This is a genomic window from Dermacoccus nishinomiyaensis, from assembly GCF_900447535.1.
Lineage (GTDB): Bacteria > Actinomycetota > Actinomycetes > Actinomycetales > Dermatophilaceae > Dermacoccus > Dermacoccus nishinomiyaensis.
In genome coordinates, this window is the sequence record NZ_UFXX01000002.1 from 1 (window position 1) to 56,237 (window position 56,237).

The 56,237-nt window shown below is 68.6% G+C and carries 61 protein-coding genes and 1 tRNA gene; 35 read left to right on the forward strand and 27 right to left on the reverse strand.

Going from position 1 to position 56,237, the window contains the following annotated elements; all coding sequences use genetic code 11:
* The 17 genes from DYE07_RS14995 to DYE07_RS11865 all read left to right on the forward strand — a co-directional run.
* The coding region (locus DYE07_RS14995; protein ID WP_218564393.1) for a hypothetical protein at positions 1-277 on the forward strand (277 nt) is incomplete at its 5' end.
* An 84-nt stretch (positions 278-361) separates the two neighbouring features.
* The gene (locus DYE07_RS14550; RefSeq protein WP_147286935.1) at positions 362-718 is read left to right on the forward strand and encodes a hypothetical protein; all 357 of its coding nucleotides are present in this window, start codon (positions 362-364) and stop codon (positions 716-718) included.
* Entirely contained in the window at positions 654-1,064 is a 411-nt protein-coding gene (locus tag DYE07_RS14555) for a hypothetical protein (protein WP_147286936.1), read from the forward strand. Before DYE07_RS14550 ends, DYE07_RS14555 begins: the two co-directional genes overlap by 65 nt.
* Before the next feature lie 82 nt (positions 1,065-1,146).
* Positions 1,147-1,629, forward strand: coding sequence for a hypothetical protein (locus tag DYE07_RS11800; RefSeq protein ID WP_115297160.1), 483 nt, complete (start codon positions 1,147-1,149; stop codon positions 1,627-1,629).
* A 155-nt stretch (positions 1,630-1,784) separates the two neighbouring features.
* On the forward strand, positions 1,785-2,177 hold the full coding sequence (locus DYE07_RS11805) for a transglycosylase SLT domain-containing protein (protein ID WP_177817237.1): 393 nt from the start codon (positions 1,785-1,787) through the stop codon (positions 2,175-2,177).
* Positions 2,178-2,722: 545 nt separating this feature from the next.
* The gene (locus tag DYE07_RS11810; protein ID WP_115297162.1) at positions 2,723-3,202 is read left to right on the forward strand and encodes a phage distal tail protein; all 480 of its coding nucleotides are present in this window, start codon (positions 2,723-2,725) and stop codon (positions 3,200-3,202) included.
* Between the two features lie 15 nt (positions 3,203-3,217).
* Positions 3,218-4,144: a hypothetical protein gene (locus tag DYE07_RS11815; RefSeq protein ID WP_147286937.1), complete on the forward strand. Its 927-nt coding sequence runs from the start codon at positions 3,218-3,220 to the stop codon at positions 4,142-4,144.
* A 48-nt stretch (positions 4,145-4,192) separates the two neighbouring features.
* Positions 4,193-6,697, forward strand: a complete 2,505-nt coding sequence (locus DYE07_RS11820) for a sialidase family protein (protein ID WP_115296070.1) — start codon at positions 4,193-4,195, stop codon at positions 6,695-6,697.
* Positions 6,694-7,788: a hypothetical protein gene (locus DYE07_RS11825; protein ID WP_115297164.1), complete on the forward strand. Its 1,095-nt coding sequence runs from the start codon at positions 6,694-6,696 to the stop codon at positions 7,786-7,788. Before DYE07_RS11820 ends, DYE07_RS11825 begins: the two co-directional genes overlap by 4 nt.
* On the forward strand, positions 7,763-8,182 hold the full coding sequence (locus DYE07_RS11830; protein WP_147286938.1) for a hypothetical protein: 420 nt from the start codon (positions 7,763-7,765) through the stop codon (positions 8,180-8,182). Before DYE07_RS11825 ends, DYE07_RS11830 begins: the two co-directional genes overlap by 26 nt.
* 41 nt (positions 8,183-8,223) lie before the next feature.
* On the forward strand, positions 8,224-8,940 hold the full coding sequence (locus tag DYE07_RS11835; RefSeq protein WP_115297166.1) for a hypothetical protein: 717 nt from the start codon (positions 8,224-8,226) through the stop codon (positions 8,938-8,940).
* A 1,297-nt stretch (positions 8,941-10,237) separates the two neighbouring features.
* Positions 10,238-10,531 carry a hypothetical protein gene (locus DYE07_RS11840; RefSeq protein ID WP_115296068.1) on the forward strand — a complete coding sequence of 98 codons (294 nt, stop codon included), beginning with the start codon at positions 10,238-10,240 and terminating at the stop codon, positions 10,529-10,531.
* 68 nt (positions 10,532-10,599) lie between these two features.
* On the forward strand, positions 10,600-11,004 hold the full coding sequence (locus DYE07_RS11845) for a hypothetical protein (protein WP_115296067.1): 405 nt from the start codon (positions 10,600-10,602) through the stop codon (positions 11,002-11,004).
* Positions 11,001-11,327, forward strand: a complete 327-nt coding sequence (locus DYE07_RS11850) for a hypothetical protein (protein WP_115296066.1) — start codon at positions 11,001-11,003, stop codon at positions 11,325-11,327. Before DYE07_RS11845 ends, DYE07_RS11850 begins: the two co-directional genes overlap by 4 nt.
* 67 nt (positions 11,328-11,394) lie before the next feature.
* On the forward strand, positions 11,395-12,198 hold the full coding sequence (locus DYE07_RS11855; RefSeq protein ID WP_115296065.1) for a peptidoglycan recognition protein family protein: 804 nt from the start codon (positions 11,395-11,397) through the stop codon (positions 12,196-12,198).
* Complete coding sequence (locus DYE07_RS11860) at positions 12,198-12,842, forward strand: peptidoglycan-binding domain-containing protein (RefSeq protein ID WP_115296064.1); 645 nt, start codon at positions 12,198-12,200, stop codon at positions 12,840-12,842. Before DYE07_RS11855 ends, DYE07_RS11860 begins: the two co-directional genes overlap by 1 nt.
* Positions 12,839-13,180 carry a hypothetical protein gene (locus DYE07_RS11865; protein ID WP_115296063.1) on the forward strand — a complete coding sequence of 114 codons (342 nt, stop codon included), beginning with the start codon at positions 12,839-12,841 and terminating at the stop codon, positions 13,178-13,180. The genes DYE07_RS11860 and DYE07_RS11865 overlap by 4 nt, the downstream gene beginning before the upstream one ends.
* A gap of 171 nt (positions 13,181-13,351) precedes the next feature.
* Here DYE07_RS11865 and DYE07_RS11870 read toward each other — a convergent pair whose 3' ends face one another.
* The 3 genes from DYE07_RS11870 to DYE07_RS11880 form a co-directional block, all read right to left on the reverse strand.
* Positions 13,352-13,579 (reverse strand): hypothetical protein, encoded by a 228-nt coding sequence (locus DYE07_RS11870; protein ID WP_115296062.1) that lies wholly within the window; start codon positions 13,577-13,579, stop codon positions 13,352-13,354.
* A complete protein-coding gene (locus DYE07_RS11875; protein ID WP_115296061.1) occupies positions 13,579-14,724 on the reverse strand; it encodes a tyrosine-type recombinase/integrase in 1,146 nt (381 codons plus the stop codon). Before DYE07_RS11875 ends, DYE07_RS11870 begins: the two co-directional genes overlap by 1 nt.
* 254 nt (positions 14,725-14,978) lie before the next feature.
* Positions 14,979-15,899 carry a MerR family transcriptional regulator gene (locus DYE07_RS11880; RefSeq protein WP_115297167.1) on the reverse strand — a complete coding sequence of 307 codons (921 nt, stop codon included), beginning with the start codon at positions 15,897-15,899 and terminating at the stop codon, positions 14,979-14,981.
* 142 nt (positions 15,900-16,041) lie between these two features.
* On the opposite strand from DYE07_RS11880, the gene DYE07_RS11885 reads away from it, so the two are divergent.
* The 5 genes from DYE07_RS11885 to DYE07_RS11905 all read left to right on the forward strand — a co-directional run bounded on the left by DYE07_RS11885 (position 16,042) and on the right by DYE07_RS11905 (position 20,201).
* The gene (locus DYE07_RS11885; protein ID WP_115297168.1) at positions 16,042-16,695 is read left to right on the forward strand and encodes a hypothetical protein; all 654 of its coding nucleotides are present in this window, start codon (positions 16,042-16,044) and stop codon (positions 16,693-16,695) included.
* A gap of 204 nt (positions 16,696-16,899) precedes the next feature.
* Positions 16,900-17,688, forward strand: a complete 789-nt coding sequence (locus tag DYE07_RS11890; RefSeq protein ID WP_006944163.1) for an amino acid ABC transporter ATP-binding protein — start codon at positions 16,900-16,902, stop codon at positions 17,686-17,688.
* A gap of 34 nt (positions 17,689-17,722) precedes the next feature.
* Positions 17,723-18,544, forward strand: coding sequence for a glutamate ABC transporter substrate-binding protein (locus DYE07_RS11895; protein ID WP_006944204.1), 822 nt, complete (start codon positions 17,723-17,725; stop codon positions 18,542-18,544).
* Between the two features lie 65 nt (positions 18,545-18,609).
* Complete coding sequence (locus tag DYE07_RS11900) at positions 18,610-19,290, forward strand: amino acid ABC transporter permease (protein ID WP_038568646.1); 681 nt, start codon at positions 18,610-18,612, stop codon at positions 19,288-19,290.
* Positions 19,287-20,201, forward strand: a complete 915-nt coding sequence (locus DYE07_RS11905; protein WP_038568648.1) for an amino acid ABC transporter permease — start codon at positions 19,287-19,289, stop codon at positions 20,199-20,201. The genes DYE07_RS11900 and DYE07_RS11905 overlap by 4 nt, the downstream gene beginning before the upstream one ends.
* A 149-nt stretch (positions 20,202-20,350) precedes the next feature.
* Here the strand turns inward: DYE07_RS11905 and DYE07_RS11910 are convergent.
* The 5 genes from DYE07_RS11910 to DYE07_RS11930 form a co-directional block, all read right to left on the reverse strand.
* Positions 20,351-20,423: transfer RNA gene (locus DYE07_RS11910), tRNA-Asn, on the reverse strand.
* Positions 20,424-20,531: 108 nt separating this feature from the next.
* Positions 20,532-22,517, reverse strand: a complete 1,986-nt coding sequence (dnaG, locus tag DYE07_RS11915) for a DNA primase (protein ID WP_115297169.1) — start codon at positions 22,515-22,517, stop codon at positions 20,532-20,534.
* A 93-nt stretch (positions 22,518-22,610) separates the two neighbouring features.
* Complete coding sequence (locus tag DYE07_RS11920) at positions 22,611-23,876, reverse strand: deoxyguanosinetriphosphate triphosphohydrolase (protein WP_369815077.1); 1,266 nt, start codon at positions 23,874-23,876, stop codon at positions 22,611-22,613.
* Entirely contained in the window at positions 23,834-24,247 is a 414-nt protein-coding gene (locus tag DYE07_RS15240) for a DUF3806 domain-containing protein (protein ID WP_006944331.1), read from the reverse strand. The genes DYE07_RS11920 and DYE07_RS15240 overlap by 43 nt, the downstream gene beginning before the upstream one ends.
* A complete protein-coding gene (locus DYE07_RS11930; RefSeq protein WP_040014394.1) occupies positions 24,247-24,525 on the reverse strand; it encodes a DUF2277 domain-containing protein in 279 nt (92 codons plus the stop codon). Before DYE07_RS11930 ends, DYE07_RS15240 begins: the two co-directional genes overlap by 1 nt.
* 80 nt (positions 24,526-24,605) lie before the next feature.
* Between DYE07_RS11930 and DYE07_RS11935 the strand changes: the two genes are divergently transcribed.
* Complete coding sequence (locus DYE07_RS11935) at positions 24,606-25,460, forward strand: sulfurtransferase (protein ID WP_006944323.1); 855 nt, start codon at positions 24,606-24,608, stop codon at positions 25,458-25,460.
* Positions 25,461-25,575: 115 nt separating this feature from the next.
* Here DYE07_RS11935 and mqo read toward each other — a convergent pair whose 3' ends face one another.
* Both mqo and dusB read right to left on the reverse strand, forming a co-directional pair.
* Complete coding sequence (gene mqo / locus DYE07_RS11940; RefSeq protein ID WP_115297383.1) at positions 25,576-27,072, reverse strand: malate dehydrogenase (quinone); 1,497 nt, start codon at positions 27,070-27,072, stop codon at positions 25,576-25,578.
* 154 nt (positions 27,073-27,226) lie between these two features.
* Positions 27,227-28,459: a tRNA dihydrouridine synthase DusB gene (gene dusB / locus DYE07_RS11945; RefSeq protein WP_115297170.1), complete on the reverse strand. Its 1,233-nt coding sequence runs from the start codon at positions 28,457-28,459 to the stop codon at positions 27,227-27,229.
* An 84-nt stretch (positions 28,460-28,543) separates the two neighbouring features.
* On the opposite strand from dusB, the gene DYE07_RS11950 reads away from it, so the two are divergent.
* The 5 genes from DYE07_RS11950 (at position 28,544) to DYE07_RS11970 (ending at position 32,247) form a co-directional block, all read left to right on the forward strand.
* Entirely contained in the window at positions 28,544-28,861 is a 318-nt protein-coding gene (locus DYE07_RS11950) for a DUF6703 family protein (RefSeq protein WP_006944183.1), read from the forward strand.
* A gap of 46 nt (positions 28,862-28,907) precedes the next feature.
* Entirely contained in the window at positions 28,908-29,849 is a 942-nt protein-coding gene (locus tag DYE07_RS11955) for a metal ABC transporter substrate-binding protein (protein WP_115297171.1), read from the forward strand.
* Positions 29,846-30,694 (forward strand): metal ABC transporter ATP-binding protein, encoded by an 849-nt coding sequence (locus tag DYE07_RS11960; RefSeq protein ID WP_115297172.1) that lies wholly within the window; start codon positions 29,846-29,848, stop codon positions 30,692-30,694. Before DYE07_RS11955 ends, DYE07_RS11960 begins: the two co-directional genes overlap by 4 nt.
* A gap of 74 nt (positions 30,695-30,768) precedes the next feature.
* On the forward strand, positions 30,769-31,770 hold the full coding sequence (locus tag DYE07_RS11965) for a metal ABC transporter permease (RefSeq protein WP_006944160.1): 1,002 nt from the start codon (positions 30,769-30,771) through the stop codon (positions 31,768-31,770).
* Between the two features lie 45 nt (positions 31,771-31,815).
* Positions 31,816-32,247, forward strand: a complete 432-nt coding sequence (locus DYE07_RS11970; RefSeq protein WP_115297173.1) for a Fur family transcriptional regulator — start codon at positions 31,816-31,818, stop codon at positions 32,245-32,247.
* Between the two features lie 286 nt (positions 32,248-32,533).
* On the opposite strand, the gene DYE07_RS11975 is transcribed toward DYE07_RS11970, so the two are convergent.
* Together DYE07_RS11975 and recO are read right to left on the reverse strand one after the other, a co-directional pair.
* Positions 32,534-33,463: an isoprenyl transferase gene (locus tag DYE07_RS11975; RefSeq protein ID WP_369815076.1), complete on the reverse strand. Its 930-nt coding sequence runs from the start codon at positions 33,461-33,463 to the stop codon at positions 32,534-32,536.
* 57 nt (positions 33,464-33,520) lie between these two features.
* Positions 33,521-34,330, reverse strand: a complete 810-nt coding sequence (gene recO, locus DYE07_RS11980; protein WP_062257798.1) for a DNA repair protein RecO — start codon at positions 34,328-34,330, stop codon at positions 33,521-33,523.
* 227 nt (positions 34,331-34,557) lie between these two features.
* Here recO and DYE07_RS11985 point away from each other — a divergent pair, with 227 nt between their 5' ends.
* Together DYE07_RS11985 and DYE07_RS11990 are read left to right on the forward strand one after the other, a co-directional pair.
* Positions 34,558-35,199 carry an alpha-ketoglutarate-dependent dioxygenase AlkB gene (locus DYE07_RS11985; RefSeq protein ID WP_038568664.1) on the forward strand — a complete coding sequence of 214 codons (642 nt, stop codon included), beginning with the start codon at positions 34,558-34,560 and terminating at the stop codon, positions 35,197-35,199.
* Between the two features lie 172 nt (positions 35,200-35,371).
* Entirely contained in the window at positions 35,372-35,791 is a 420-nt protein-coding gene (locus DYE07_RS11990; protein ID WP_202775001.1) for a DUF4186 domain-containing protein, read from the forward strand.
* A gap of 208 nt (positions 35,792-35,999) precedes the next feature.
* Here DYE07_RS11990 and leuA read toward each other — a convergent pair whose 3' ends face one another.
* Positions 36,000-37,751, reverse strand: coding sequence for a 2-isopropylmalate synthase (leuA, locus tag DYE07_RS11995; RefSeq protein ID WP_040014391.1), 1,752 nt, complete (start codon positions 37,749-37,751; stop codon positions 36,000-36,002).
* 305 nt (positions 37,752-38,056) lie between these two features.
* Here leuA and DYE07_RS12000 point away from each other — a divergent pair, with 305 nt between their 5' ends.
* A complete protein-coding gene (locus DYE07_RS12000; protein WP_006944175.1) occupies positions 38,057-39,046 on the forward strand; it encodes an ABC transporter permease in 990 nt (329 codons plus the stop codon).
* 145 nt (positions 39,047-39,191) lie between these two features.
* Here the strand turns inward: DYE07_RS12000 and DYE07_RS12005 are convergent, their stop codons facing one another.
* The 8 genes from DYE07_RS12005 to hrcA all read right to left on the reverse strand — a co-directional run bounded on the left by DYE07_RS12005 (position 39,192) and on the right by hrcA (position 46,821).
* Positions 39,192-39,938, reverse strand: coding sequence for a class I SAM-dependent methyltransferase (locus DYE07_RS12005; protein WP_237723738.1), 747 nt, complete (start codon positions 39,936-39,938; stop codon positions 39,192-39,194).
* A 9-nt stretch (positions 39,939-39,947) separates the two neighbouring features.
* Positions 39,948-40,892 (reverse strand): GTPase Era, encoded by a 945-nt coding sequence (gene era, locus DYE07_RS12010; protein ID WP_006944283.1) that lies wholly within the window; start codon positions 40,890-40,892, stop codon positions 39,948-39,950.
* A complete protein-coding gene (locus DYE07_RS12015) occupies positions 40,889-42,214 on the reverse strand; it encodes a hemolysin family protein (protein ID WP_115297174.1) in 1,326 nt (441 codons plus the stop codon). The genes era and DYE07_RS12015 overlap by 4 nt, the downstream gene beginning before the upstream one ends.
* Positions 42,215-42,242: 28 nt before the next feature.
* Positions 42,243-42,749 (reverse strand): rRNA maturation RNase YbeY, encoded by a 507-nt coding sequence (gene ybeY, locus DYE07_RS12020; RefSeq protein ID WP_006944324.1) that lies wholly within the window; start codon positions 42,747-42,749, stop codon positions 42,243-42,245.
* Positions 42,746-43,828, reverse strand: coding sequence for a PhoH family protein (locus tag DYE07_RS12025; RefSeq protein ID WP_006944210.1), 1,083 nt, complete (start codon positions 43,826-43,828; stop codon positions 42,746-42,748). The genes ybeY and DYE07_RS12025 overlap by 4 nt, the downstream gene beginning before the upstream one ends.
* Before the next feature lie 31 nt (positions 43,829-43,859).
* On the reverse strand, positions 43,860-44,618 hold the full coding sequence (locus tag DYE07_RS12030) for a 16S rRNA (uracil(1498)-N(3))-methyltransferase (RefSeq protein ID WP_115297175.1): 759 nt from the start codon (positions 44,616-44,618) through the stop codon (positions 43,860-43,862).
* Between the two features lie 3 nt (positions 44,619-44,621).
* Positions 44,622-45,734 carry a molecular chaperone DnaJ gene (dnaJ, locus tag DYE07_RS12035; RefSeq protein WP_040014408.1) on the reverse strand — a complete coding sequence of 371 codons (1,113 nt, stop codon included), beginning with the start codon at positions 45,732-45,734 and terminating at the stop codon, positions 44,622-44,624.
* 64 nt (positions 45,735-45,798) lie between these two features.
* Positions 45,799-46,821, reverse strand: a complete 1,023-nt coding sequence (gene hrcA, locus DYE07_RS12040) for a heat-inducible transcriptional repressor HrcA (protein ID WP_074039885.1) — start codon at positions 46,819-46,821, stop codon at positions 45,799-45,801.
* 271 nt (positions 46,822-47,092) lie between these two features.
* Here hrcA and DYE07_RS12045 point away from each other — a divergent pair, with 271 nt between their 5' ends.
* The 3 genes from DYE07_RS12045 (at position 47,093) to DYE07_RS12055 (ending at position 49,293) form a co-directional block, all read left to right on the forward strand.
* Positions 47,093-47,974, forward strand: coding sequence for a DUF3097 domain-containing protein (locus DYE07_RS12045; protein ID WP_062257784.1), 882 nt, complete (start codon positions 47,093-47,095; stop codon positions 47,972-47,974).
* A gap of 151 nt (positions 47,975-48,125) precedes the next feature.
* Positions 48,126-48,596 carry a DUF4870 domain-containing protein gene (locus tag DYE07_RS12050; RefSeq protein ID WP_062257782.1) on the forward strand — a complete coding sequence of 157 codons (471 nt, stop codon included), beginning with the start codon at positions 48,126-48,128 and terminating at the stop codon, positions 48,594-48,596.
* 244 nt (positions 48,597-48,840) lie between these two features.
* A complete protein-coding gene (locus DYE07_RS12055; RefSeq protein WP_062257780.1) occupies positions 48,841-49,293 on the forward strand; it encodes a hypothetical protein in 453 nt (150 codons plus the stop codon).
* On the opposite strand, the gene DYE07_RS14820 is transcribed toward DYE07_RS12055, so the two are convergent.
* The 3 genes from DYE07_RS14820 to DYE07_RS12065 all read right to left on the reverse strand — a co-directional run bounded on the left by DYE07_RS14820 (position 49,256) and on the right by DYE07_RS12065 (position 51,947).
* Positions 49,256-49,414: a hypothetical protein gene (locus DYE07_RS14820; protein WP_156444961.1), complete on the reverse strand. Its 159-nt coding sequence runs from the start codon at positions 49,412-49,414 to the stop codon at positions 49,256-49,258. The two genes, DYE07_RS12055 and DYE07_RS14820, sit on opposite strands and share 38 nt — an antisense overlap.
* A 109-nt stretch (positions 49,415-49,523) precedes the next feature.
* Positions 49,524-50,756, reverse strand: coding sequence for a radical SAM family heme chaperone HemW (gene hemW / locus DYE07_RS12060; RefSeq protein WP_062257778.1), 1,233 nt, complete (start codon positions 50,754-50,756; stop codon positions 49,524-49,526).
* A 72-nt stretch (positions 50,757-50,828) separates the two neighbouring features.
* A complete protein-coding gene (locus DYE07_RS12065; protein WP_062257841.1) occupies positions 50,829-51,947 on the reverse strand; it encodes a TDT family transporter in 1,119 nt (372 codons plus the stop codon).
* Between the two features lie 84 nt (positions 51,948-52,031).
* On the opposite strand from DYE07_RS12065, the gene DYE07_RS12070 reads away from it, so the two are divergent.
* A complete protein-coding gene (locus tag DYE07_RS12070) occupies positions 52,032-52,967 on the forward strand; it encodes a LysR family transcriptional regulator (protein WP_062257839.1) in 936 nt (311 codons plus the stop codon).
* Between the two features lie 3 nt (positions 52,968-52,970).
* Here the strand turns inward: DYE07_RS12070 and DYE07_RS12075 are convergent, their stop codons facing one another.
* The 3 genes from DYE07_RS12075 to lepA all read right to left on the reverse strand — a co-directional run bounded on the left by DYE07_RS12075 (position 52,971) and on the right by lepA (position 56,219).
* Positions 52,971-53,450, reverse strand: coding sequence for a hotdog fold domain-containing protein (locus DYE07_RS12075; protein WP_062257776.1), 480 nt, complete (start codon positions 53,448-53,450; stop codon positions 52,971-52,973).
* 94 nt (positions 53,451-53,544) lie between these two features.
* Positions 53,545-54,381: a tRNA (guanosine(46)-N7)-methyltransferase TrmB gene (gene trmB / locus DYE07_RS12080; RefSeq protein ID WP_074045584.1), complete on the reverse strand. Its 837-nt coding sequence runs from the start codon at positions 54,379-54,381 to the stop codon at positions 53,545-53,547.
* Positions 54,378-56,219 carry a translation elongation factor 4 gene (lepA, locus tag DYE07_RS12085; RefSeq protein ID WP_074039872.1) on the reverse strand — a complete coding sequence of 614 codons (1,842 nt, stop codon included), beginning with the start codon at positions 56,217-56,219 and terminating at the stop codon, positions 54,378-54,380. Before lepA ends, trmB begins: the two co-directional genes overlap by 4 nt.
* Between the last annotated feature and the right edge of the window lie 18 nt (positions 56,220-56,237).

The window sequence follows — 56,237 nt, forward strand, 5'->3', positions numbered from 1 at the left end:
GTGGAACTGGATGCGCGATTCGCTGTGGCCCGGCATCAAGGGCGTGTGGGACAACATTTCCCTGGGTTTCGTAGTGGTCAAGGATTCCATCGTCGGAACGTGGAACAAGATCACTGGAAAGTTCACCGAGGCTTGGAATTGGGTCTCTGGCGTTTTCAAGTCCTGGTGGGCGGAATTGTCCGGATTCTTTCTTGGCCGATTGACTCGGCTAAGGGTTGGATTGTCAAGCATTGGGACGGAATCGTCTCGAAGTTTACCTCCGTCAAGGACTGGGTGATCGGTGGGTTCAAGCGGACTTGGGATACGTCAAGACCGTTCTTTCTGCTCCTCTTGGTTGGGCTCGAGATGAAATCCATCAGCGTTGGGAAACATCAAGACCAACTTTACTACGGTAAAGGACTGGGTGATTGGTGGATTCAAGCGCGCCTGGGACACGCTCAAGACCGTTCTTTCTGCTCCTCTCGGTTGGGCTCGAGATGAAATCCATCAGCGTTGGAAAAACATCAAGACCAACTTTACTACGGTAAAGGACTGGGTGTTCGGCGCTTTCAAGCGAGCTTGGGATGGACTGAAGAAGCTCATCACCTCTCCCGTCGATGGGGCCAAGACCGCCTTGAACAACATCCTCGGCAAGGACGACAACGGCGGAATCCGTGGCATGTTCAACTCTGCCGTCAAGGCTGTCGGCAAGATCTGGACAAGCTCAAGGGCATCGTGACGACGCCGATCAACGGCGTCATCGGCATCATCAACAACCCCTTCATCTCGGGATTCAAAAGCTCGGCAAGCCATTCGGGCTGCACATCGACGAGCTGTCGAAGATCGGCGGCAAGGCCGACGGTGGGCGCATCCCCGGACGTGCTGGCGGCGGCACCATCCCCGGCCCGTGGCGCGGCCCGCGTGCGGACAACGTCCTCGGCATCTCCGACAAGGGCGTGCCGACGGCGCGTGTCAACCCTGGCGAGTACATCACCAAGGTGGCTTCGACGCAGCGCATGGAGCGCAAGCACCCGGCCGCCCTCGCGTACATCAACCGTCACGGGACCGCTGCCGGGGCACGCTGACGGCGGCTTCGCGGGCATGCCGCACGCGAATACCGGTGTCGGGCACACGGCTAGGGGCCGCTACGAGTCCTATAGGCCGTCGGTGTCCATCGTCGCGCTCGGGAAATGGCTGCGCGAAAAGGGTTTCGACGTCGGTCAGCACCCTGCGTTCGGTGGCGTGGCACCGCGTCCGACGCACATGGCAACGTCGCTGCACTATGTCGGCCAGGCCTTGGACGTCAACGCCGATGGCATGGCGGGCGGCGAGGCGGCGGCTTTTGATCGTCTCGCTCCCGCGCTCATCGACGCCGGGTGGGCGACGATTTGGCGCGGGCCGGGCCACTACGACCACCTTCACGTCGACACAGGCCTTTACGGCGTGCTGAATGAAAAGCAGTACGGCCCGATTTCGAAGACGAACATGATCGTGGAAGGTCTCAAGAGCGTGGGCGGGCGCGATCATGTCGGCCGTCTTCGACCCGCTGAAGGCTGGCGCCTACAAGCTCATCGACGGCGCCGTCGGCAAGTTCGGTGGTGGCGACTTCACGAAGAAGATCCTCGGTGGCATCGCGAAGAAGGCTGTTGACGGCGCGATTGGCTGGGGGCAACGGGTAAGTCGTCGGATGCGACGCTCGAGGGCGGCGAGGGTGCTGGAACGAAGGCTGCCGCCGCGTGGCGTCCGCAGATCGAGGAGGCGCTCAGGCTCAACGGGATCACGCCGACCGAGGCGATGGTGCAGAAGTGGATCACGCAGATCGGGTGGGAGTCGTCGGGCACCCCAACGCCGTGCAGGGCAACATCGGTGACATCAACAACAAGACGGGCGACCTCGCCAAGGGGCTCGTCCAGGTCATCGGTTCCACGTTCCGCGCGTACCACGTCGACGGCACACCGAACAACGTGTTCGACCCGATCGCGAACCTCGCTGCGGGCATCAACTATGCACGGCACCGCTACGGCCCCGGCATGGGATACATCGGCCGTGGTGCAAGGCACGGCTACGCCGACGGTGGCATGGTGCGCGACGTGCCGGTCTTCGACCGTGGCGGCACGCTGGCTCCCGGCAATCAACGTCGTGCACAACAAGCTCGGGCGCCCCGAGCCGCTCGTGCGCGCCGAAGACGTCCTCGGTGATCGTCGCGGGTGACATCAACGTCAACGTCACCGGCGTGAAGTACGACTCCCGCGCCCGACATCGCCCGGGAGATCACTCACGAGCTGCGTCGTCATGACGCTGCCGGCCGCTACCGGGAGGTGTGGGCATGACGATGTTGCTCGAGGAGGAGTTCGAGCTCGACGGGTACGTCTCGGCGGCATTCACGGCTACCACCGGCGCGTGACGACGCTGGGCTCGGGTGTTGACCCGGGCTCAGTGTCGATCCGCGCGCAGGACGCCGAGATCGACGGCTGGGACGGTGTGCGCTTCGGGCGTGACGTGCTCGGTGCGCCCGAGTGGAGTTTCACGCTCGGCGTGCGCTCTGACCTCGACGTGTGGGAGGAGCTCGCGGGCCTCACTCGCGTGTGGCGTGCCCCGTCGAACCGTCGCCCTGGCGGCGTGTCGGTGTTGCGATACCGCAGGAACGGGCGCTCGTATCGCATGTACGGGCGCCCTCGAAAGCTCGACCTGAAGCCTGCCGCGCGCCAAGGACGACGGCTTCCAGCAGGTTGTCGCGACGTTCATGCTCGCCGAGCCGTCGATGTACCTCGAGACGCCCCGTCAGGGCGCGAATGTCGTCGACTTGACGTTGCTGCCGACGGACACGTCGGGAGGTCTCGTGTGGCCGGCGATCGCGCCGTTCGAGTTCCGGGCTGGCTCGTCGACGCGTCACGGCGGCACCGTCGTCGGCGGCACGGGCGATGCGCCGTTCACTGCGACGATCACCGGACCCGTCTCGGGCGCCTTGTCGCGTCCGCGCATCGCGGGTGGCGGCTGGGAGATCGCCTCGAGCGTGACGGTGCCGCCCGGCTCGACGCTCGTCATCGACACGCGCACGCAGACGATCCAGCTCGACGGCGTCAACGTGCCCGGCAGCCTCTCGCGTGCCTCACGGCTGACGGCCCGGCTGACGCCTGGCGCGCAGACTCTCACCTTCGCCGGGTCGGACCCGTCGAACACGGCACGCTGCCGGTTCGAGTGGTTCGACGCGGTGCCCCTCTGATCGAAAGGCTTGACGATGACTCTTTCCCCGGCGTGGGCGGTCGATGGTGGGCGTGTGCCCGCAAGCGTGGCCCGGATGCTCGCGTGGGCGGCGACCAACGGCTCGAACGGGGTCGTGCAAGCCACTGACCTCGCGGTGACGGCGCTGCCCGTGCCCGATGGCGCGGTGAACGTCGCGCCCGGTGGCGCGCTCATGGTCAACCGTTTCGGCGGCCGCGCGCAGGCGCAGACGTACGTCACCGCGAACGACGCGACGATTCAGGTGGCGATCCCGCCGACGTCGAGCACGGCGCGCACCGACTACCTCATCCTGCGCGTCGACGACTGGCACTTCGACTCCTCGCAGCAGCCCAGCAACCCGCTCGATGCGACGTACTGCTCGCTGCAGCGCGTGACGAGCCTGACGGGCATCGCGTACCCGTACGTGCCGCTCGCGAAGATCACGATCCCCGCGTCGACGGGCACGATCACGCCCGCGATGATCACCGACCTTCGCCAGGTCGCGAACCCTCGCACGAAGCGCGTGCTACGCCCGAACGCGCTGATCTGGACCGAGAAGGAAACCCTGTCGAATGCGACGGCGCAGGGCGAATACTGGCCGAACAAGGGCGGCACGCAGGACGTCTTCATCCCTGAGTGGGCGACGCGCGTGAAGATCCGCGCCGACTGGCTTTCGATCCTCATGCCCGCCGGTAACGTGCAGGGCCGCGTGTGGGTCAGCTTCGGTGACTGGGACGGCAAGTCGTGGGGCAAGGCGTCGCAGGACTTCGCGTTCGACAACGTCCAAGCGTCCAACCCGAGCCGACAGAACATCACCGTCGTCGACGAAATGCTCATCCCGCGAACCTACGCGGCCGCTCGGTGCATTTCCAGGCGTGGGCGAAGAAGCTCGGAAGTGTCGGCCCCGTCATCGACGGCTGGTCCGGTTTCTCGCTCGACCTGACCTTCGAGGAAGTCGCGGACTCCTCCACCACCTGACAGGAGGGTCGACATGCTTGAGCTGCAGCCGACCACGGCACGCACCCTCAGCCACACCGGCGGGTACGAGGCATTCCCCTACGCCGCGACGAATGGCGCGTCGACGCTCGCGCTGTGGCGCTCCGCGAAGGCATACGGGCACGCCGACGACCCGGCGGCGATCATCCGCGGCGCTCGCTTCGACGCGCAGTCGCAGGCGTGGTCTGACGCGGTAGCGCAGTCTGGACCGCCGCCGGGTACGGCACCTGCTGGTCTGGCGTGGGATCCGATCGGCAAGCGGTGGGTCATGCTCGGCCTGTCGGCAGCAAGCGGCCTACGCTCGAGCCTATGGACGTCACCGTCCGGCGGGTCGTGGACGCGTAAGGTCGACCTCGCCGAGCGGTGGTCGTGGTTCTTCGCCTGCGACCTCGCGATCGACGCTGACCTGTGGGTCGTCGCTGGGTACGGCGCGCTCACGGGCGGGCGCACCTGGCAGCCGATCATCACGACGACACGCGACGGCGGTGCGACATGGAGCGCGCCGACGATCCCGGCGGGCCTGCCCGACTTCGGTGAGAAGGGCTGGTCAGAGCCGCAGGTCGTGAAGCTTCCCTCGGGTCGGTGGCTCATGGCGATCCGCAACGACCTCGACTACGGCATCCATCTCGCCTCCTCCCCGGATGGTCTGTCGTGGACGTACGAGCGGCGCATCGCCTCGGACGTGTCCGGCTCGCCGGAGATCGCCGTCACGGCTGACGGTGTCATCGTCATCCTCGTGCGCCGCCGGCCCGCGAAGGTCGAATGGCATGGCGAGTGGGCGTGGCTCGTCAGCTACGACGACGGCGCTTCGTGGGCTCGCCGCGATGACTTCCCCTCCGATGGGCGCTTCATGCTGTACGGCGCGCTCGCACAGTCCCCGCAGGGGCTGACGTGCGTGTTCGCTGCCGAGGACGACGTCACGAGGCCGTGGGAGTCGTCGTCGATCCTCGTCACGACGCTCGAGCGGCGCGACAAGCGCGTCGAGCTACCCGACGCGCCCGCAGTCGTCTCACGCGTCGACGCGCAGCGCGCGAAGGAATGGCAGCCCGCCGCGTGGCGATTCTTCGCGACACGACTGCACGGCGACGGCACCGAGACGATGCTGCACCCCGACCTCCCCCTCGCCGACGTCGAACCAGAGTTCACGCTGTCAGGTACGTCGTCGCTGCGCGCGACGATCCCCGTCGAGGTCGCCAACCTCACCGACGCGGGCCTCGACGTGCTCATCGCCTGGTCAACGGTGATCTGGGTCGAACTCGACGGGCGAGCGCGCGGCGCGTGGATTCTCACCGACGTCGAGAAGGCTGGCCCCAAGCTCAGCTTGTCCGGCCTCGGCTTCGTCGGCTTCGCGAAGGGCACCCCGTACGGCGGGGAAAAGAGCTTCGTCAACACCGACGCCCTCGACGTCTTCCGCCACGTGTGGGAGCACATTCAGGCACAGCCGGGCGCGAATCTCGGGCTGACGCTCGAGTCTGACAAGTCGGGCGTGCTGCTGGGCCGTCAGAGCGTGGACCAGTTGCCCTTGTACGTGGACAACTCGCGTTTGCCTGCGCTCCCGGCAGAGGGCACGTTGTGGCGGTTTCAGCGCACGAAGACGCCCGCGAAACCGGCGGTGAAGGTGAAGCGGGTTGACCCGAAGACGAAGAAGGTCACGGTGACGACGACGCCGGCGAAACCTGCCGTGGTCGAAACCCTCTACGGCGAATCGCGGCGCACCGTGCCCAAGCCACTGCCTGCTGGGTCGGAGGTGATCGTGCGTGAGCGTAAGAACACCCAGGTCTCGTGGGTGGAGGGCCCGGAAGACGGTATCCCGGCCGACCTGTTCGACGTGGTCGGTATCGCCACGAAGCAGGCCCCGAAGGAGGACACGGAGGGCGAGCAGCTCGAGCCGTTCACCCTCGCCTGGTACGCGGACGCTGACCTCGGCGCGAAGCTCGACACGATCTGCGAGCAGGGCAACTTCGACTACGTCGAGGATCACTCGTGGGACGGTGACGCGCCCCGCCATGTGCTGCGCTTCGCCGCGCCGCTCGCCGGGCGGGTGCGTGATGACCTGCGCTTCGTCGTCGGCGAGAACATCGTCGAGGCGCCTGCGCTGACGGAGAAGGCCGAGCAGATCGCGACGGAGGTCGTCGTCCTCGGCGCCGGTGAGGGCCGCGCGATGGTGCGCGGCACCTGGAAAGCGTCGACGCCCGGCCGGCTGCGCCGCGTGAAGACGGTCACCGACAAGAGCCTGCGCACGAAGGCCGACGCTGACGCCCGCGCCGCACGTGAGGGAAAGGCCGCGACGCTCGGCGCTGACATCGCCTCCATCGTCGTACGCGATCACCCGAACGCGCCGCTCGGCTCATGGGGCTTGGGCGACACGATCACCGTCCGCGGCGACGGGCAAGGCTGGGCGGGTGACTGGACGATGCAGCTACGCATCATCAGCTACACCCTCAGCCCCGACAAGGACACAGCCACCCTCACGGTGGCTCGAGGAGAGGTGACGACATGAGCGGAGAGTTCCGTGAGCTCGCCCGGCGCCTGCGCCGCCTCGAGGAGGGCGTGAAGGCGCAGAACGTCCCGCAGCTCGCGCACTCCTCGGTCGAGGACGGCGCGATCGAACACTACGACGCCGACGGGCAACTGACGGCGATCGTCGGCAAGCAGCACGACGACACGACCGCGCCCGTCGTCGTGACCGGCCCACCCCCGCCGGCGCCGACCGGCCTCGACGTCGTCGGCGGGCAGCTGCAGGTGACGGCGACGTGGGACGGCTCGTGGGCGGACGGCGCCGTCGCACCGATGGACTTCGCGCGTGTCGAGGTGCACGTCGGCGCCTCGCAGGACTTCGAGGTCGACCCGCTGCCCATGTCGACGACACGCGTCGCGACGATCGAGTCGCCTGGTGGCGCGTCGGTGACGTGGATGGCCGAGCCGGGCGAGGTGTGGGTGACGATCGTCGCACGCTCCCTGCCGGGCAAGGTCAGTGAGCATCGCGAGCTCGTCATGGTCGAGGTGGGCGCAGCCGTCGACCCGGAAGTCTTCGAGCAGCTCAAGGTCGACCTCGCCGAATCAGCGGCGCGCGTCGATGCGCGCATGGAAGAGATCGCGACGATGCCGCTCGACGCGACTCGGATCACCGACGGCTCGATCTACGCACCGAAGCTCGACACGAACAGCCTCGGCGCGCTCGTCGCTCAGATCCTCACGCTCGACGTGTCGCACCTTGTGGCGTCGGACGCGAAGATCGGTGACGCCGTCATCGAGAAGCTGACCGCGCAGATCCTCGCCGCGCACAAGATCACCGCAGACGACATCGACGCCGGCAAGATCGCCGCGGCGCTCGCGACGATCCAGACGGTCAAGGCCGAGAATATCCAGTCGGGCTTCTTGAACGCGTCGATCGGCATTGGCACGACGGGGCGCGATCATGGCGGGCGACTGGTCGAAGTCTTACGCACGCATCGACGACAAGGGCTTCTCGACGTACACGGTCGCCGAGGACGGAACGCAGTACATGGCGACGGCGCTCGGGTCGGCGGCGACGAACTCGCTGACGATCGCGGACTCGGCGGGCGTGACGCGCGCTTCGATCAGCCCTGACGGTGACGTCGCCGCGAACTCGGTCACGGTCGCGGATGACGTGTCGATCGCGGGCGCCGACCTCATCGGCCAGCGCCTGCCATACGCGGGATCGTCGGGCGCGTCATGGCTCGACACGCTGCCGTGGGCGCTCGCGGGCATCAGCAACATGGGCAAGACCGTCGCCGGGAGGGCAGTTACCGCGCAGACGACGGAAGTCATCACGCCGCTGCATGTGGTGACCGCGACAGTGTGGCCCGGACGCACCTATCAGGTGACGATGCCATATGCCTACTACGTGACGCGCCTTCGTCGGGCGCGTCTGTTGGTCTGTGCCTCTACACGGCGGTTGGCACGCAAGCGTCGCCGTCGCCTGCGACGCCGACGACGACGTCGCCGACCGTGTACAGCGTAAGGCCCTCGACCGCGGCGGGTGGGCCTGTCAGTGACACGCTCGTGGCGACACTGACGCCGCAGATCGAGGCGGGCGGGCCTGTGCAGATGAAGATCCTCGTGGCGAGCGCCGTGAAGAACGCGACGATGACATACTCGGTTCCAACGGCGGCGGCGTGGCTGCTCACCGTGCAGGACATCGGACCGTACGTGCCCGACACGGGTTACCCGGTCGGCGGTGCGGCTGTCAGCCAGTTCGTCAGCCAGTGGAAGGCGTCGGTCAGCCGCTCCTTCGACAAGGCCGGCGCCGACTCCAATGCCGACTATCAGCAGGGCATCCTGCGCCACGGCGGCGACGCCCTCACGCACTCAGCGTTCGTGTGCAATGACCCCGCGTTCTTCGGCGAGAAGGGAAAGACGATCGCGCAAGCACTCACCGGCGCGACGGTCACCAAGGTCGAGATCGGCGTGCAATCGCTGTACTGGTCGAACGCGACAGGCGGCACCCTCACGCTCCTACCGCTGGGTGCTACGTCGATCCCGGCGACGGACACCAGCCCGGGCGACCCGAAGAAGGGCGTCGAGAAGAAGTTCACGACGCGCTCGCAGTGGCAATGGGTGACGGTGCCGACGTCGTGGATCACCCCGACGTCAACGGGCGTGCGCCTCGGCCCGACATGGTTCTACGGCGCCACGAACCAGGGCTACTTCGCGAATCACCGCCACCCGAGCGCACCCCCGCAGATTCGCATCACCTACACGCGCGCCGACAAGGGCTGAGAGGACACCACATGTCATGGACCATCACCGGCACGATCGTCGACCCGGACGGCACCCCATCCGACGGTGCGATCGTCGCGATCGTGTCGCCCACCCCGGCGCGCTCGACGAGCGGGAAGCTCATCGACAATGACCGTGTCGCGATCCCCGTCTCGGGTGGGCAGGTCGGCGACGTTGCCCTCGAGTCCGTGCCGGGCGCGACGTGGACATTCCTCCTGCCACGCAGGCAGCGCGTCGAGATCGCCGACCCTGGCGACGGATCGGTCATCGACCTCGCCGCCGACGTGTCGACGGTAAGGCCGCTCGCCCCGGACGAGGCATCCCTGCTACGCGAGGAGATTAAGCGCCTCCAAGCCGAGGGACTGCGGGGCGACCCTGGGCCTGCGAACACGCTGAGCATCGGGTCAGTAACGAGCGGGCCGACAGCTTCGGCTTCGATTCGCGGCGCCTCGCCCGACCAGATTCTTGACCTCGTGCTACCGAAAAGTGACGGCGGCGGGAGCGGCACGAGCTCTCCCGGCCCCGCGAACGTGCTCACCATCGGTAGCGTGACGTCGGGCGCTCAGGCCGCCGCGTCGATCACGGGCACATCGCCGAGCCAGGTACTCAACCTGACGCTACCCAAGGGAGACCCAGGCCCCCCCGGCAAGGACGGCGCATCACCGCCCGCGCCAGTGTTCACGGCGTCAGCGTCGACGCTCTCGGCCGGGGCTGCCGCGACTGCCGCAGTTTCGGGCACGTACCCGAATCTCGAGCTGACGTTCGGAATCCCGCGTGGTGCCGACGGTGCCGGCGGGTCGGGAACAGGGCAGACGGCGTACGAGATGCGCGGCACAGGCTCACCATACGGCGTCATCACCCCGCCCGCAGCAGGCACCTGCTACACCGACACGGCAGGCACGAACGGCGCATGGCGCTGGATCGCTACGGGCACGTCCAGCAGCTCGTGGGTAGTGGTCTACGGATGCACGGGCTGGCGACGAATCACGACCGACCAGCCCGCCGCATGGTCCTCGCTCATCGTCCTCGCCCGCTGGGAGCCTGGCATCCTGCGCCTCATCATCGACGGCCTGCTCGACGCAGGAGCCTCCCGCTGGGATGTCCCGCTCGACTACTCAACCCCATCTCAATTCTTCGTGCCGCTAAAGGGCGCGGAAGGCTGGGTGCTCCCCAATGGCCGGTTCAGAATCGACCGCACGGGGGGGAGGCACGCGGACAAGTCACCATCCCGTCCCCCAGATGGCCCACAACACTCCCCGGCACTCCCGCCTAAACCCCCAACCCAAAAGGATCCATCATGGCAACCCTCGCTCAGCACATCGCCGCACGCAACGACAACGACCTCCTCGCCCGCTTCATCGCTGCCGCCGAAGTCGCCGGTATCGACAACCCCCAGGGGTGGGCCGAGCAGCACCGTGGCGAACTCGTCGCCGCCCGGGTCGACGACGACCATACCCTCAGCGACGTGCACGCTTACGCCGTCGCGACCTACCAGCCCACCCCCCGCCCCGGCGCCAACCCGGAAGCCGTCACCGACGACCAGATCAAAGCAGTCGTCCAGAAGGTGCGCGAGGCGAGGGCCGAGGGGTGAAACGCCGCCGGCTGCACCGCTTGCGGCGCGGCTCATGGCAGCCCGCCAGGCTCACGAGCGCCGACCACATGCTCATCCTGTACGCCCTGATGATCATGCCGATCGTCAGGGCATTCGACTACAGCAGCGGAGACGACGCTTCGGCCTCGCTCACCGCAGTCGAAGGCTTCGCGCCGATGTGGGCGTGGGCGATCTTCTTCTACCTCGGCGCGCTCGTCCTCGCCTACGGCGTGCGCGCTCGCCGCCACCTCATCGTCTACCTCGGGCACAGCATCCTCGCGGTGACGTACTCGGCGCTCGCGGTCGGCATCCTCGCCGCTTCCCTGACCCGCCCCTGGCTGGACGGGGTGCGCGGCGCGTCGGTACTCATCCTGCCGACGCTCATGCACTGGCTGATCTGGTGGCGCACGGGCCCGGCGCCGATCAAGGCCGGTGAAGCCGTCACCGTCGAGAAAGTGGAGGGGCCGAGGTGAACGAGGTCGACGTCAGCCAGTCGAGCATCATGATCGCAGCGACGATCTTCGCCGGCGTCCTCGGCATCCTCTCGCGCAGCTTCTTGTCGACCTTCCGTGAATGGTCAGACGCGAAGCGACGCACCGCAATCGAACGCGACGGCGCCGACATCGCCGACCTGCGCCGCCAGGTCGCAAATCTCACGGAGCGCATCGAAGCGTCCGACGAGCGTGAGCGATCACAGCGCCACTACCTCACCGAGCACGCCAAATGGGACCGCAAGGCCTACGCGGCACTCGTCCAAGCGGGCATCGACATCGACCCGCCGCCGTCCATCTTCTGACCCCCACACCATCCACGCCCCGCGCCACCTGGCCGGGGCGTTCGCATGCCCCGCGCAAGGAGAAGCGATGTCCCTGCCCATCACGACGATCCCGTCCCCGAACTTCACGCGAGGCCGCGCCCGCAACGTGCGTGTCGTCGTCATCCACACCGTCGAAGCACCCGAGCGCGGCACGATCGCCGAGGACGTCGCGCGCAACTGGTTCGCAACCGCGGCCGCCCGCTCGAGCGCGCACTACGTCGTCGACAGCGACTCGATCGTGCGCTGCGTCGACGAAGCGAACACCGCGTGGGCAACCCCCGGCGCGAACGCCGACGGCCTCCAGATCGAACACGCCGGTTACGCCGCACAGAACCCCGGCCAGTGGGGCGACGACTACTCCCGCGCCATGCTCGAGCTGTCCGCGCGCCTGACCGCCGACCTGTGCCGCCGATACGCCATCCCCGCCGTGCACCTGACGCCCAGCCAGCTCGCTGCGGGCGCTCGCGGCATCATCGGCCACGTCGACGCGACGAACGCCTATGGCCCCCGAGGCGGGCACACCGACCCCGGCCCGTCGTTCCCGTGGGACACCTACATCGCGAAGGTGCGCGGCTACCTCGGCCAGGCCGCGGCCGTTGCCCCGAGCAACACGTTCCCGCTGCCCCCCGGCCACTGGTACGGCCCCAACGACGGCACGGTGCGCTCGCACTCCGGCGTGCGCGTCGCCGACAAGGGCGTCGTAGCGCGCATCCAGAAGGCCGTCGGCGCCAGCGCGGATGGCATCTACGGCCCAGCCACGAAGGCGAAGGTCGCCGCATGGCAGGCCGCTCACAAGCTCACGGCTGATGGCCTGGTCGGCCCCCTCACGTGGAAGGCGATGAACGTCTGATGGTCGATTCCGCATGGGCTGACTCCAAGCTCGCAGCCGCCCACCTCCTCGCTGCCGTCAACGATCTCAAGGCGCTCGGCTGCTACGCGCTCGAGTATCCGAAGGCGAACCCGTCGTTCCACATCAACGGTTCGCGACACGCCGCGACCGGCTACGGCGGTCGCGCGTGCGCGTGCGACGTCAACCGCGACCCCCGCGGTCCGAACAGCGAAGACGAGCGCGCATGGTTCGAGAAGGTCGGCCAGCACATCGCATGGGGCCACGGCCTGTCCGTGACGTGCGGCATCTATGGCTACGTCGAGAACCACTCCGGCGCGAACATGCATTTGCACATCGACGACGGCCCCTGGTCGAACGTCGGCGACAAGCGCGGCGTGTTCCGCACCCCGAAGGCAGCGCGGCCTACCCTGCCCGCATGGCCCGTGCGCGCGTTCCAGAAGGCACACGGCCTCGTCGTCGACGGCATCCCCGGCAAGCTCACCATCTCCGCGCTGCAGAAGCTCGTCGGCGCGAAGGTCGACGGCATCGCGGGCCGCGAGACGTGGAGCAAGGTGCAGGCGAAGGTCGGTGCAGTCGTTGACGGCATCCCTGGCGGCGAGACGTACTTCAAGCTCGGCGTCGCCATCGAAGGAGGCGAGCTGTGACGAGCACGGACAAGATGCCGACCACGAAGGTAGCGGCCGGCGGTGCGGTCGGTTTCATTACGGCCCTGATCATGTGGGCGATCACCGCGTCCGGCGTCAGCGTGCCCGACGCGGTGATCGCGGGTATCCCCTGGCTCGCTGGCGTCATCGCCGCGTACCTCACCCCGGACAAGCTCGTCGAGTACGGGCGAATCCTGCGCGACAGCGAGGACGAGCATGCACGCGGTGGCCGTCACGCCGACAACGGCAACGGCATCCCCGACGACGCGGGCGACCACCTGCAGGTCATCCCCCCCGACCAGACGGCGAGCGATACCAAAGCCGACGCTGCACGCTGACTCTCACTCTCACACTTCAGTCGCACTCTGGTGCAACTCTGAGTGAGAGTGAGAGCCCGACGCTGCTGGTACGCTGTAGCCCTACCGTGCAAAGTAGAGCACCCCGGCATCCGCCAGGTGCAACGAAGCGCCCCCCACCTCATCGCGAGGTGGGGGGCGCTTTTCGTGCGTCTACAGCACCCGCTCCACTCTCACGCCAGCGAGCGCCGACACCGGCACGCCATCCGCGCGCACGTACACGCGATCGCCCGAGCGCATCACCGACTCGACCACGACGACGTCACCATCCATGACGACACGGTCGCCCGCGCGCAGATCAGCCGCCGTCACGACCTCGACGTCCTGCGAGACCTCGCCCTCAGCGGGCGGCGTCGGCGTGGGGTGGGAGTCGATGTCCATCAGGGCGCGTCCTTCTTCTCGAGCTGCTTCGTCGCCTTCGTCAGCAGCTTCCCGACCTTGTCGATGCCCTTCCGGCGGATGTCCAACTCCGTCCGAATGTAATGCGCGTCGGTGACCTCCGGGTTCTCCTGCCCCAGAATGTCCGCGATGATGCGTGACGGCACGCCAGCGTCGGAGAGCATGCTGCCTGTCGTCTTGCGGCACGAGTGCACCGACACGGGCTCAGCGATCCGTGCGAGGCGCTGATGGTTCTTCCACTTCCGCGAGTCGACTCCGGTGTTGGCGGGGCCGAACACTAGGCCCGTTCGCGGGCTACCAGCCTCCACCCAGTAAGCGTGCAGGTCGGCATACAGGTCGTTCATCATCGGCACGCTGCGCACCGACCGCGCCGTCTTCGGAGTCTGCAGGATGTACTCGCCGCCGACGTACGCCTGAGCCTGACGCACGTGGATGGCGCGCGCCGCCCAGTCGACGTGCTCCCAGTCCAAGCCGAGCGCCTCGCCCTGACGCAGCCCACCGAGCAACGCCACCGACCAGCGAGCAACCTCCTTCGGTTCGCGGTTCTTGCGCAGCCATGCGAGGACGGTCGCGCATTCGGCCACGCTGAGCCGCCGAATCTCGGGCGGCCCGGTCGTCTTCGGCGGCTCAACGTTGTCGCACGGATTCCGCTCGATTTTGCCCTCCATCGTGGCGACCTTCAGGCAGCGCGACAGGATGACGTGAACCTGGCGGATCGTCGCTGTCGAGTACTCGCGCTCAGCGAGGTCCGCGTAGAAGGCGCGCACGTGCTCGGGCTTGATGTCACGAAGCCGGCGTTGCCCGAGCGCCGGGATGATGTGCTGCTCCATCTTCGAGCGGTGCGACTGCAGTGTCGTCGGCTTCACCCTGGTCGTGCAGATCTCGTCGAGCCAGTACCGGCCCCACACCGACAGCTTGGTAGCTCCGCCGGCGCCGACACCTCGTGCGACTTCGGACTTGAGCTTCTCGACCTTCTTCAGCAGCTCCTTGTGAGTTGGCGCGCTGACGGATCGGGTGCCGCCACCGTCGAGCTTCATCGTGAAGACCTCGACGCCGTTGGGCCGAGTCCAGTAGGTTCCTTCGCCGCGGCGTCTGCGTGGCCGCGTGCGGTGGTCGTCGTCCGTCATTTTCACCCCGTGCTGTTGTCTATCTGTTGTCTATCGCACGCTGTCAGACGCTAGCGTGCGCCACCGACAACCCGGCAGGGTGAGACGTATTCCGTTGCAGTGCAACGCTTTTCGAGACTCGCTTCGGCTGACCAAAGATCGTTCGAGAGGATTATGAGTCCCCTGCTCTGACCAGCTGAGCTACCGCCCCTCGCCCGCTCGTCGCGGGCCGCAAGAGAGTTTAACCCCCGTGACGTGGGGTTACCCACGTGGCGTCAGCCGACCAACTGTGCGGCGGCGTCGGAGTCGGATCGTCCGGTGCGCCCCGATTCGTCGATGAGTGCAGAAGCTGCGGCGACGACGTCCTGCGACATCGCCTCGACGCCGAGGTCGGCGCAGATGGTTTCGGTGGCGCCGCGCCCGCCGATGAGGAGGCGGTAGGAGCGCGCGAGGTCACGCAGCTCGTCGAGCGAGCGACGGAACGTCGTGTCACGCGTCGCAGCCATGACGACGAGATCGGGCTGCAGGATCGAGCACGCCTGCGCAAGATCAGCGACAGGCGTCTCCTGGCCGATGTAGCGAATACGCCACCCCGAGCGCGCGAGAAGCACCCCGAGCACGAGCAGTGGAAAGTCGTGCTGCTCCCCCGGCGGGCAGGCGAGGACGACGAGGGGCCCGTCACCATCGGCCCACATGAGGCTGTAGCTGTCGAGGCGACGGCGGATGAGTTGCGTCGCGAAGTGCTCGTGCGCGACGGACACCTCACCCCGCTCCCAACGCCCGCCCAACTGCACGAGGAACGGCATGAGGCCGTCACGCAAGGCTTCCTCGAGCCGATGCGACGACAGCAGCCGATCCAGCGCGGCACTCAGGGCGAACTCGTCGAACCGGTCGACAGCGCGGTGCATCTCGTAGACGATGGCTGCGGCATCGATACGTCGGCCGGCCGGGATCTGGGCGACGACGTTCGCGTTGACGCGGCGCGCGGCCTCCGCGATGGACACACCTTGCTCGCGTAGGCCCAGCACCGCAGAGACGCGACGGACGTCGAGTTCGCTGTAGACGCGGTAGCCGCCCGTCGTGCGCGACGGTTTGAGGATGCCGTAACGGCGCTCCCAGGCGCGAAGGGTGTGAGTCGACACCCCGACGCGTTCGGCGAGTTCGCCGATCTGCAGCCCCTCGACATGCGTTGACATACGCAGAGATTAGCGACCTTGAGAACGTTAGACAAAGGTTTGTCGACGCCTGTCACCCCGCCTTACGTTCAAAGGAACGCCGCACACAGCGAGTTCCCATTCGTCGGCGCCCGCCGCAGCTGCCGACCAGAAGGGGCCGACCATGAGCATGGCACTCGAGACCGACACATCTTTCAGTGACCTTGGCCTGAGCCTGCCCGCACTGGCCCGCCTCCGGCTGCACCAGACCTGGACGGCGCCGCTGCCTGTCAGCTCTACCCAGGCAGCTGAACTGTGGCTCGCCGACCTCGACCTGCCCGTACGCCTCTCCCGGTGGGCGCATGGCTTCCGAACGTACGACCTCGGCGCGTTCACCGCGGATGAGTTCGCCGCGCGTAAGCGTGACGTTCTCGCCGCCTGTGGCCGCACGGACGGTCGCGTCCTCATGCTCGCGCAGCCGGCCCGCGACGCCGTCGCGCCCCGTATCTACTGGGTCCTCGACGAGGACGACACCCCCGTCGCGCACATCGCCGAGATCGTCCACGACGGCGCGCGCCTCGGCATGTTCGTCACCGGCGCCGACGGCAGGCACGTCCAGGGGCGGCTCGTCATCGACGGCACCCCGACCGAGACGGTCGGGCAGCTGCGCGCCCACCTCGACGCTGACGGTGTGCGCGTCGGCCTCCAGCTCACGAGCGTCGACGGTTCCCCGGTGCTGACGATGTCGCTCACCGGTACGCTCGCGTCGGGTTCGTCGCGCGCCCTGATCCAGTCGGTGCAGCGCGCGGCAGCGTCACAACGCGTCCTCGCCGCCTGAGACACCCACAGATTCGCTTGCGACCCCGGCCACCAGGTGGAGCCGGGGTCGTGAGTCGTCAACAGCGTGAGACGAGCGCGGGTGCTGCGGGATCTGACGGGTCAGTAGATATCGACAACCTATCCACGCTCATGTGTAGCAATTAGGTCACGAATGAGCGCGGCGGCGCCGTAGCGGCCTGTGGGCGTGACTACGATCACTGCCATGACCGGAGCCACCACTGCCCCAGCGCACAGTGACATCACCGCCCAGCGAGGCGAACCCCTCGTCGTGCTCGACGGAGTGAACAAGCACTTCGGCGACCTGCACGTCCTCAAGGACATCGACCTGAGCGTCAATCGCGGTGAGGTCGTCGTCGTGCTCGGCCCCTCGGGATCCGGCAAGTCGACGCTGTGCCGCACGATCAACCGGCTCGAGACGATCGAGTCCGGAACGATCACGATCGACGGCAAGGCGCTGCCCGAGGAGGGCGCGGCGCTGGCGAAGCTGCGCGCCGACGTCGGCATGGTGTTCCAGTCGTTCAACCTGTTCGCCCACAAGACGATTCTCGACAATGTCACCCTCGGCCCCATCAAGGTCCGCAAGCAGAGCAAGGCCGACGCGGAGGCGAAGGCGATGGAGCTGCTCGAACGCGTCGGTGTCGCCCACCAGGCGAAGAAGTTCCCGGCCCAGCTCTCCGGCGGCCAGCAGCAACGCGTCGCCATCGCCCGCTCCCTCGCGATGGAACCGAAGGTGATGCTCTTCGACGAGCCGACGTCAGCGCTCGACCCCGAGATGATCAACGAGGTCCTCGACGTCATGGCGCAGCTCGCCGCCGACGGCATGACGATGATCTGCGTCACCCACGAGATGGGCTTCGCCCGCCGCGCCGCCGACCGCGTGATCTTCATGGCGGACGGCGCCATCCTCGAGCAGGCGGCCCCCGAACAGTTCTTCAGCAACCCGACGACCGATCGTGCCCGGGACTTCCTCGGCAAGATTCTCACCCACTGACGCAGGCCGTCAGCAAACCCAGGAGGAAACAGACATGAAGCGTGCCATCGCCACCGCAGGTGTCGCCGCCCTCGCCCTCGGCCTGACGGCCTGTGGCGGCAGCGACGACAAGAGCTCGTCCGGCTCGGGCGACAAGATCAAGATCGGCATCAAGTACGACCAGCCCGGCCTCGGACTCAAGGCCGGCTCGGACTACAAGGGCCTCGACGTCGACGTCGCCAAGTACGTCGCGAAGGAGATGGGCTACGGCGAGGACAAGATCGACTTCGTCGAGTCGCCCTCCAAGCAGCGTGAGAAGATGCTCGAGGCGGGCACCGTCAAGATGATCTTCGCCACGTACTCGATCACCGACAAGCGCAAGCAGCAGGTCTCCTTCGGCGGCCCCTACTTCGTCGCCGGCCAGTCGGTCCTGACGAAGGCGGACAGCGACATCAAGAGCGTCAAGGACCTCGCGGGCAAGAAGGTCTGCTCCGTCACCGGCTCGACGTCGGTCGACAACCTGAAGAAGCAGCAGCCGAACCTCGTCCCCCAGCAGTACGACAAGTACTCCGAGTGCGCGGACGCGCTCGCCTCCGGCGCCATCGACGCGATGACGACGGACAACACGATCCTCGCCGGCTACGCCAACCAGGATGCCTACAAGGGCAAGTTCAAGCTCGTCGGCGATGCCTTCACCGAGGAGAAGTACGGCGTCGGCCTCAAGAAGGGCGACAAGGACACCTGCGAGAAGGTCAACAAGGCCATCACGAAGATGGTCGACTCCGGTGAGTGGAAGAAGGCCGTCGAGTCGAACCTCGGCGCCGACTTCCGCTACGACACGAAGCTCAACCCGCCGAAGCCGGCAGCCTGCTCCTGATCCACGCGCGGTGTCGGGCGCGGCACCCGCCGCGCCCGTCACCGTCACCCATTGAAAGGCCTTGCATGTCAACGCTTTTCAGCGATTATCATCTGCTCGACGCGTTGTGGATGACGATCAAGCTGACCCTCGTGGCCGCCGTGGGCTCCCTCGTCCTCGGCACGCTCGTCGCCGTCCTGCGCATGTCGCCGGTGCCGATGCTGCGCTTCCTCGGCACGTCCTACATCAACATCTTCCGCAACACTCCTCTGACGCTCATCATCCTGTCGTGCAACCTCGTGCTGTGGGCCAAGCTCGGCGTCGAGCTCGCGGACAGCAAGAGCCCCGACTTCTTCACGACGAACAACTTCCGCCTGGCGGTGCTCGGCCTGACGGTGTACCACGCCGCCTACGTCTGCGAGGCGCTGCGTTCCGGCGTCAACACGATCCCGCTCGGGCAGGCCGAGGCCGCGCGTTCGATCGGGCTCACGTTCAGCCAGTCACTGCGTGAGGTCATCCTGCCGCAGGCGTTCCGCGGCGCGATCGTCCCCCTCGGCAACGCGCTCATCGCGCTGACGAAGAACACCACGGTCGCCGTCGTCATCGGCGTCATGGAGATGGCCGCGATGCTGGCGAAGGTGACCGAGGACGACCCGGGCCTGCTCAACCAGGCGTTCTCCGCCTCGGCCCTCGCCTTCGTGGCACTGACCCTGCCGACGGGTCTGCTCGTCGGCTACCTCGGCAAGAAACTGGCGGTGAAGCGATGAGTAGCGGAGTTCTCTTCGACGCCCCGGGCCCGAAGGCCCGCCGGCGACACGCCGTCCTGACGGTGCTCGGCGCCCTCGTCCTTCTCGGCCTGCTGTGGCTCGTCTACCGCCGTCTCGACGACAAGGGCCAGCTCACCTCGGCCATGTGGAAGCCGTTCCTCGAGGCCTCGACGTGGCAGGACTACATCCTGCCGGGCCTGCTCGGCACGTTGAAGGCCGCCGGCACCGCCATGATCGGCGCCGCCGTCTTCGGCATCGTCTTCGCGATGGCCCGCATGTCGCATGTGCGGCCCCTGCGGTGGGTCGCCGGCGTCATCGTCGAGCTGGGCCGTGCCGTGCCCGTGTTGCTCATGATGCTGTTCGTCTACGGCTGGCTCTCGACCCGCGGTGACAACGACAACAACCCGTTCATCGCGACGGTCGTCGCCCTCGTCATCTACAACGGTGCGGTCGTCGCCGAGGTCATCCGCTCCGGCGTCGACCAGCTGCCGAACGGGCAGCGTGAGGGGGGTCTGTCCGTCGGTCTGACACAGACGCAGACCCTGCGCTCGATCCTGCTGCCGCAGGCGATCACCGCGATGATGCCGACGCTCATCAGCCAGCTCGTCGTCGTGCTCAAGGACACCGCGCTGGGGTACAACGTGCTCTACGGCGAGATGCTCTACAAGGCCAAGAACGCCGCGGTCTCGTCGGCGAACATCGTGCCGATGATCTTCGTCGTGGCGCTCATCTACATCGCGCTCAACTACACGATCTCGAAGATCGCCGTCCTCGTCGAGAAGCGCCTGCAGAACCGCGGGCAGGCAGCCGGCGCGGGCGAACACGGCGACGGGCCGGGCGCGGGCGTGACCGCCGGGGTCGCCGTCACCGGCGCCCCGGGCGTCAACTTCGGCGAGCAACACACGACCTGACGTTCGCGCACACGACGCGGGGGCCTCGACCATGATCGGTCGAGGCCCCCGCGTCGTGTTGCGTCAGGACGCGCTCAGCGGCGCACGAGCCGCCACAGCATGCGAGAACCGCCCCGTATCATGGTGATACGAGGCGGTTCTCGGTGATGCTCCCCCACTTGGACTCGAACCAAGAACCCTCCGATTAACAGTCGAATGCTCTGCCAATTGAGCTATAGGGGAATGCTCGACCCAGCGGTTCAGGCTCTCACCCGAACGTTTGGCGCGCCGTAACTATAGCAAAGGTTCGACGCGCGTTCACAATCGCAGCCTTGCGCTCGCCCGGGGCACCTATCTCAGACCGGCCTCGCGCAGCGCGTTGAGCTGCGTCTGCAACTGGAACAGGCGCGCACTCGCTGCACGGGAGGCGTCTGCGTAACCCGGCGCGTTCGGGTCGAGCCGGCGAAGCTGCCCCATGGCATCGGCGATCGCCGAGCTGAGCGCGCCCTCCTGCACGTTCTGGATGAGCGCCGCGACATAACGCTCATCCGGGCGGCCCGTCGCCTCGTCGAGTTTCGTCGGCAGGTCACGGACGACGAGCTCGTTGAGCACGTCATGCAGCTGCGGGTCGGTGCCGCGCCGCACGGCCTCGTTCCACGCCCCGATCGACGCCACGGAACCCGGTCCGCCGGCCACGATCGCCGCCGCCAGGATGAGCTGGTGCGCCGGCGCGCTGAAGTCCCCCGGTACGAGCTGATCGAACACGGTGCCCTTCAACGACTCCGGGTACTGCAGCATCACCTGCAACAGCTGCCGCTCCCCCGCGATCGACGGATCACGCGGGTTCGGCTTCGGGATGCTCGGACGCTGCGGCTCAGCGGCGTCCGACACGCTCTGGCCCTCGCGCTGCCCACCGCCGGGGCCCGACGATGGCTGCTGAGAACCCTGCCGCGATGCGGCCGGCGACTCCTCCCGCCGCGGCGGGCGTCGCTCGCTCAGCTTGCCGCGCGGCGCGGTGCGCACGGCTGCGCTGAGCTGCTCGATCTCGACTCCGATCCACCCGGCGACCGTGCGCACGTACTCGGGCCGCAGCGTCTGGTCACGGATGCCGGCGATGATGGGGGCCACCGCGCGCATGGCGGCGACGCGCCCCTCCGCGTGGTCGAGGTCGAACCCCGCGATCGTCGTGCGCACGGCGAACTCGAACATCGGCACCGCGTCTTCGATGAGACCGCGCACCGCCTCATCGCCCTGGCGCAGGCGCAGGTCGCACGGGTCCATCCCGTCCTTCGCGACGGCGACGAACGACTGGCTCGCCCAGCGCTGATCCTCGTCGAACGCCTTCATCGCCGCCTTCTGGCCGGCGGCGTCACCGTCGAACGTGAAGATGACGCGCGCGGGGGTGCCCCCGGCCTCGTCACGCATGATGCGACGCAACGACTTGATGTGATCCACGCCGAACGCCGTGCCACACGTCGCGACGGCATTGTCGACGCCCGCGAGGTGCGCGGCCATGACGTCGGTGTAGCCCTCGACGACGACAGCGCGTCGCTCGCGCGCGATCGTCTTCTTCGCGAGGTCCAACCCGTACAGGACGTGGGTCTTCTTGTAGACCGGCGTCTCGCTCGTGTTGAGGTACTTCGCCTCGATGCGGTCGTCTTCGAAGATGCGGCGCGCGCCGAAGCCGACGGTGTCGCCCGTGATGTCGCGGATCGGCCAGACGACGCGGCCACGGAACCGGTCGTAGAGGCCCCGCGACGACTGACCGACGAGCCCGGCAGTCGTCATCTCCTCGGGGCTGAAACCCTTGGCGCGCAGGTGCGCCGTCAGCGCGTCGCCGGTGCGTGGCGCGAAGCCGACGCCGAAGTGCTGCGCGGCCTTGCCGTCGAAACCCTTGGCGCGCAGGAAATCCCGCCCGGCGCGGGCAGACGGGTCGCGAAGCAGCGCCTCGGTGTAGAACTCCTCCGCCACGCGGTGCGCCTCGACGAGCCGCATGCGCCGCCCCGGCGGCTCACGGTCGGGCCGCTCGCCCTCCTCGTAACGCAGCACCATCCCGGCCTTCGCGGCGAGGCGCTCGACGGACTCGGTGAACGACAGGTGCTCGGTCTCCATGACGAACGAGATGACGTCGCCCGACTGACCGCACCCGAAACAGTGATAGACACCGACGGCGGGACGCACGGTGAAGCTCGGCGTCTTCTCGTCGTGGAACGGACACAACCCCTTGAGCGAACCGGCGCCCGCGCGCCGCAGCGTCACGTGCTCGGAGACGACGTCCTCGATGTTGACGCGATCCTTCACGGCAGCGATGTCCTCTGCCTTGATCAGCCCCGCCACGTCACTCCTTCCCACCTCACGCGATGCCCGGCCACGGCCGGCTCGGCACGCACCGTCAGTGTAGGCGCGGCCACCGACAACCCCATCCGATCGTCACGACGGGGCGTGCGCCGCCTCCGCGAGCGCTCGCCCGTCCGTCAACGACGCGACCTGGTCGATGACGACGCGGAGCACGCCGGCATCGTCGGCCGCGGCGCGCGCGTCGTCGAGAAAAGGTACGTCCATGCGCTCGGGATCAGCGACGAGACGGGCGACGAGTGACTCGACGACCTCGCGCTGCACCCGGTGCTGCGCCTCGCGTGCCTGCGTGAACATGACGAAGTGCGCCGACATTCCCTTGAGGACCGCGACCTGTGCACGCACGTCGTCGGGCACGACGAGCACAGCGTCGTACCGCGCGAGCGGCTGGTGGCCGTACGCGGCGCGCGTGGCGTCCTCGGGTGCCGCTGCGAAACGGCCGATGAGCTTGCTCGTCATGTCCTTCAACGCCGCCAGATCGCGGCGCGAACCGACGAACGATGCCGGCAGGTCGTCGTGCAGCAGGGCGTCGAAGGCCTCCGCGAGCGCGTCATCACTCAGATCGGGCGCGTACCGGGCGCGCGCCGCGGCGATGACGCCGGCACGCTCAGCCGGCGAGCGCAACGCCCGCAACTCCAGCGCACCGGCCGCGACGGCGTCCTCGATGTCATGGACGCTGTAGGCGACGTCGTCGGCCCAGTCCATGACCTGCGCCTCGAGGCACGTGCGTGCCGGCGCCTCGGTGCGCACGAACGCGAAGACGTCCGCGTCGTCTTCGTAGACACCGAACTTCGTGGTGCCCGCCGGGCCCTCGCCACGGCGCCACGGGTACTTCGTCGCCGCATCCAGCGTCGCGCGCGTGAGATTGAGCCCGACGGAGCGCCCTCCCGAGGTGTGCCGCTTCGCCTCGAGGCGCGTCAGCAGCCGGAAGGTCTGCGCGTTGCCCTCGAACCCGCCGATGTCGGCCGCGAGCGCGTCGAGCACGCTCTCGCCGAAGTGCCCGAACGGCGGGTGGCCGATGTCGTGCGCGAGACATGCGGCGTCGACGACGTCCGAGTTGCAACCGAGCGCGTCCGCGAGTTCGCGCCCGATCTGCGCGACCTCGAGCGAGTGCGTCAACCGGTTGCGCACGAAGTCGTCCGTCCCGGCCTGCCACACCTGCGTCTTCGTCGACAGCCTCCGCAGCGAGGCGCTGTGCACGATGCGCGCTCGATCGCGCGCGAAGTCGTCACGATCACTGCGCTTGCGGGTGCGATCCTCCGCGACGAAGCGCTCCCGATCGCGCGCCGCGTACGTGCTCAGCGAAGCACCTCGAGCTGCGTGCGTAGGTCGCGTGCCCAGTCGGCGAGCCAGTCGCGCTGCATCTCGTTCCAGGCATCGGCGACGAAGTCGCTCGGGAACATGATGCTCGACTCGTCCGGCAGCGACAGCCCGATGTCGCGGCCCTCGGCGTCCGTGATGACCCGCCACTCGAGCACCGTCTCCAGGGTCAACCACTGCCCCAGCGCGAAGCCGATCATCGCGACGAACGGCGTCGGATCCTCGCGCTCGGTCTCGTCCTGCGCGATGACCCGGTCGACGTAACTCTCGTACGCCGCGTCGATCGTCGCGACGTCGGTGACGTCTATGTTCCAGCGCGCCGCGTCATCGAGCCAGCCGTCGAGAACGGTCTGCTCGGCCTCGCCGACGGGTTCGACGATGATGTCGGCCATCAGCTCGCCACCGCCGCGTAGCGCTGCGCCGCGCGGGCGCGCGCCTTGCTCGCCTCGACCTCGCGGTCCTTGGGCGGCGCGCTCGTCACGAGAGAGTCGATCAGCTCGCGCGAGGCCTGCGCGATGACGTCGACGGCGCGCTCGTAGGCGGCTTCGTTGGCGCTCGACGGCTTGGCCGAGCCGCCGATCTTGCGCACGTACTGCAGGGCTGCGGCACGCACCTCCTCGTCAGTCGCGGGGGGCGCGAAGTTGTTGAGCGGGCGGATGTTGCGGCACATGCCTAAAGCGTGCCACACGACGCCGACAACAGCCGTCGCATCGGGCGCCACGCCGGGCCCCGGCTCGCTACGCTGACAGCATGACGCACCTGCCGCACCCGCTCGTGTCAGCTCACCGACTCGCCGCACGCCTAGAAGCCGGCGAACGCTTCCACCTGCTCGACGTGCGGTGGGCGCTCGGGCAGCCCTCGATGCACGAGGCGTACCTGCACGCACACCTGCCCGGCGCCTGCTGGGTTGAGTTCGAGGACGCCCTCAGCGACGCGGTCAGCGACGACGGCGCGGGCGGGCGTCATCCGATGCCGTCGCTCGATCGGTTCCAGGACGCGATGCGCGCCGCCGGCGTCCGCAACGATGTGCCCGTCGTTGTCTACGACGCCGCGAACGGCCTCGCCGCGGCCCGCTGCTGGTGGTTGCTGCGCTATTTCGGCAAGCTCGACGTGCAGGTGCTCGACGGCGGTCTCGCCGCGTGGAAGCAGGCCGGCGGGGCGCTCGAGGGGGGCGATCCGACGCCAACGCAACGCGGTGACTTCATCGCGACGCCCCGCCACCTCACTCTCGTCGATGCCGACGGCGCGGAGGAGCTCGCCGCGCGTCACCTGCTCGTCGACGCCCGCCCCGCCGACCGCTTCGCCGGCCAGAACGAGACGATCGACCCGGTCGCCGGGCACATCCCCGGCGCCGTCAACATCCCGGCGCTGAGCAACATCGGCGCCGACGGCTGCTTTCTCACGAGCGACGACCTCGCCACGCGCTTCACCGCGCGTGGCATCCCACGTCATGAACGCGTCGGGGTCTACTGCGGCTCCGGCGTGCAGGCCGCGCATCTCGCGCTCGCGCTCGAGGTGAGCGGCGTGTTCGACGACCCGGCGGTCTACATCGGGTCGTGGTCGGACTGGATCAGCGACCCCGAACGACCCGTCGAACGCGACTGAACCGAGCCGTCGCGCCCCTCGGCGATCTCGCACCCTTCGCTGCCCCACCCGTGACAGACGCGAACGGCCGGCCCCCGCTCGTGCAGGGGCCGGCCGTTCGTCGTGTCAGCGTGGGTCAGCCGCGCTTGGGCAGACCCAGCTTCGTGTCAGCCTCGGCCTCGAGTTCGAGCGCGCGGTGGGGGTCGCTCGCAACGTCGGTGCCGAGCATCGGGATGACGCTGCGCAGCTCGTTCTCCCAACGCTCCCATTCGTCCTTGAACGACGAACGCAGGATGTCGAGCGCGATCGGGACGGCGGTCGACGCACCCGGCGACGCGCCGAGCACACCCGCGATCGTGCCGTTCGCGGAGGTGATCACCTCGGTGCCGAACTGCAGCGTGCCCTTCGTGCCCGAGCTGGGCTTGATGATCTGCGCGCGCTGGCCGGCGGTGAACAGCTTCCAGTCGTCCGAGACGGCCGTCGGCGCGAAGTCGTGCAACGCCTCGATGCGCTTGGCCTGGTTCGCGAGCAGATCCTGCGCGAGCACCTTCGTCAGGCCGAGGTTCTCAAGGCCGGCGGTCGCGATCGGCAGCACGTTGTCGGTGCGCAGCGACTGGAAGAGGTCGAGAACCGAGCCCTCCTTGAGGAACTTCGGCACGAGACCGGCGAACGGGCCGAACAGCGCGGTGCGCTGGCCGTCAATGATGCGTGCGTCGAGGTGCGGCATCGACATGGGCGGCGCGCCCTCGGCGGCCTTGCCGTACACCTTCGTCTGGTGCTTGGCGGTGACGGCCGGGTTCTCGGTCGACAGGAACGTGCCGGAGACGGGGAACAAACCGTAGCCCTTCACCTCGGGCACCCCGGCCTTGCGCAGCAGCTTGAGCGTGTAACCGCCCGCGCCGAGCATGAGCACCTTCGTGCGCACGACGCGCGTCGCGCCGTCCCGCAGGTTCTTGACGGTGACGTTCCACGAGCCGTCGGCATTGCGCTCGATGTCGGTGACCTCGTGCTTGAGCTCGAGTGCGCCGCCGCGGGCGACGAAGTCCTCGAACAGCTGACGGGTGACGGCGCCGAAGTCGACGTCGGTGCCGCTCGGGGCGTAGGTCGCGGCGATCTTCTCACCGGCCGGGCGGCCCTCGATGAGCAGCGGCGACCACTGCTCGATCTGGCCGTAGTCCTCCGAGTGCTCCATGTCGTGGAAGAACGGGTGCTCGCTCATGAGGCGGAAGCGCTCGCGCAGGAACTTCTGGTTCGCATCGCCGCGCACGAACGCCATGTGCGGCGTGTTGTTGATGAACGTCGACGGCTCACGCATCGCGCCCTCGGTGACGAGGGAACCCCAGAACGTCTTCGTCGTGAGGAACTGGCCGTTGATCGCAATGGCCTTCGAGATGTTGACGCTGCCGTCGGCCGCCTCGGGCGTGTAGTTGAGCTCGCACAGCGCGGCGTGGCCGGTGCCCGCGTTGTTCCAGCCGTTCGAGCTCTCGAGGGCGACCTCGTCGAGACGTTCGAAGACGGTGAGCGACCACTCGGGGTGCACCCGCCGGATCATGGCACCGAGCGTCGCGCTGACGATGCCGCCGCCGACGAGCAGGACGTCGACGGAATCGGATGCGCTCTTCGCGCCCTCCACGTTGTTCACCACATGCCCCTTACGCGCTGATGTGTCGTGTTGCTGGCGCGCCGCATCGCGACGCTTTGTTCTCCACGGTAGTCCTCCTCGACGCCGAGCGTGCAACGGGGCGATGAACTACCGGGGTGATGTGATCCGTGACACGCCTGACGTGTCAGCCTCCGGAGTTCTCCGCCTCCGCCTCGGCCACCCAGGCGGCCTGTTCGGCGGTGAGCTCCTGCGTGTCGAGCCACCCGTCGGGCAGGACGACGCGTCGCTCGCTGCCCGCGCGACCGCGCGGCCCGTCCGCCGCAGCGCCGGGCCACGGGGCGTCGAGGTCGAGCCCGGCGACGAGGTCGTCGAGCGCGGCGAGGGAGTCGACGAGCGCGAGCTGATGGCGCAGCTGCGAGCCGACCGGAAAGCCCTTGAAGTACCAGGCGATGTGCTTGCGGATGTCGCGGCAGCCCTTGAGCTCGTCGTCGTAGAACTCGACGAGGTACTCCGCGTGGCGGCGCAACGTCGCGCAGACCTCACCGAGCGTCGGGTCGACGCGGGCGTCGGAACCGGCGAAGGCCGCGGCGAGGTCGGTGAACAGCCAGGGCCGTCCGAGGCAGCCGCGCCCGACGACGACGCCGTCGCAGCCTGTCTCGGCGACCATGCGCATGGCGTCCTCGGCCGACCAGATGTCACCGTTTCCGAGCACCGGGATGCTCGTCACGGTCTCCTTGAGGGTGCGGATCGCCGACCAGTCCGCGTGGCCCGAGTACGCCTGTGCGGCCGTGCGGGCGTGCAGCGCGACGGCCGCGACGCCCTCACCCTCGGCGATGCGCGCCGCCTCGAGGTAGGTGAGGTGATCGGTGTCGATGCCCTTGCGCATCTTGACGGTGACGGGGATGTCGTACGGGCTCGCCTCGCGCACGACGGCGCTGACGATGCCGCGGAACAGATCGGTCTTCCATGGCAGCGCGGAACCGCCGCCCTTGCGCGTCACCTTGGGCACCGGGCAGCCGAAGTTGAGGTCGATGTGGTCCGCACGGCCCTCCGAGGCGAGGATGCGCGCCGCCTTGCCGGCGTTGAGCGGGTCGGTGCAGTAGAGCTGGATGGAGCGCGGGTTCTCGTCGGGGTCGGTCTCGATGAGCTTCATCGTGAGCGGAACGCGCTCGACGAGAGCGCGCGAGGTGATCATCTCGCTGACGTAGAGCGACGTCGCGCCGCTCGCACCCGCGGCGACGGAGCCGTCATCGCCGTACTGACGACACAGGCGCCGGAACGCACGGTTGGTGATGCCCGCCATCGGCGCGAGTACGACGGGCGAGGTGATGGTGTGCCGTCCGATCTGCAGCGGCGGCAGCGCCGACGGGTCGCGCACGAGCGCACCGGGTGCGGGAGGGGCTTCGAGAACAGTCATCGCCTTTCAGTGTCCCACTCGCGCGCAAGGCTGGCGACATGACGACTGGAGCAGCACCCGGCCCGCGCCCACTACCCTGGTGCCGTGTCACGCAACGAACCACGACCCGAAGTCTCCGTCAGCACGAGCCGCGCGAAGGCCATGCACGCCTCCGACCCGGCGATCGGGGCGCTGGCGCGCCTGCCGCAGTGGGTCATCCTCGCTGTCCTCGCCGTCCTCATGATCGTCGGCATCGCGGTGCGCGGCGTCGTCGGAGCCGTCGCGTTCGGCCTCGTCACCGCCTTCCTCGCCTGGCTGCTGTACCTGTCGTGGCAGCAGCTGCGCCCGCTCGACCGCCTCGCGCGCGCCGCCGTCATCGTGCTGACGCTGGGCGTGACGATCGTGCTGGCGTTCCCGAGGTAACCCCATGTTTTGACAATGATTCTCACTTTGAGTGAGAATCATTGTCATGTTCATGCGTCGCTCGTTCACCGTTGCTCTCACCGCCGCCCTGGGGCTCGGCGTCACCGCCTGCGGCTCCGAGAACGGGCGCACCGACGACGGCCGCGTCCAGACACTGGCGAGCTTCTATCCGATGCAGTTCGCGCTCGAACGCATCGGCGGACCAGACGTCACCGTCAAGAACCTGACGAAGGCCGGCCAGGAGCCGCACGACGTCGAGCTCACGCCCCGCCAGGTCGCCTCCGTCGCGGACGCCGGCCTCATCGTCTACGCGAAGGGCTTCCAGGCCAGCGTCGACGACGCCGTCGCCTCGAGCGCCAAGGCCGGGCGCGCACTCGACGTCTCGCCGCAGGCCGACCTCGACCTCACAGCCGAAGAGGAGGGCCACCATGACGAGAGCGAGCACGAGCACGCTTCCCATGCCGGCGGTTCCGACCCGCACTTCTGGCTCGACCCGGTGCGCTACAAGGCCGTCGTCCAGGCGATCGGTGACCGGCTCGCCAAGGACGACCCCGAGCACGCCGACGGATACCACACGCGCACCGCGTCACTCGTCAAGGATCTCGATGCCCTCGATGCCGAGTACCGTGGCGGCCTCGCTCACTGCACGAACCGGACGATCGTGACCGGCCACGAGGCGTTCGCCTACCTCGCGGCACGATATGGGCTGACGCAGCGCGGCGCGTCGGGTGTCTCCCCCGAGGCCGAGCCGACGCCGGCGCAGCTGTCGTCGATCAGCGATTACGTGAAGAAGAACAAGGTGACGACGATCTACGCTGAGACCCTCGTCTCGCCGAAGGTGGCTCAGACCATCGCCTCCCAGACCGGCGCCCGCGTCGACGTCCTCGACCCGATCGAAGGGTTGTCGGACGCGAGCAAGGGCAGCGACTACCTCGCCGTGATGAGATCCAACCTCGCCACATTGAAGAAGGGCCAGGGCTGCTCGTGAGCGTCTCCCCCATCCTGCGACTGCGCGACGCCGCGTTCGGCTACGACGGCCGCGCGGTCGTCAGCGGTGTCTCGCTCGAGGTGAACCCCGGCGAGATCATCGCGGTTCTCGGGCCGAACGGCTCCGGCAAGTCGACGCTGATGCGCGGCATCCTCGGCCTCAACGACCACGTCAGCGGGCAGGTCGAGCTGTTCGGCACGCCCGCATCTTCGTTCAAGGCGCGCACGCGCATCGGCTACGTGCCGCAGCGGCACACGCTGTCGGCGTCGGTGCGCGCGACGGTGGAAGAGGTCGTCGAGGTGGGTCGCCTGCCGCACCGGCCCTGGTACCGACGCGCGGACGCCGAGGATCGCCGGCTCGTCACCGCGGCCCTCGCCGAGGTCGGGCTCGCCGATCGCTCCCGCGACGACGTCGCCACCCTCTCCGGGGGTCAGCACCGACGCGTCCTCATCGCCCGCGCGCTGGCCGCGCAGCCCGACATCCTCGTCATGGACGAGCCGACGGCCGGCGTCGACACCGCCAGTCAGGAGGTACTCGCCGAGGTGCTCGAGCGCCTCGCCGCGAGCGGCGTGACGATGATCATCGTCACGCACGAGATCGAGGCGCTGCACGGCATCGTCACGCGCATCGTCGAGGTCGCGCACGGCGCCGTGACGTTCGACGGACCGCCCGCGCGCTACGGCGAGCGCGTCAGCGCGTCGCTCGGTGGGGCGTCGCTCGGCGGCCACGACCACCACGCCGAGGACCTGCCGCACCACGCGCCGGGCTACGCGCGCGGACCCTTCGACGACGCCAGGTTCGCGCCCGATCACGGGCGATTCAGGGAGGGGGATCGTCGTGGCTGAGTCGCTCGCTACGTGTTCTGATGGGGCGCCCGTGCGTCCCGTCGCTCCCTTCCACGCTCTGATCGGAGGCCACCGTGGGTGACCTGTTCGTCCTCGAGGCGATGCGATACGCGTTCGTCGCCGCGCTGCTCGTCGGGGCGGCCGCGCCGTCCGTCGGGGTGTTCCTCGTGCAACGACGGCTGTCGCTCATCGGTGACGGCATCGGCCACGTCGCGCTCGCCGGCGTCGCGATCGGGGTGCTCCTGCACGCCTCGCCGATCCTGACGGCGCTCATCGCGGCCGTCGTCGCGGCGTGCATCATCGAGTTCATCCGCCTGCGCGGGACGACGAACGCCGACGTCGCCCTCGCCGTCATGTTCTACGGCGGTATCGCGGCGGGCGTCGTACTGCTCTCACGCGCCGACAACGCGGGGCAGACGTCGATCAGTCAGTACCTGTTCGGCTCGATCCTCACGACGACGAGCGACCAGCTGTGGCAGTTCGGCGCGCTCGCCCTCGTCGCCGTCGGCGCGACGACGGTGCTGCGCAAGCGCCTGTTCGCCGTCGCCAACGACGAGGAGTACGCGCGGGCCGTGGGGCTGCCCGTCGTGCCGCTCAATCTGCTGCTGTCGATTCTGACGTCGGTGACGGTCGTGTTGTCGATGCGCGTCATCGGCCTGTTGCTCATCTCGGCGCTCATGATCCTGCCCAACGCGACGGGCCAGCTGATCGGTCGTAGCTTCCGTCAGACGACGGCCGCAGCCGTCGTCGTGGGCTGCCTCAGCGGTGCGCTGGGCGTCACCAGCGCGTACTACCTCGACACCCCGCCCGGCGGTACCGTCGTGCTCGCGGCGATCGCGCTGTTCCTGCTCGCGTCGTTCGTGGCGATGACCGTGCACGCCGTGCGCGCTCGTCAGGCGCGACGGGTGGCGCACCACGCGCACGAGCACCGGCAGGGCTGCGGGCACCCGTCCGTCCCGCACGGCGACCACGTCGACTACCTTCACGACGGTGAGTTCCACGCGCCGCACGGCGACCACTGGGACGCCCACCGACCCGCCGTCGAGACCTCGAAAGGCACGCATGATGCGGTGTGACAGCGCAGGACGCTTCGAGCTTCGACGAGTCTGGACGGATGTCCGATGAGTGCGCGTAAACCGACACGCCAGCAGCGCGCCGTCGCCGAGAGGCTCGACGGCTGCGGCGAGTTCTGCTCCGCGCAGGATCTGCACGCGAAGCTGCGCGCCGACGGTGAGACGATCGGCCTCGCAACGGTGTACCGCACCCTGCAGGCGCTCGCCGGGGACGGCGCCGTCGACGTACTGCGCACCGACGACGGTGAAGCCGTCTACCGCAGCTGCTCCCCCACACACCACCACCACCTCGTGTGCCGGCGGTGCGGACGCACCGTCGAGGTCGAGGGCCCGACGGTCGAACGCTGGGCCTCCGGCATCGCCGCCGAGCACGGCTTCACCGCCGTCAGCCACCAGCTCGAGATCTTCGGGCTGTGTCGCGCGTGCAGTCAGGACGCCGCCGCTGCCTCTGCTTCCGCCCCCTCTGACGCGGGGCCTTGAGTCGCCCGAAGCGTTGCGGCGGGTTCTCCCGTCAGGACCGCACCGAATGTCTCGACGGCACTGACCCTGCCGCATGGCGACGGCGCAAACACCTCACGAAGGCGCCGTCTCCACCGTGTCACGGCGGCTCTAACGCGTCACGGCGGCACTGAATACCATGACGGCACTGCCCCGGACTCCGGTCTCGAGGGGTGAATCAGGCGACGCGGCCGGCATCTGACACCACTGCGAACTGCGTCCCTCTCTGCGCTTTTCGTCGACCTTCGTAAATCGCAGGGGGGCCGGGTCAGTCGATGAGGCCGTCGTCCTCGTAGATGCCGCCGCCGTCAGCGTCGGGGTCCCCCATGAGCACCGGGTCGTAGGACGGCTTGGGCTTCGACGGCGCCCGAGCTGCCGCCGCAGCGTCGTCCGCAGCCTGCTGAGCGGCGACGGCGTCGACGGCTCCGCCATAGCGACGGTCGCGCCGGGCGTAGATGTCGACGGCCTCCCACAGCTTGCGACGGTCGAAGTCGGGCCACAGCGTGTCGAGGAAGACCATCTCGGCGTAGGCGCTCTGCCATAGCTGGAAGTTGCTCGTCCGCTGCTCGCCGGAGCTGCGCACGAACAGGTCGACGTCCGGCAGGCCCGGCGCGTAGAGGTAGCTCTGGATCGTCTTCTCGGTGATCTTCTTCGGGTTCAACCGGCCGGCCGCGACGTCGTCAGCGAGCGAGCGTGTGGCATCGACGAGCTCTGCGCGCCCGCCGTAGTTGACGCACATCTGCAGGGTGCAGACGGTGTTGTTCGTCGTCCGCTCCTGGGCGACTTCGAGCTCGCGCACGACAGAACGCCACAGCCGCGGCTTGCGCCCTGACCAGATGACGCGCACGCCCCACGAGTCGAGCAGGTCGACGCGACGACGGATCGTGTCGCGGTTGAAGCCCATGAGGAAGCGCACCTCCTCCGGCGAACGGCGCCAGTTCTCCGTCGAGAACGCGTAGGCGCTGATGTTCTTGACGCCGAGTTCGATGCAGCCGGCGACGACGTCGATCAGCATCGCCTCACCCGCCTCGTGGCCCTTCGTGCGCGGCAGACCGCGCTCGTTGGCCCAACGCCCGTTGCCGTCCATGACCATCGCGATGTGCTGCGGCACCAGCTCAGCAGGAATCGCGGGCGGCGTGGCGCCGCTGGGGTGCGGGTCGGGTGAGATCGGCACGGGCGTCGTCCTTCGGGTCGTGATTCTTGTCGTCGTGCTGCGTGACGTAGGTGTCCCCGACGTCTCGGTGAGGACAGTCTCTCAGGACGCCGGGGGCACGTCGTGCGTCGCAGGCTCGGCGGGTGTCGCGGGTGGGGTCGAGCGAGCGACGACGGTGTAGTCGCCGCGATCGACGTGCCTGAGCGAGCGCACGCCGTGTTCGAGGTGCCATTGGACGTATGCGGCGATGAGGTTGCTCGACTGTCGACGCGCGTCGTCGCTCGTCGCGGCGACGGCGATCCAGTCGCCGCGCAGCAGGGCGTCCATGAGGACGAACGTCTCGGGCATCGGCGCGGTCGATCCGGGCGGGCGGCACTGCGGGCAGACGGCGCCACCGACGGCGAGGTTGAACGCACGCTGCGGGCCGGGGTCGCCGCAGCCGGCGCAGTCGATGAAGCTCGGCGTCCACCCGGCCGTCGCGACGGAACGCACGAGGTAGGCGTCGAGCACGAGATGTGCGGGGATCTGACGCTGCGCGAGCGCTGCGAGCGCCCCGGCGAGAAGGTTGAAGTGGGCCACGACGCGGTCGGAATCCTCGCAGAGCCGGTCTGCCGTCTCGAGCATCGCGGCACACGCGGTGTAGGAGGGATAGTCCTGCGCGATGGCGTCGCCGTAGGAGGCGAGGAGGTCGACCTGAGTGACGACGTCGAGGTTGCGCCCCTCGTGCAGCTGGATGTCGACGACCATGCCCGGCTCGAGACGCGCCCCGAACTTCGACTTCGTCTTGCGCACGCCCTTCGCGACGGCGCGCTTCTTGCCGCGATTGCGCGTCAGCATCGTGATGATGCGATCGGCCTCCCCCAGCTTGTGGGTGCGCAGCACGATGGCGGCGTCACGGTAGAGGGGAGGCATGTCTCCATTGTCTCGCGGTTGCCTGCGTCAGCGATAGCGGGCCCGCGTCTCGTCCGCTGACGGCGCAACTCGCCGGGCGGATGCGTCCCCAGGCATGCCTCAGCCGCCGACATGCGTTCTGCTCCCCCACCCCCGCCGTTTCCCCCTGCGTCCAACTGCACCCGGGTGCATCTGGGCGCAAAGGGCGGGGCTGGACGAGTCAGGACAAGAGGCGCATAATCGAACACATGTTCGCAGGTCTACAGGGGTCGCTGCTCGACCAGGTCGAGGAGGTCGGCGTGCGTCCGCTCGTAGGCGCCGTCCGTCGCACCGAGCTGACGCGCGGGGCCTGGGTCGACCTGCGCCCCGGCTTCATCACCGGCGCTGACGAGTTGTTCAGCCGCCTCATGCTCGGTGGCAGCGCGGGCGTCGATTGGCAGGGCGAGCGTCGCGTCATGTGGGACAAGGAGGTCACCACGCCCCGCTTGCTGCGCTTCTACCGCGGCGACGAACGCTGGCCCGACCCCGTGATGCGCGACGCCCAACGCGCGCTGAGCGACCATTACGCCCCCGAACTCGGCGAGCCGTTCACCACCGCCGGCATGTGCCTCTACCGTGACGGCCGTGATTCCGTCGCGTGGCACGGCGACAAGGAGGGCCGCTCGAGCACGAAGGACACGATGATCGCCATCGTCTCGATCGGCTCGCCGCGCACACTGGCGCTTCGCCCCGTCGGTGGCGGGCAGAGCCTGCGCTTCCAGATCGGCCACGGCGACCTGCTCGTCATGGGTGGCTCTTGTCAACGGACCTGGGAGCATGCCGTTCCGAAGACGACGAAGTCCGTCGGGCCTCGCATCAGCATCCAGTTCCGGCCCTACGACGTGAGATGAGATTCAACCCCGTGACGCATGCCGTCAGCCTGCAGCCGAGGGGCGTGGGACCACAGGACGCGCCCACGGCGCCCGCGCCTCGACGACCTGGGGAGCAGTAGCCATGCCCGACCCACGGCCCCGTTCTTCGACGCCCACTCTTGCGACCCGCAGTGTCGAAACCCTTGACGGCGTGCTCGACCGGATCGGGCGATCATTGTTCAGGGCGAAGTTCCATCTCAGCCCGGCCGATGCGCGGTACGCGCGCGATCGGGGGCGTCGCGAGATCGAAACCCATGCCGCGCGCTTCATCGGCGAGCGCCTCGCCGCTGCCAATCCCGACAACGACGGCCGGCAGACCCCGATGCGCGGCCATCCGGTCTTCCTGGCTCAACACGCGACGGCGACCTGTTGCCGCGGATGCCTCGCGAAGCACCACGGCATCGTCAAGCACCACCCGCTGACAGACGAGCATCAGGCCTACGTCTTCGCCGTCATCATGCGCTGGATCGAGCGAGAGTTGCGACGCCTCCCCCACGATTCCTCTCGCGCTCCGCTGCCCCCGTCCAAGCATCGGCGACCGGGCATGTCATCGCATGCGGCGCTCTTCTGAGCGCTCCCCGCGGGATGCTCGCACAACGCCCGTCACCCTGACACGACGAAGCGGGTGGAGCCCAGCACCTTCCCCGGTCACTGGGTTCCACCCGCTCGTCCCATTATGCCGTGTCGCACCGAGTGCCTCATGCGTCGCGGAACACCGAAATAGTTGTGGAGGTTCGCGCTACCCAGAGCGCGAACCTCCACAACCCTTGGCCCAGCCGTCAGGCCGCAGCCGCCTCCGCGTCACGCTCGGCACGGTTGACGGCCGACAGGATCGCCATGAGCGACGCACGCACCGTCGATTCGTGGATGCCGACGCCCCACAGCACGCGGTCGCCGATGGCGCACTCGACGTACGCCGCAGCCTTCGAATCCTCGCCGGACGAGAGCGTGTGCTCCGTGTAGTCGAGGAGGCGCACGTCGACGTCAATGGTGCTCAGCGCGTCGAAGAAGGCGTCGATGGGTCCGTTACCCTCACCCGAGATCGTCACGGGCTCGCCGCGATCGAGCAGACGGACGGTGATCTTGTCGCGGCCGTCGTCCGTCGAGTCGAGCTGGCTGCCGACCGGCTTGAAACGACCCCAGGCGCGCTCGCCCTCACCGGTGCCGGGCAGGTACTCGTCGGAGAAGGTCGACCACAGCCACTGCGGCGCCACCTCGCCGCCGGCTGTGTCCGTCCACTGCTGCACGACGCCAGCGAACTCGATCTGCAGGCGGCGCGGCAGGTCGAGGTTGTACTCGCTCTTCAGCAGGTACGACACGCCACCCTTGCCGCTCTGGCTGTTGACGCGCACGACGGCCTCGTACGAGCGCCCGACGTCGTGCGGGTCGACGGGCAGATACGGCACACCCCAGACGAGCTCGTCGATCGACTTGCCCGTCTCCTTCGACTGACGCTCCATGTCGTCGAAGCCCTTCTTGATGGCGTCCTGGTGCGAACCGGAGAACGCCGTGAAGACGAGGTCGCCGCCGTACGGGTGACGTTCGCCGACGGGCAGCTGGTTGCAGTACTCGACCGTCGAACGGATCGTCTGGATGTCGGAGAAGTCGATCATCGGGTCGATGCCCTGACCGAACAGGTTCATGCCCAGGGTGACGAGGCAGACGTTGCCGGTGCGCTCACCGTTGCCGAACAGGCAGCCCTCGATGCGGTCGGCGCCCGCCATGTAGCCCAGCTCCGCAGCCGCGACACCCTCGCCGCGGTCGTTGTGCGGGTGCAGCGACAGCACGACGGACTCGCGACTGTCGAGGTGACGCGACATCCACTCGACCGAGTCGGCGTACACGTTCGGCGTCGCCATCTCGACGGTCGCCGGCAGGTTGATGATCATCTTGTGATCGGGCGTCGGCTCGATGACGCCGATGACCTCGTTGCAGATGCGCGCCGCGAATTCGAGCTCGGTGCCCGTGTACGACTCGGGCGAGTACTCGAAGTACACCTTCGTCTCGGGGATCGTCTCGGCGAGCTTCTTGCACAACCGCGCCCCCTGCAGGGCGATGTCGACGATGCCGTCCTCGTCGAGGTTGAACACGACGCGACGCTGCAGCACAGACGTCGAGTTGTAGAAGTGGACGATCGCGCTCGGCGCACCCTTGATGGCGTCGAACGTCTTCTCGATGAGGTGGTCGCGGCACTGCGTCAGCACCTGGATCGTCACGTCGTCGGGGATGTGGCCGCCGTCGATCAGTTCGCGGACGAAGTTGAAGTCCGTGTCGGACGCCGACGGGAAACCGACCTCGATGTCCTTGTAGCCCATCTGCACGAGCAGCTTGAACATGCGCATCTTGCGCTCGGAATCCATCGGGTCGATGAGCGCCTGGTTGCCGTCACGCAGATCGACGGCGCACCAACGCGGCGCCTTCTCGATGATCTTGTCGGGCCACGTGCGGTCGGGCAGGTCGACCTTGATCTGCTCGTGGAAGGGGACGTACTTGCCGATCGGCATCGTCGTCGGCTGCTGAGATCCGTGCATGGGTGGTGTTCGCCTCACTGCGTTCGTTGCGGGTGCCGGCCGAGCACCATTCAACCCCGCGGTGAGGATGGCCGACTAGTTGGCCCCACCGCGGCAACGAAGAAGGAGACTCACTCCCCGAACCGTGCGCATGCCACCAACCTAGGGGTGACGCGCCCCACACCACCACCCGCACGTCGCCGTCGTCCAGCAAGCGGACGGCGGCGGGCTGCCGCAAGCTTCCTCGCCGGCGGTGCGTCGCTACCGCGCGCTCATCCCACCACAGGATGACGACGGCCCGGCGCGCGGCGTGAATAGCTGGGCGGGTGAACGACATCTGGAGCCGCGGGCCACGTGCGCGACGCTGGATCATGGCGGCCGAGGGGCTCTTTGCACTTGCCCTGACAGGGCTGTCGCTCAGCGTCATGTCGGGCCGCAACGGCTCCGGGTGGGGCGTGGCGGCGAGCGTCGCGATCTTCATTGCGTTCCTTGTCCGCCGTCACACCCTGCGCCTGATGTTCGTCCTGGCGGCAGCAGGCGGCGCCATGCAGCTCGTCGACCCGCGCGCCTTCATCATCTTCGGTGACTTTCTCTACGCCCCGATCTGCGCCAAGCTCGGCGTGCACCGCGACGCACGCGTGCGCCGTCTCGGTCTCATCACGGGCGCGCCCTTCGTCCTGCCGCGCCTGGTCGCCATCTTCGGACGCCTGCTCGGAGCCGGTCCCGACGCGCGCATCGCACGCCGCAACGCCGTCGCTGACCCGATGCGCGCGACGCGCGCCGCGCTCGGCCTCGTCATCGGCGTCGGCCTCGTCACGACGTTCGCCTCCGGCAGCGCCGCGCTGTCGGAGTCGATCACGACGTGGGATCTGAGCGCCGCTGAGAGGGCACAAGCGCTCGACGTCATGCACATGGTCTCGATCCTCATGATGGCGCTCGTCGTCATCGCCTCGATCATCGCGGGCGTCGGCTTCGTCAGCACGATGTCGCTCGTCGTCATCCAGCGCCGCCGCGAGATCGGCATGCTGCGCGCCATGGGCTTCACGGCGCGTCAGATCCGCGGCATGGTGACGCGCGAGTCGCTCGCGCTCGGGTTGACGGCCGTGCTCGTCGGCATCGCCCTCGGCGTGCTGCTCGGTTCGCTCGGCGCGCAGTCGCTCATCGGGGCCGGCAACGACGGCTTCGTCTGGGGTCTACCGTTCGAGGTGCTCGCCGTCATCGTCGTCGCAGCTCTCGCGCTGGTCCTCGTCGCGGCCCTGCCGCCCGCGCGTCGCGCCACGACGGTGACGCCCGTCGAGGCCCTGCGCGTCGTGTGACCTCCCACGCTGTGCGAACCCGGCCCAGACGAGTTGAGGTCCGACACTCTGCACTGCAGGGTTTCGGACCTCAACTCATCTCGTGAGGACTGCAATCACGAATTGCGGACTTTCAGACCTCAGGCAAGCGGTCGGCGACGAGCGCTCAGCGTCGGATGTCGGGCGCGCGGCGGATGACGAGGTACTTCTCGCTCAGTTCCTCGATGGCGAACTTGCCGATCGGGATCTCGGAGACGACGAGTTCCTCGTCGAGCGAGAACGGCGCGATCTTCGTCGTCACCTCACGCACGACCTCGCCGCCGCGGATCGTCTTGTAGGTGTTGGTGATCTCGACGCGCCCGTCCTTGACCGGAACCGTCTGACGCCACCGCTCGTAGGTGTTGCGCCCCATCGTCGAACTCGCCGTGCGCACGAGCTCCTCACCCGTGTCGACGACGCCGTACGCGCGGCTCATGAGGATCGGTGCGCCCTCGGGCAGCACCTGCGCCATGCGATCCCAGAACGCGAGGCGCGCGCGTCCGCCGAGGAAGTAGATGACGTTGAACAGCAGCGCGCCACCGATCTGCTCGGGCATCCACGCGTCGAGGATCGAGTTCGGCACGACGGTGGCGCGTGCACGCAGCGAGTCGCGCTCGGCGATGCGCATCATGAGCATCGAGCGCATCCACGGGTCGGGTTCGACGGCGATGATCTCGGCGTCGGGGAACTGCTCGGCGAGCGCGACCGTCGTCAGGCCCGAGCCGGGGCCGATGTCGACGAGCGGCAACTCAGGCTTGAACCCGGCTCCCTCCCAGGGAATCCCGCCGACATAGTCGGTCTCGGGGTTGATCGGCAACCGCAGCACGTCACCGAACTCGGCCCACGCCTCGTGGTCCTTAATGTGCTCACTCATACGAAAACCTCAGAAGTTGAATCCCAGCTTGCCCAGCTGCTTCGGGTCGCGCTGCCAGTCCTTCGCCACCTTGACGTGCAGGTCGAGGTAGACCCGCTGCCCGAGCAGCTTCTCGATGCCCTCGCGCGCCGTGGTGCCGACCTCGCGCAGCCGCGAACCGCCGCGGCCGATGATGATGGCCTTCTGGCTGGGACGCTCGACGAAGATGTTGACGCGCACGTCCATGAGCGGCTTGTCGGCCGGGCGATCCTCACGCGGCACCATCTCCTCGACGACGACGGCCAACGAGTGCGGCAACTCGTCACGCACGCCCTCGAGCGCGGCCTCGCGGATGAGCTCGGCGATCATGACGGTGTCCGACTCGTCGGTCAGCACGTCGTCGGGGTACAGCTGAGGCGACTCGGGCAGGTAACCCAGCAGCACGTTCGCCACATCATCGACCTGCTTGCCCGAAACCGCCGAACACGGAACGATCGCGGCCCACTCCCCGAGACGGTCGACCTCGATGAGGTGCTCGGCGAGTCGCTCCCGATCGACGGTGTCGGTCTTCGTCACGAGCGCGACGACGGGGCGCTTGCGCACGCGCTGCAGCTCGGCGAGGTCCTTCGCGATGAACTGATCGCCCGGGCCGATCTTCTGGTCGGCGGGCAGGCAGAACCCGATGACGTCGACGTCGAGCAGCGTCTCGCGCACGACGTCGTTGAGGCGCTCACCGAGCAGCGTGCGCGGCTTGTGCAGGCCGGGGGTGTCGACGAGGACGATCTGGCCGTCGGGGCGCGTCACGATCCCACGGATCGTGTGACGCGTCGTCTGCGGCTTGCTCGAGGTGATCGCCACCTTGTCGCCGACGAGCGCGTTCGTCAGCGTCGACTTGCCCGCGTTGGGCCGCCCGACGAGGCAGGCGAAACCGGCGCGGTAGATCTCGCCGTCGTGGGTCGTGTCGTGCTCGGTCATCGATCCGTCTCCTCGCCGCGCGTCTCGGCGCTGCGCTCGTCCCCACGCCCGTCCGGGTCGGTGGGATCTTCGGGTTCCACACGCTCGACGATCAACGTCGCGAGCTGGTGGCGTCGTCCTGCCATCTTCTCAGCCGTGAGGCGCAGCCCGTCGATCTCGCCGCTCGCGCCGACGAGCGGCACGCGCCCGACGAGCTTGGCCAGCAGACCACCGACGGTGTCGATGTCGTCCTCGTCGATGCTGACGCCGTACATCTCGCTCAGGTCGTCGATCGACATGCGAGCCGGAACGCGCGTGCGGCCGTCCCCCAGTTCCTCGACGCCGGGCGACACGCGGTCGTACTCGTCGTCGATCTCGCCGACGATCTCCTCGACGATATCCTCCATCGTCACGATGCCGGCGGTGCCGCCGTACTCGTCGATGACGACGGCGAAGTGGACGCGGTCGCGCTGCATCTCCTTGAGCAACGCGTCGACGGGCTTCGACTCGGGCACGAACGCGAGGTCGCGCATCACCTCGGAGATGGCGATGGCGTCCGCGTCGCCGGTGAGCGTGCGCCGCACGACGTCCTTGAAGTACAGCAGGCCGACGAGGTCGTCGGAGTTCTCGCCGATGACGGGCACGCGCGAGTAGCCGGAGCGCACGAACAGGTTCATCGCCTGGTGCAGGCTCTTGTAGCCGTCGATCGTGATCATGTCGGTGCGCGGCACCATGACTTCGCGCACGATCGTGTCGCCAAGCTCGAACACGCTGTGGATCATGCGCCGCTCGTCGGCCTCGATGAGGTCGGAATCCTCGGCGAGGTCGACGAACTCGCGCAACTCCGCCTCGGAGTCGAATGGGCCGTCCTTGTAGCCCTCACCCGGGGTGACGGCGTTGCCCAGCGTCACGAGCAGCCGCGCGAGCGGTGAGAGCACCGTGAGCGCGACGAGGACGGGCCGCGCCGTCGCGAGCGCCACCTTGTCGGCGTGCTGGTGGCCCAGCGTGCGCGGCGAGACGCCGACGAGCACGAACGAGGCGATCGCCATGACGGCGACGGCCGTCGCGAGGCTCGGCCAGAACGCGCCGTCGAACGCGCGTGTCGCGGCGACGGTGACGAGGACGGCGGCCGTCATCTCGGCGCCGACGCGCAGGAATGTCAGCACCATGAGCGCCGTCGCGTGGTTGTCGACGATGCGTCCGAGCGCCGAGGCGCCGGCGTGGCCCTCCTCGGCGAGCGTGACGACGCGGTGGCGCGTCACGCGCCCGAGCGCCGACTCGACGAGGGCGAAGACGAAGCCCATGACCACGCTGACGAGCGCGGCGATCAGCACGATGGTCACGTGCGGTTCACTCCCAAGGTCTGCGGGGTCACTCGCGCCCGGACGGCGGCGCGATGCGGATGGTGCCCGCCTCCGTGCTGCGCCCGCGGCTCGCGAGGTAGGTGAGCAGGATCGTGCGCTGCAGTTCGAACATCTCGACGCGCTCGTCCGGTTCGGCGTGGTCGTAGCCGAGCAGGTGCAGCACACCGTGGACGGTGAGCAGCAGCAGCTCCTCCATCGTGTCGTGCCCGGCTGCGGCCGCCTGCGCGGCGGCGACGCTCGGGCACAGGACGATGTCGCCGAGCATGCCCTCCTGGGACGGCTCGCGCTCGCTGCCGGGCGTCAGCTCGTCCATCGGGAAGCTCATGACGTCCGTCGGGCCCGGCAGATCCATCCACTGCACGTGCAGCGTCTCCATCGCTGCCTCGTCGATGATGCGGATGCTCAGCTCGACGTTGGGGTGGACGAACATCGCGTCCATCGCGTAGCGCGCGCAGTCGTGGATCTCGTCCAGCTCGACGTCGACGTCGGTCTCGTTGGCGATGTCGATCGTCATGCCGGCTGCCCCTCGCCGCCGGCGCGCGCCTCGCGGCGCTTCTTCGCCTCGGCGCGGCGACGCTCGGCTGCCGCGTCGTAGCGGCCGTAGGCGTCGACGATGTCGGAGACGAGGCGGTGACGCACGACGTCGCTCGAGTCGAGGTGGGCGAAGTGGACGTCATCGATTCCGGTGAGCACGTCCTCGATGACCCGCAGGCCCGACGTCGTGCCACCCGGCAGGTCGACCTGCGTGACGTCACCCGTCACGACGATCTTCGAACCGAAGCCGAGGCGCGTGAGGAACATGCGCATCTGCTCGCTGCTCGTGTTCTGCGCCTCGTCGAGGATGATGAACGAGTCGTTGAGCGTGCGCCCGCGCATGTACGCGAGCGGCGCGACCTCGATCGTGCCTGCGGCCATGAGCTTCGGGATCGAGTCGGGGTCGATCATGTCGTGCAGCGCGTCGTAGAGCGGACGCAGATACGGGTCGATCTTGTCGTTGAGCGTGCCGGGCAGGAAGCCGAGGCGCTCACCGGCCTCGACGGCAGGGCGCGTCAGGATGATGCGGTTGACCTGTTTGGCCTGCAGCGCCGCGACGGCCTTCGCCATCGCCAGATACGTCTTGCCCGTACCGGCCGGGCCGATGCCGAAGACGATCGTGTTGCGGTCGATCGCGTCGACGTACTCCTTCTGCCCCAGTGTCTTCGGGCGGATCGTGCGCCCGCGGCTGGAGATGATGTTCGTCGTCAGCACGTCGGCGGGGCGCTGCGCGTTCTTGCCGCGCAGCATGCCGATGGAGCGCTCGACGGCGTCACGGTTGATCTGGTGGCCCGCGTCGATCATCGTGAGCAGCTCACCGACGAGGGTCTCGACGATCGCCGTGTCCTCGCGCGGGCCGTCGATCGTCAGCTCATTGCCGCGCGCAAAGACGAACAGGCGCGGGAAGGCGCGCTCGATCGTGCGCATCAGCTGATCCTGCGGCCCGAGCAACTGCACCATCGCGACGTCGGGCGGGATGACGATGCGCGTCTGCTGCGAGGCAGCCTGGCCGTCAGGGTCGTGAGGGGTGCGCTCGGAGGGCGCGGAAGCGTCAGTCATCGTGTCTCCAGTCTAGTGGTCGCTCGGGCGCTCAGACCCAGCGCGAGCGCGCGAGCAGGGCGGCGAGCGCCGCCGGGCCGGCCGACGACGAACGCAGCACGGTGGCGCCCATCCGCACCGGCGTGGCACCGGCCGCGACGAACGCGTCGAGCTCGGCGGGCGTGATGCCGCCCTCGGGGCCGACGACGAGCATCACGTCACCGGCCGACGGCAGCTCGACCTGCGCGAGACTCGCCTCGGCGTCCTCGTGCAGGACGAGCGCGAGGCCGCCCTCCGCGACGGTGGCCGAGATCGCCTGCGCCGCAGCGTTCTTCGTCACGAGGTCACTGATGCGCGGGGGCGTCGCCCGTCGTGATTGTTTCGTGGCCGCCTCGGCCTGCGCCACCCATTTACGGCGGGCCTTCTCGGCGCGCTCACCCCTCCACTGCACGATGGAACGCTCCCCCTGCCACGGCACGACGGCGTCGACGCCGAGCTCCGTCGCCGCCTCCACCGCCTGCAGGTCGCGATCGCCCTTAGCGAGCGCCTGGACGAGCGTGAACGTCACCGCCGGCGGCGTCTCGCGCGTCACCTCGCGCACGTGCGCCGTCAGCTCGCCCTTCGTGGTCTCTGCGACCACGGCGTGCGCGACGAGGCCGTGGCCGTCGGCGAGCAGGATCTGCTCACCGACACCCATCCGCTTGACGGTGACGGCGTGGCGTCCCTCGTCACCCGCGAGCACGACGGGTGCACCCGGCGGTATGTCGTCGGACAGAGCGCCGGGTGCGACGAAGTAGAGGTGCGCGGTCACGCCTCAGCCCTTCCAGGCCTGACGCAGCTTGCCGAGCAGGCCCTGGTTGACGGGCTGGAACTTCGGCGCCGGCGAGTCCTCTCCGCGCGACTCGGCGAACTGACGCAGCAGGTCGGCCTGCTCGGCCGTCAGCTTGCTCGGGGTGCGCACGTTGGCGTGCACGAGCAGGTCGCCGCGGTTGTCGGTGCGCAGCCGCGTGACGCCGAGGCCCTTGAGGGTGATGACGTCGCCGGGCTGCGTGCCGGCCTTGATGTCGATGTCGCGCGAGCCGTCGAGCGTCTCGAACGGCACCGTGGCGCCGAGCGCCGCGGCCGACATCGGCAGCTCGAGCGAGCAGTGCAGATCGTCGCCCTGACGCTGGAACATCGGGTGCTTCTCGACGCGTACCTCGACGTACAGGTCACCGGCGGGGCCGCCGCCGGGGCCGACCTCGCCTTCACCACGCAGCTGGATGCGCGTGCCGGTGTCGACGCCGGCGGGTACCTTGATCGTGATGGTGCGCGTGTCGCGCTTGCGGCCGTTGCCGTCGCACTCGAAACACGGGCTGTCGATGATGTCGCCGTACCCCTGGCACGCGGTGCACGGACGCGACGTCAACACCTGGCCGAGGAAGCTGCGCTGCACCTGCTGCGTCTGCCCCGCACCGCCGCACACGTCACACGTGTGCTTGCCCGTGCCGGGACGCGAACCGTCGCCATGACAGGTCGAGCAGACGACGGCCGTGTCGAACGTCAGCTCCTGCTCGCCGCCGAAGACGGCCGTGGCGAGTTGGATGTCGAGCGGCAGCAACGCGTCCTGGCCGTGCTGGACGCGGCTGCGCGGGCCGCCGCCTCCCCCTGCGGCACCCCCCGTGAAGAACGCGTCCATGATGTCGCTGAAGCTGAACCCGGCGCTACCGCCGGGCGCGTAGGGGTCGACGCCCTGGTCGTAGGCCGCCTTCTTCTGCGGATCGCCGAGCACGTCGTAGGCCTGCCCGACGCGCTTGAACTCCTCGGCCGCCTCCGGGGAGGGGTTGACGTCGGGGTGCAGCTTGCGGGCCTTCTTGCGGTAGGCGCGCTTGATCTCCTCGACGGAGGCCTCACGCGTGACACCGAGTTCGGCGTAGTAGTCGTTCACGAGCATCCTTGCTTTCGACGGGTGAAGATTTCGTCACTCATGTGGTCGTGGTGCGCCCGAGCCATCACTGCTCGAGAAGTTCGGAGACGTAGCGGGCGACCGCGCGCACGTTCGCCATCGTCTGCGGGTAGTCCATGCGGGTCGGGCCGAGCACGCCGAGCGTCGCGACGGCGTCGCTGCCGTAGGCCGTCGTCACGAGCGAGGTCGACTCGAGGCCTGCGAAGTCGTTCTCGGCGCCGATGCGGACGGTCACCTCGTGCGTCGGATCGTCGTCGCGTGTGCTGATGAGGCGCATGAGGACGACGTGCTCCTCCAGCGCCTCGAGAACACGGCTGACGCTGAGGCCCGCGTCGTCGCGCAGCCCGGCACGCGCGAGGTTCGCCGTCCCCGCGAGCACGACGCGCTCCTCCCGGTCCTCGGCGAACACCGCGGCGATCGTCGCGACGATCGTGTCGACGTCAGCACGCTGCCCCGGCTCGAACTCCGCGCCCAGCTCGGTCATGGCCGCGGCGGCCTCGGTGAGCAACCGCGCGCCGGAGACCTTGTTGACGCGCGCTCGCAGCGTCTGGACGAGGCGCTCGTCGTCGGCGGAGGCGACGGAGACGAGACGCTGCTCGATGCGACCTGAGTCGAGGATGACGACGAGCGACAGGCGCCCCTCGGCGACCGGCACCAGCTCGATGTGTCGCACCCGTGAGCGCCGCAGCGACGGGTACTGCATGACGGCGGCCTGGTTCGTCAGTGTGGCGAGCAGCCGGGCGGTGCGTTCGACGATGTCGTCGAGGTCGACGCTCTGACGCAAGAACGTCTCGATCGCGCGACGCTGTGTCGCGCTCAGCGGCCGCACCTGGCTGAGGCGGTCGACGAAGATTCGATAGCCGGCATCGGTGGGCACGCGACCGGCCGAGGTGTGCGGCGCGGAGATGAGACCGGCGTCCTCGAGGGCGGCCATGTCATTGCGGATCGTCGCGGCGGAGACGCCGAGCTGATGACGTTCGAGCAACGCCTTCGAACCCACCGGTTCGGACGTCGCGACATAGTCCTGCACGATGGCGCGCAGCACCTCGAGCCGCCGTTCGTCGCTCATGCGCTCACCTCCCGCGCCTCGATACCGTCCTTCGATCTGCAGTCCGTCCAAGATTGGCACTCACGCCGAGCGAGTGCCAAATCATGCGGGGTGTGTTCGCCCACAGCGTCGCGGGCGGTTCCCTCGCGCCGTCGTCCATCGTCCGTCGGTCGGCAGGCGCGCGCTCCCCGGCCCTCGGCGACGCCGCGACGGGCGCCTGGCTGCGCCCGCGACCATCGTTCTCGGCGCGCCGCGACGGCGGTTGTCGGTGGGCGGTTCTACCCTGATCGCCATGACCGACCGTTACGGCTCCGACGTCCTCTCCGGCGATTGGCGCGCGCCTCGACGTGGGCGTTCGCGCGAGGTGCCCGCTGAGCTCGACGTCGTCGTCGAGGACGCCCAGAGCGGTTACGTCGGCGCCGTCGTGCGCGTCGAGAAGTCGGGCGGGCAGCACGTCGTCTTCCTCGAGGATCGCTTCGGCAAGGCCCGCGGATTTCCGCTCGGCGCCGGCTTCCTCATCGATGGCGAACCCGTGACGCTCGTTGCGCCCCGACCCGCCACCGCCGCGCGCCTCGCCGAGCAGCAGACGCAGGCCGGGCGGACGGCGTCCGGTTCGCTCGCCGTCCCCGGGGCGAAGGCGCGCGTCGCGCTGGGTTCGCGAATTTTCGTCGAGGGACGGCACGACGCCGAACTCGTCGAGAAGGTGTGGGGTGACGACCTGCGCATCGAGGGCGTCGTCGTCGAATACCTCGAGGGCGTCGACGATCTCGCGGCCGTCATCCGCGACTTCCGACCCGAGAAGGGACGCCGCCTCGGCATCCTCGTCGACCACCTCGTGCCCGGCACGAAGGAGGCACGAATCGTCGAGAAGGCACGCGCCCTGCCGCAGGCACGCGACCACGTGCTCATCGTCGGCCACCCCTACGTCGACGTGTGGCAGTCCGTACGACCCGAGCGGCTCGGCTGGTCGAAGTGGCCCGTCATCCCCAAGGGGCAGTCGTGGAAGCACGGCATCCTCGCCGAGCTCGGCTGGCCGCACGCGACGCAGGCGGACGTCGCGCGCGGATGGAAGCAGATCCTCGGCACCGTGCGCACGTACGCCGACCTGCAACCCGAACTGCTCGGACGCGTCGAGGAGCTCATCGACTTCGTCACCGACCCCGCGCAGCAGTGAGACGCCGGGATGGCGCGGCGTGCGCCGACATCATCCCCGGGATGGACGCCGGGGCCCGCGAATATCGATCCCGCGGGGGATGCGCTCGGGACGCAGACACGGAATCATGGTCAGTGAACGAGAGATTCACCCTTCGACACCAGGAGACGTCGTGAGCAACTCCCAGCCGTACCCCTACCCCGACGAGCGCACGCAGGGCCAGGGAACCGGACGGCTGGCCGGCGCTCCGTACGGCGCCGAGCCGCCCGTCACCGGCCAGGGTCACCTCAGCGATGACGAGCGCGCCGCCTCGATCGTCGCGCACCTGTCGGCGCCGGCCGCCGCGATCCTGTCTGCGGGATGGGTGAGCTTCCTCGGCCCGCTCATCGTGTGGTTCATCTACAGAAACCGCTCCGCCGCGGTGCGCCGCGCAGCGGCCGGGGCGTTCAACTTCAACGTTGCGTTCTCGATTCTCTACATCGTCGGTTGGGTTCTGGTCTTAACCCTCGTCGGCATTCCCGTCGCGCTCGTGCTCTGGGCCGTCATCTTCCTCGTCGCCGCGTGGTGCCACGTCAAGGGAGCGCTGCGCTCGGCGCGTGGCGAGAGCTACGACTACCCGTTCCAGATCCGCATCCTCAACTGATGCGGCCCACGTCGCGACGCCCCGCCCCAACAGCGCACCTCGTGTGAGCGCTGGGCTCGCCCCCACCCCTGACAACGTTCCCTCGGCACCCCGTGCCGCGGCGCTTCGTCCTACCCGATTTAAGAAAAGAATCATCATCCCTGCCCTGACCCCGGCCCCCCGTTAGCGCGAGGGCGTCGCCGCCGTCGACAAGCGTTCGGCGCTCAAGAACGTCCTCGGTGCCCTCGGCCTCCTGCTGCTCGCCATGTTCGCTGGCAGTCTCGTCGCCGCCGTCGGTGATCTGTTCGGCGACAGCGAGAACGGCCTCGTGACGCCGATCGGCGTCGTGACGATGGCGCTGCAGCTCGCGATCGCGGCCTTCGTCTTCCGCCGGGCCTGGCACATCACCTCACGCGACCTCGGCTTCGTCAAGGAGGGCGCGCTGGGTTCCTGGCTCGTCGGCGCACGGGGCGGCATCGCCGCCATCACCATCGTCTGGGGCGCCAACCACCTGCTCGGGGGCGTCGACTTCTCGCCCAAGATCACCGCCTCCGGAAAACGCGAACTCGCCCAGGATGAGCGAGGCGCCCGCGCCGATGAGGATCGCCCCCAGGACGCGGAAAACCGAACTCTCGGCCGCGGTGTTCATGACCGCGCCGGCCAAGCAGCGCGAAGATGCCTTAGACGGCGTGGCGGACGTGGACGCCGTCCTCGGTGACGTTGTCCTTGAACGGACCCTTGCCGGCGCGGATGAGGCGCGTCACGAGGAAGGTGACGACGATGGAGATGGAGACGAACAGGAGCGGCAGCGTCGTCGTCGAGTAGTCGGAGTCGTTCATCGGCGCCCCCTTCGGTCGTCGGGGTCGGCGCAGGCGGGCACGCAGGGGCCCGGGGATCGCCGCTGAGGCTAGGCCAGCCCCGGGAGGCAGGCGTCTCGGTGCGCGCGGCTCAGATCGCGAGCAGCGCCCGCACGACGGTGTCGGTGAGCAGGCGACCGCGCAGCGTCAGACGAACTCGTTTGTCGCGCACCGCTGACGGGCCGTCGATCAGCCCCGAGGCGACGATGCCGGCGACGGCGCGTCGCCCGTCATCGTCGAGCATGTCGAGAGGAAGTCCCTCGGCGAGGCGCACCTGGAGCAGGACGCGTTCCTCATAGCGCTGACGCTCTTCGAGCAGTTCGCGTGCCAGCGCCGGCGAGAGCCCCGCGTTGACGCGTTGGGCGTAGGCGCGCGGATGTTTGACGTTCCACCAGCGCACGCCGCCGACGTGGCTGTGCGCGCCGGGGCCGACACCCCACCACGGCTCGTCGCGCCAGTACGCGAGGTTGTGGCGGCACTGCGTCTGCGGCGAGCGCGCCCAGTTCGACACCTCGTACCAGTCGTACCCGGCATCCGCGAGCAAGGCGTCGGCGAGCTCGTACTTGTCGGCCTCGTCGTCGTCATCGGGCAGGGGCAGCTCGCCGCGACGCACCTGCGCCCCCATCTTCGTGCCCTCCTCGACGACGAGGGCGTAGGCGCTGATGTGGTCGGGCTCCAACGCGATCGCCGCGTCGAGCGAGGTGCGCCAGTCGTCGAGACTCTCACCCGGCGCGCCGTAGATGAGATCGATGCTGACCTGCAGCCCGACGTCCTTCGCGGCGCGCACGGCGCGTTCGACGTTGGCCGGGTCGTGCGTGCGCTCGAGCGTCGCGAGCACGTGCGGGACGGCCGACTGCATGCCGATGCTGACGCGCGTGAAACCACCGTCGGCGAGGGTGCGCAGGTAGGTCTCGTCGACCGAATCGGGGTTGGCCTCCGTCGTGACCTCGCACCCCTCGGCGAGACCGAACAGCTCGCGCGCCTTCGCGAGGATGCGGACGAGGTCGTCGGCGGGCAGCATCGTCGGGGTGCCGCCGCCGATGAAGACGGTCTCGATGACGGGGACGCCGCTGGGTGCCTCGCCCAGCTCGCGTGCCGCGAGATCCAGCTCGCGCAGCGCGGCGTCCGCGTACGTGCTGACGCTCGCGCCCGGCTCACCGAGCTCGGTGAGCGTGTAGGTGTTGAAGTCGCAGTAACCGCAGCGCGTCACGCAGAACGGCACGTGGACGTACAGCCCGAACGCCCCGCCTGCCAGCGTCGCGAGCGCGGCGGACGGGAGAGCACCGTCGTCAGGGGCGGGGATTCCGTCGGGCATCTGCGGCATCCGGTCATTGTCTCACCGCTCGGCGCCGCACCGCGGCCGTCCGCCAGTCGCGCGCCCAGCTCCTCGCGGTGTTCAGGCGTGACGCAGAGCGCGCTGGTGGCGCACCGCGAGCAGCGAGCTGATCGCGCAGACGCTCCACGTGCCGAGCAGGAAGAGGTACAGCGCGCCGCCGGCCCACGTGAAGATCGCGTGGTGCGAGCTGCGCCCCAGCATCGTCGAGCCGAGCACGAGCGTGCCGACGGGGAACGTCATGCCCCACCAGCCGGGGCTGAACGGCATGCGCTTGGTGAAGCCGCGCACAGTCATGGCGAGGGCCCAGGCGACGAGCGGCACCCCGATCGTCAGCATGACGTAGCCGTAGACGTGGCCGATCTGCGTCACCGTCGTCGCGAACGGGCCCTGCAGCATCGACGCCGACTGCTTCGCGATGGCTTGCGCGGCCGCGCTCGACTGCCCGACGACACCGAGCGGCAGCCACGCGGTGATCGACGCCGCGAGCGGCAGTGGCTCGACGAGCCAGTGGTGACGGTAGGCGATCGCGAAGATGATGGCCCCCAGCACGAGGGCGACGAAGAAGCAGGCCGCGCTCGCGATCAGCATCCACACGCGCGCCTGCGGGCTGCTCAGCCAGCCGACGATGCCGGCGCCGACGGTCGCCGAGACCATCGGCGGGACGACGGCCAGGCCCCACACCGTCGTCGGGGTGCTCGGGTCGACGACGAGCAGACGGGCCGGGACGGCGACGGCGGTGGCGAGGCCGATGACGGTACCGATGGCCCACAGGACGAGGTCGGCCCGCCAGGCTGCGTCGCTCAGGCCCGAGGAGATCGCCGGGAGCACCGCGGACGTCGCCGATCCGACGGCGAGGACGCCCATCGACACCATCCCCCACTGCGCCATCGCGACGGGGTTCGCGACGCTCGCGCGGAAGGCAGCGCGATCGCGAGCGATGCGCGCCACGAACGACACGGTGAGGACGACGAGCAGGGTGCAGGCGATGAGCCAGAAGCCCACGGCGAGCGTGTGGCCGAACGGGATGACGTCGGTGCGCAGCTCGCTCAACGTGCCCAGGATCGCGCTGCCCATGACGCTGCCGTACCAGGCCGGGGACGCCGCGGGCACCGTCGGGTTCTCGAAGAACGAGCCGGTGGTGCGGTGAGGCATGACGTCGGTGGCGGTGGCTGTGCTCATGGGTTCCATGCTTCCGCCGTGTCGGCTCGACCGGTAGCCCTATATCCGGCATGGGGGTATGTGCTTCGCATATAGGCTGGAGTGGTGACGACCTGGCCCGACCTCGCGACGCTCGAACTGCTCGTGGCACTCGCCGACGAGGGCTCGCTCAGTGCGGCCGCCCGACGCTGCGGGGTGGCGCAACCCAACGCGAGTCGCAGCATCGCCCGGCTGGAGCGCAGGCTCGGCCTGTCGCTCATCCATCGCGCGACGACCGGTGCCCGCGTCACGACCGACGGCCTGCTCGTCGTCGAATGGGCGCGCGCGACGCTCGAGGCGGCGCGCGCCCTCGAGACGGGAGTCGCGGCACTGCGCGCTCGTACGCAGGCGCCGCTCGTCGTCATGGCGAGCCAGACGGTCGCCGAACACCTGTTACCGGGATGGATCGCGGGGTGGCAGCACGCCGCGGGTGGCGCGGGCGCCGGTGGCGCTTCCCCTCACGACCCATCGCTTGGCGAGACGCGCGGCATCTCGGTAGCCGTCGGCAACACGACGGAGGTGCTCGCCGCGGCACGCGGCGGTGAGGTGGATCTGGGGTTCATCGAGGGCCCCGGCGCTCCGCGCGGGTTGAACTCCGTCGTCGTCGCGCATGACGACCTCGTGCTCGTCGTCGCGCCGCAGCATCCGTGGGCCGCGAGCTCACGTGTCCGCGCCGAGGAACTGGCGGCCACACCGCTCGTCGCGCGCGAGTCGGGCTCGGGCACGCGGGTGGCCTTGCGCCGCGCCCTCGCGCCGCTCGATGTCGCTCCCCCGGCGCTCGCGCTGGCGAGCAACGCCGCCGTGCGGGTTTCCGCCGCGGCCGGGACGGCTCCCGCCGTCCTCAGCCGGCTCGCTGTCGACGACGCGCTGCGTGCGGGCACCCTCGTGGAGGTCGGCGTCGACGGCGTCGACCTCACCCGCAACCTGAGGGCCGTCTGGGCCGGCCCACGGCGGTTGACGAACCCCGCCGCCGCGGCGCTTCTGGCCACGGCGGCGGGGTGAACGTCACTTCTTCTTCTTGGCCGAGACGTAGATCGGGATGATGCCCTCGACGGCGACCGTGCCGTCCTTGACGAGGCGCCCCGTCACCTTGACGTCGACCTGGAACGGCGGCTCCTTGTCCCAGTCCTCCGGCGTCGTCTCGGCGACGCACACGATGTCGCCGGGCGTCTTCGCGACGTAGTCGAGCGTGATGCCCTTGGGGATCCAGCGCATGTCGTCGGGCGTCGTCGCCTCCGCGAGCAGCCCCATGGCGCACTCCATGCCGTTGGCGATGGCGATGGCGTGCACGGTGCCGATGTGGTTCTGCACACCCCACCACTTCTTGATCTTCACGACGCCGCGGTGCGGCTCCATCGTCTGGACCATCGGGGCGACCGTGCGGAAGTAGGGCGCCTTGAGCGCGAACGCGGCCGAGAACGCTGCGCGCCCCGCCTTGTCGTTCTTCGCGGTGAGCTTTTTGTACATGCCGTAGACCTGATTCATGGCCCCAAGGTTACCCGCGAGTATCGGCGTTCGCGCCCGATCAGCCGCGCCGGGGACACCGAGCCCGAACGCCGTGGGGACCGCGCGGCACCGCTCAGTTGGCTCGCTTCACCTCGAGGTCGCGCACGATGCGCTCGACCTTGAGACCCTTCGTCTCGAAGCGGGTCGTCGTGCGGCCCTCGAAGCGCGGCGCGAACCCTCCGCGCGCGCCCTCGGGATCGACGTGGGCGTCCCCGGCGTCCGCGAGGCGCCCGGTCCACGGGTTGGTGAAGCGCGGCGACGCCTCGGCGACGTCACGCATGTGCCAGGCATAGTCGGCCCAGTCGGTCGCGAGGCGCCAGGTGCCGCCGGGCACGAGGACGTCGGCGACGACGTCGGCGAAGCCGAGCTGCACGAGACGACGCTTGTGGTGCTTCGTCTTCGGCCACGGGTCGGGGAAGAACGTCCACACCTCGTCGACGCTGCCCGGCGCGAAGAGCCGATCGAGCGCTTCGGAGGCGTCGATCTCGATGAGACGCACGTTCGTCACGCCCGCGTGGACGGCCTTCGAGATCGTCTGCGCGATGCCGGGACGCCACACCTCCAGAGCGATGAAATCCGTCTCGGGGTGCTCGAGCGCTGCATGGACGATCTGATCCCCCGCGCCCGAACCGATCTCGACGACGAGCTTCGCCCGGCGTCCGAACACCTCGGCGATGTCGAGCCGGAAACCATCGACGGGCTCGGTCGTCCCCGGCTTGCGGGGAACGTCGAGGACGTACTGCTCACCGTTGTCACTCAGCGCACGATGGTGACGCTCCGGCATCCGGCCGCCGCGGCGCGTGAACGAGCGCGTGCGTGCGAGTGGGCGCGGCCCGACCTGCGGGTGCTCCCCCGCGCCCTCCGACGGCTGGCCGGACGTCGCACCCGGAACGTAACCGGGCTTGCTCACTTCTTCTTCTCCGCCGACTCGCCCTGGCTGAGCGCGGCGATGAAGGCCTCCTGCGGCACCTCGACGGAACCGACCATCTTCATGCGCTTCTTGCCCTCCTTCTGCTTCTCGAGCAGCTTGCGCTTGCGGCTGATGTCGCCGCCGTAGCACTTGGCGAGCACGTCCTTGCGGATGGCGCGGATGTTCTCACGGGCGATGACGCGCGTGCCGATGGCCGCCTGGATCGGCACCTCGAACTGCTGACGCGGGATGAGCTCCTTGAGCTTCGTCGCCATCATCGTGCCGTAGGCGTACGCCTTGTCGCGGTGCACGATGGCGCTGAACGCGTCGACGGTGTCGCCCTGCAGCAGGATGTCGACCTTGACGAGGTTGGCGCTCTGCTCCCCCGCGGGTTCGTAGTCGAGCGAGGCATATCCGCGCGTCTTCGACTTGAGGGCGTCGAAGAAGTCGAACACGATCTCCGCGAGCGGCAGCGTGTAGCGCATCTCGACGCGCTCCTCGGACAGGTAGTCCATGCCGAGCAGGTTGCCGCGACGGGCCTGGCACAGCTCCATGACGGCGCCGATGTACTCGCTCGGCACGAGGATCGTCGAACGCACGACGGGTTCGGTGATGTCGGCGATCTTGCCCTCGGGGAACTCGCTCGGGTTCGTCACCTCGCTGACGACGCCGTCGTCCGTCGTCACCCGGTAGACGACGTTCGGCAGGGTCGAGATGAGGTCGAGGTTGAACTCTCGCTCGAGGCGTTCACGCGTGATCTCCAGGTGCAGCATGCCGAGGAAGCCGACGCGGAAACCGAACCCGAGCGCTGCCGACGTCTCCGGTTCGTAGACGAGCGCCGCGTCGTTGAGCTTCAGCTTGTCGAGGGCGTCACGCAGGATCGGGTAGTCGGAACCGTCGATCGGATACAGACCCGAGAACACCATCGGCTTCGGGTCGGAGTAGCCGCCGATCGCCTCGGACGCGGGCTTCGCGGCGTTCGTGACCGTGTCACCGACCTTCGACTGGCGCACGTCCTTCACGCCGGTGATGAGGTAGCCGACTTCGCCGACGGACAGGCCCTTCGTCGGGATCGGCTCGGGCGAGTTGACGCCGATCTCGAGCAGCTCGTGCGTCGCGCGCGTCGACATCATCTCGATCTTCTCGCGCGGGCTGAGCCGTCCGTCGACGACGCGGACGTAGGTAACGACGCCGCGGTAGGTGTCGTAGACGGAGTCGAAGATCATGGCGCGGGCCGGCGCGTCGGCGTCACCGACGGGGGCAGGCAGCTTCTCGACGATGACGTCGAGCAGTTCCTCGACACCGACGCCCGTCTTGCCGGAGACCTTGAGTACGTCCTCCGGTTCGCAGCCGATGAGGCCGGCGATCTCCGCGGCGTACTTCTCGGGCTGCGCGGCCGGCAGGTCGATCTTGTTGAGTACCGGGATGATCGTGAGGTCGTTCTCCATCGCCAGGTACAGGTTGGCGAGCGTCTGCGCCTCGATGCCCTGCGCGGCGTCGACGAGCAGGACGGCGCCCTCGCACGCGGCGAGCGAACGCGACACCTCGTAGGTGAAGTCGACGTGCCCCGGCGTGTCGATCATGTTGAGGCAGTAGGTCGTACCGTCGAGCTCCCACGGCATGCGCACAGCCTGGCTCTTGATCGTGATGCCGCGCTCGCGCTCGATGTCCATGCGGTCGAGGTACTGCGCACGCATGGCCCGATCCTCGACGACGCCCGTCTTGCTCAGCATCCGGTCGGCGAGCGTCGACTTGCCGTGGTCGATGTGCGCGATGATGCAGAAGTTGCGGATCTGCTCCGGCGGCGTCGCGGCGGGCTCGAGTGCCTTGCGGGCCATGGGTGACAACGTGATACC

Coding starts and splice junctions, on each gene's coding strand:
- DYE07_RS12075 (WP_062257776.1), bottom strand. CDS start 53,450: ATGAATCAGGTCTACGGCATGTACAAAAAGCTCACCGCGAAGAACGAC.
- DYE07_RS11875 (WP_115296061.1), bottom strand. CDS start 14,724: ATGACGGACGACGACCACCGCACGCGGCCACGCAGACGCCGCGGCGAA.
- DYE07_RS11880 (WP_115297167.1), bottom strand. CDS start 15,899: ATGTCAACGCATGTCGAGGGGCTGCAGATCGGCGAACTCGCCGAACGC.
- DYE07_RS11905 (WP_038568648.1), top strand. CDS start 19,287: ATGAGTAGCGGAGTTCTCTTCGACGCCCCGGGCCCGAAGGCCCGCCGG.
- DYE07_RS11890 (WP_006944163.1), top strand. CDS start 16,900: ATGACCGGAGCCACCACTGCCCCAGCGCACAGTGACATCACCGCCCAG.
- DYE07_RS12045 (WP_062257784.1), top strand. CDS start 47,093: ATGACCGACCGTTACGGCTCCGACGTCCTCTCCGGCGATTGGCGCGCG.
- DYE07_RS11930 (WP_040014394.1), bottom strand. CDS start 24,525: ATGTGCCGCAACATCCGCCCGCTCAACAACTTCGCGCCCCCCGCGACT.
- DYE07_RS15240 (WP_006944331.1), bottom strand. CDS start 24,247: ATGGCCGACATCATCGTCGAACCCGTCGGCGAGGCCGAGCAGACCGTT.
- era (WP_006944283.1), bottom strand. CDS start 40,892: ATGACCGAGCACGACACGACCCACGACGGCGAGATCTACCGCGCCGGT.
- DYE07_RS11935 (WP_006944323.1), top strand. CDS start 24,606: ATGACGCACCTGCCGCACCCGCTCGTGTCAGCTCACCGACTCGCCGCA.
- hrcA (WP_074039885.1), bottom strand. CDS start 46,821: ATGAGCGACGAACGGCGGCTCGAGGTGCTGCGCGCCATCGTGCAGGAC.
- DYE07_RS11985 (WP_038568664.1), top strand. CDS start 34,558: ATGTTCGCAGGTCTACAGGGGTCGCTGCTCGACCAGGTCGAGGAGGTC.
- DYE07_RS11860 (WP_115296064.1), top strand. CDS start 12,198: ATGGTCGATTCCGCATGGGCTGACTCCAAGCTCGCAGCCGCCCACCTC.
- hemW (WP_062257778.1), bottom strand. CDS start 50,756: ATGCCGCAGATGCCCGACGGAATCCCCGCCCCTGACGACGGTGCTCTC.
- leuA (WP_040014391.1), bottom strand. CDS start 37,751: ATGCACGGATCTCAGCAGCCGACGACGATGCCGATCGGCAAGTACGTC.
- DYE07_RS12005 (WP_237723738.1), bottom strand. CDS start 39,938: ATGAGTGAGCACATTAAGGACCACGAGGCGTGGGCCGAGTTCGGTGAC.
- DYE07_RS11870 (WP_115296062.1), bottom strand. CDS start 13,579: ATGGACATCGACTCCCACCCCACGCCGACGCCGCCCGCTGAGGGCGAG.
- DYE07_RS11970 (WP_115297173.1), top strand. CDS start 31,816: ATGAGTGCGCGTAAACCGACACGCCAGCAGCGCGCCGTCGCCGAGAGG.
- DYE07_RS11955 (WP_115297171.1), top strand. CDS start 28,908: ATGTTCATGCGTCGCTCGTTCACCGTTGCTCTCACCGCCGCCCTGGGG.
- DYE07_RS11820 (WP_115296070.1), top strand. CDS start 4,193: ATGCTTGAGCTGCAGCCGACCACGGCACGCACCCTCAGCCACACCGGC.
- DYE07_RS11885 (WP_115297168.1), top strand. CDS start 16,042: ATGAGCATGGCACTCGAGACCGACACATCTTTCAGTGACCTTGGCCTG.
- DYE07_RS11845 (WP_115296067.1), top strand. CDS start 10,600: ATGCTCATCCTGTACGCCCTGATGATCATGCCGATCGTCAGGGCATTC.
- DYE07_RS12065 (WP_062257841.1), bottom strand. CDS start 51,947: ATGAGCACAGCCACCGCCACCGACGTCATGCCTCACCGCACCACCGGC.
- dusB (WP_115297170.1), bottom strand. CDS start 28,459: ATGACTGTTCTCGAAGCCCCTCCCGCACCCGGTGCGCTCGTGCGCGAC.
- DYE07_RS11900 (WP_038568646.1), top strand. CDS start 18,610: ATGTCAACGCTTTTCAGCGATTATCATCTGCTCGACGCGTTGTGGATG.
- DYE07_RS12055 (WP_062257780.1), top strand. CDS start 48,841: ATGTTCGCTGGCAGTCTCGTCGCCGCCGTCGGTGATCTGTTCGGCGAC.
- DYE07_RS11855 (WP_115296065.1), top strand. CDS start 11,395: ATGTCCCTGCCCATCACGACGATCCCGTCCCCGAACTTCACGCGAGGC.
- DYE07_RS11810 (WP_115297162.1), top strand. CDS start 2,723: ATGCTCGCCGAGCCGTCGATGTACCTCGAGACGCCCCGTCAGGGCGCG.
- DYE07_RS12025 (WP_006944210.1), bottom strand. CDS start 43,828: ATGACTGACGCTTCCGCGCCCTCCGAGCGCACCCCTCACGACCCTGAC.
- DYE07_RS14820 (WP_156444961.1), bottom strand. CDS start 49,414: ATGAACGACTCCGACTACTCGACGACGACGCTGCCGCTCCTGTTCGTC.
- DYE07_RS11895 (WP_006944204.1), top strand. CDS start 17,723: ATGAAGCGTGCCATCGCCACCGCAGGTGTCGCCGCCCTCGCCCTCGGC.
- DYE07_RS11815 (WP_147286937.1), top strand. CDS start 3,218: ATGACTCTTTCCCCGGCGTGGGCGGTCGATGGTGGGCGTGTGCCCGCA.
- DYE07_RS11840 (WP_115296068.1), top strand. CDS start 10,238: ATGGCAACCCTCGCTCAGCACATCGCCGCACGCAACGACAACGACCTC.
- DYE07_RS11825 (WP_115297164.1), top strand. CDS start 6,694: ATGAGCGGAGAGTTCCGTGAGCTCGCCCGGCGCCTGCGCCGCCTCGAG.
- lepA (WP_074039872.1), bottom strand. CDS start 56,219: ATGGCCCGCAAGGCACTCGAGCCCGCCGCGACGCCGCCGGAGCAGATC.
- ybeY (WP_006944324.1), bottom strand. CDS start 42,749: ATGACGATCGACATCGCCAACGAGACCGACGTCGACGTCGAGCTGGAC.
- recO (WP_062257798.1), bottom strand. CDS start 34,330: ATGCCTCCCCTCTACCGTGACGCCGCCATCGTGCTGCGCACCCACAAG.